Raw genomic sequence first — 56,178 nt, 5'->3', positions numbered from 1 at the left:
CCGGATGCTGGCCCAGCTCGCCCACGAACGCGGCCTGGCCATCGGCCTGAAGAACGACCTGGACCAGATCCCGGCCCTGCTCCCGGACTTCGACTTCGCGGTCAACGAGGAGTGCGCGCAGTTCGACGAGTGCGACCGGGTCGCGCCCTTCGTCAAGGCGGGCAAGGCGGTCTTCCACGTCGAGTACAAGCTCGACACGGACCAGTTCTGCGGCAAGGCCAAGTCGCTGGGCTTCAGTTCGATGCGGAAGAAGCTCGAACTGAACGCCTGGCGCAAGCCCTGCTGAGGTGTTCGTCTTCCGTCGCGCGGGTGACCCGGACGAGGGTCACCCGCGCGAAGGTCACTTGACCGCCAGCCAGACGACGGCGCCCAGGACGACCAGCACGACGACGGCGACCAGCGCGATCACGCCGGTGCGGCCGCTGCTCTTGCTGCTGCCGTAGGTGGAAACGTTGCCCGGGGCCTGGGGCGCCGGGCTCTCGTCGACGAACGCCCGGAACATCTGGGTGCTGCCGGCGGGGTCGTAGTCGTTGTCAGCCATGGCACGGACTCTAACGAATCGGCCCACCTCGGGCACACCCCGGACCCCCGTCGCGCGGACCACACCACCCTTCCGTGCAACAGCCTCGTGAAGACCGCGGGGTTCCCGGAATGCCGGGCCGGGCCATGGGGTTGACTGCCTTCATGACCGGAAACCACAGCCGGGTGAGCCTCGGCACCTCCGACCTGTCCGTCTTCCCGCTCTCCCTCGGCGGCAACGTCTTCGGCTGGACGGCCGACGAACAGCAGTCCTTCGCCGTCCTGGACGCCTACGCGGCGGCCGGCGGAAACTTCGTCGACACCGCCGACGTCTACTCCTCCTGGGCCCCGGGCAACACCGGCGGCGAGTCCGAGACCGTCCTCGGCAACTGGCTGCGCAGCCGCGGCAACCGCGAGGACGTCGTGATCGCCACCAAGGTCGGCATGCTCGCCGAGCGCGGTGGCCTGGGCGCCGCCAACATCAAGGCCGCGGCCGAGGACTCGCTGCGCCGCCTGGGCGTCGAGCGGATCGACCTCTACTACACCCACCGGGACGACGACACCCCGGTCGAGGAGTTCGTCACCGCGCTGGACGAGCTGGTCCGCGAGGGCAAGGTCCGGGCGATCGCCGCCTCCAACATCTCCGCCGAGCGGCTCACCGAGGCGCTGGCCTTCGCCGAGCGCGAGGGCCTGGCGAAGTACGTCGCCGTCCAGCCGCACTACAACCTGGTCTCGCGCGGCACCTTCGAGGGCCCGCTGGCCGACGTGGTCGCCGAGCACGGCCTGGCCACCGTCCCGTACTACGCGCTGGCCTCCGGCTTCCTGACCGGCAAGTACCGTCCGGGCGCCGACGGCGTGGCCAGCGCCCGCGCCGAGGGCGCCGCCCGCTACCTGGCCGAGCCGCGCGGCCCCAAGGTGCTGGAGGCGCTGGACACCGTCGCCGCCGAGCAGGGGGTGGAGCCCGCCTCCGTCGCCCTGGCCTGGCTCGCCGCCCGTCCGACGGTCGCCGCCCCGATCGCCAGCGCCCGCACCGTCGAGCAGCTTCCGCCGCTGCTGGTCGGCGCCACCCTGCAGCTCACCCCGGAGCAGACCGCCCTGCTGGACGCCGCCTCCGCCTGAGCCGGATCCGGCACCGCGGCCGCTCCGAACGCGGTCCGGGCCCCGACAGCGGCGCGCTGTCGGGGCCCGGTACGGCCTTCGCCGTTACGGCCGCGCGGTCACGGCCGCCCGAAGTGGGTGGGGTAGTAGCCCTGGCTGAGGGTCGAGATCCGGACGGTCGTGCCCGGCCGGGGAGCCTCCACGAACTTGTTGCCACCGAGGTAGATCCCCACGTGGTGGATCCCCGAAACCCGGCCGCTGTCGGACCAGAACACCAGGTCGCCGCGGCGCAGCTGCCCGGCGCTGATCGGCGTGGTCGCCGCGTACTGGTCGTCGGCCACCCGCGGCAGGCTGATCCCCGCGCGCCGGTAGGCCTGCTGGACCAGCCCCGAGCAGTCGTAGCCGGACGGGCCGTTGCCGCCCCAGACGTACGGCTTGCCCAGCTGGGCGAGCGCGTAGTCGATGGCCGACTCCATGCTCCCGGAGGCCGGTGCGGGGTTCGCCGACGGACGGCTCGCGGGGGGCGCGGGCTGCGCGGGGGTCCGGGCGGAGCCGCCGGACTGCCCGGTGCGGCTCGCGTAGACGTCGTAGTGGCTGGTCCAACGCCACTCGCCGCTGCCGTTCTTGAACCAGTACTTCGAGCCGTCCCAGCCCTGGCGCATCCCGGCGGAGGAGGCCGAGCCGTTGGAGACGGCCTGAGCGGCAGAACCGGAGGAGCCGGCGGAGCCGCCGGACTGCCCGGTGCGGCTCGCGTAGACGTCGTAGTGGCTGGTCCAACGCCACTCGCCGGAGCCGTTCTTGAACCAGTACTTCGAGCCGTCCCAGCCCTGCTTCCCGGCCGCGGCGTGCGCGGATCCGGCGCCGGCCGTCAGGCCGACGACGCCGGCGCCCGCCAGCACGGTGGTGGCCAGGCAGGTGCCCCGCACGGCCCGGTGTATTCGGCTGCCGCCGGCCGCCGCCGCGGAGCGGGCGGTGCGCGGCCGGACGACGCAGTTCGGGCAGCCGCAGCCCGCGAGCGCGGGGATGCTGCCGAGGCGCTCCTCGAAGCCGATCAGTCCGGGATCGCCGTCGGGGCCGATACCGGACTCGGCGTACGCGCCGGTGGCTATCCTCATGCGGGTCGTCCTTCCTTCCGCCCGGCACGGGCGGCCGGGGACGGTACCGAGGCGGCCACTCCGGCCGGGGCGACGAAGGCGACCAGCAGCTGCTCCATCAGCGCGCTGCGGGCGGCCTCGTCCAGTTCGTGCGCGGTGGCCCGCTCCAGCCGGCGGACGGCGAGCGCCGCGGCCTCGACCGCGTCGTCCACCAGCACCGTGCGCAGGCCCGCGTCCAGGTCGGCCAGTCTGCGCCGGCGCATCGACTCGGCCACCTCGGGCGCGTAGTCCAGGGCCAGCGGCTGCACCGAGTAGACCTCCAGGCCGGCCGGGGCGACCTCGGCGGCCAGCGCCCTGGTCATCTCGTCGGCGAACCACTGCCCGTCGCGCAGCGCGGGGCCGGGCGCGGCGTTGCTGTCGCAGGGCAGGGTGGACGCGGTGCGGGTGAGCACGGCCTGGACCTGCTCGCGCAGGTAGCTCTCGTGGTCCTCGATCGCGAGCAGCGCCCGCGCGGTGTCCTTGACCCGCCAGACGATCAGCAGCCGGACCACGATCGGCGTGCCGGTGCGGTCCACCACCTTGACCGGCTCGCTGCGCCAGTGCCGCAGCCGCACGTCCACCCGGCGGCGGCGCAGCAGCGGGTTGACCCAGACCAGGCCGGTCCGGCGGACGGTGCCCCGGTAGCGGCCCCAGCGGGTCAGCACCCGGGTCTCGCCGCCCGCGTTGGCCAGCAGCCCGGCGAGCGTGAACACCACCAGCAGGCCGGCGGCGGCCACCGCGGCGATCCACGGCGCGTCCACCTCCACCCGGCCGCTCTCCCGCGCGGCGCTGCCGCGCAGGTCGGGCAGCGCGTCCCAATACGGGATGACGCCGGTGCGCAGCAGCACGAGCAGCACGCCGCCCACGCCGATCAGCACCGCCAGCAGGGCCAGCCAGCCGGGCAGCGAGGTGGCGCGCTGCTCGCGCAGCGCCTGGTCGGCGCGCGGCGGGCGCCGGGAGGTGGTGGCGGTCAGGGCCCCGGCCACCAGGGGGTCCGGAAGTTCGACGGTCTCCGGGGCGGCCGACTCCAGCGGGTCCCGCAGGTCCGCCGAGCCGCCGTGGGAGGGGCTCGGGACGACGGCCAGCGGGGTGGTCGCCGGACCGCTGTCGGCCGGGCCGCCCGGCTTGAGGGTCTTGACGGCGGTGGTCCCGGCCAGCGGGCCGGAGCCGACGGCGGAACGTTCCGGCAGGGCCGGCGGGAGCGCCTTGGGCAGATTGTCGGGTCGCTGCGAAGAATCGCGGGTGACGTCCATGCACGGATCCTCTGGGTCGGTGTGTCGCGCAACGGGCGGCCCGGATCTGACGGGCAGTGCCAGGGTCAGGCTAAGTTCATACGTCATCAAATGCGACATTTGAGCCGAGGTGTGTCGACATTTACTGACGAATCATCCAAAGCCGACCTGACGCGCAGGCACATGAACTGATGGTCGGGACAGTTCGGCGCAGTTCAGCGCCGAGGAGCACCTGGCCTGCGGGCGAACACCCGACGGGTGATCAGCCCGAGGCCGGTGAGCACCAGCAGGAATCCGGCGATTCCACCGCGCCAGCCGGTCGCCCCGGACCGCCCGGACGCGCCCTGCGCGGTCTCCACCGGCGGCGCCGCCAACGGCGGAACCGCGTCCCCGGCGGGCCCGGCGGAGTCGACCGGGTCGGCGGCTCCGGCCGGTGAGGGCCCGGGCCGCACCGCGACGACGGCCGCGGCCGGGGCGCCGTGGCCGGTAGCGGGGGCCGGCGTCAGGCTCGGGGAGAAGGCCTCGGCGGTCGAAAGGGTCGGGACAACGGGACCGGTGGAAGCGGCGGACGCGGCCGCCACGGTCTTCGCGGGCCCGGGAGTCGCCCTCGACGGCCCCGCCGACGGGCCCGCCGACGGACCGGAACCCACCGGACTCGCCGTCACCGGCCGTGCGCCCACCGGCGGAACGGCGACCAGCACCCCCGCGGGCGCCGCCACGACGGACGGAGTCGGCGAGGCCACCGCCGCACCCTGGGCGCTCGGGCTCGGCTCGGCGGGACCCGAGGGCACCGCCGCCGCACCGGACGCCACCGGAGTCGGCGACCCCGGCCTCGCCGCCACCGGGCTCGCTGCCGAACTCGACGCCGACACCGCCGCCGTCGGGCTCGACGCCCCCGGAGCCGTAGCCGAAGCCGTCGCCATTGCCGTCGCACTCGGAGCCGCCGCACTCGGCAGCACCAGGCTCGGCAGTACCGAACTCTGCGCCGCCGCACTCGGCACCGCCGGGCTCGACGCCCCCGGAGCGGGCGCCGCCTCCGCCGTGGCGACCCGTACCGGCACCGGCTCCGCCGAAGCCGCGTTCCCCGCCCGGTCGGTCGCCGTGACGGTCAGCCACTGCTCCCCGGCCGCCAGGTCCCGGTTGGCCGTGCAGCTCCAGCTCCCGTCGAACGCCGTCGTCGCCCCGCAGAGCACCGTCCGCCGTTCCGGCTCCGCGCCCGCGTCGGCCCCCGTCGTGACCAGCACGTCCGTGCCCGGATCCGCCCGGCCGGCCAGCTTCGGCCGGCTGACCCGCACGGTCTCCCCCGGGGCCGGCGAGGTGAGCACCGGCCGGCCCGGCAGGGCGGTGGAGACGACCAGCGGGACCGGCAGCCCGGCCGTCCGGTTGCCCGCCCGGTCGACCGCGACCGGGGTGAGCAAGTGCTTCCCGTCCGTCAGGTCCTCGACCGGCAGGCAGGACCACGCGCCGCCCGCCGGCACCCCGGTGATGCACAGTTCGTCGCTGGAGCCCTCGTCGAGGACCGAGACGGTGCTGCCCGCCTCGCCGGTGCCGGTGAGCCGGAGCCCCGGGTCGTTGGTGTACGCGGGGACGGTGAGCGTGGGAGCGCCCGGCGGCACGGTCTTCACGTCGACCGTGACCGGATCGCCGCGCAGCACCACGCCGCCGCCGGTGGTCTCCACCGCGGTGAGGGCGTGCGGACCGACGGCCAGCTCCGTGCCGGGGCGGCAGGACCAGTCACCGCCGCTCCCGACCTCGGTCCGGCAGAGGACGGTGTCGCCCTCCCGGACCTCCACCGTGGCGCCGGCGACCGCGCCGTGGCCGCTGACCTGCGGGCGGGCGTCGGCGAGGACGGCACCGGCGACCGGCTCGGCGATCTCCGGCCGGGCGGCGCCGACGGTCAGCTCGATCCGCTGGTCGGCGGCCTGTCCGGAGTCGGCGAAGCCGCCGGAGGAGACGAGCTGTCCGGCGTCGCGGCCGATCCGCAGCCGGGCCCAGGTCTCGCCCGAGGCCGCGCCGGGCGGGACGGTCCACTCCAGGGTCGCGGTGGCGGCGCCGACCGGGATCTCGGTCTGCACCCGCTGGGCGGGGTCGAACCGGCCGGTGCGGCCGAAGTCGATCCAGCCGGCCAGGGTGGCGGGCCGGTCGCCGACCGCGACCGGGACGGTGAGCCGGTAGTAGCGGCCGATCGCCGCCTCGGTGGGGAAGGGGAGGGCGATCGACACGTCGGCGCCGCTGCGGCCGGTGCGCGCCGGGGCGGTCGCGCCGGCGCCCAGGAGGAGGTCGGAGGCCACGTGCGTGGCGGTGCCGTACTCCTGCGGGGCGGCGTCGAGGTCGACCCGGGCCGGGAGCCCGGAGGGCGGCACCACCCGGTGTTCGGCGGAACGGGTGTCGGGGAACTGCCGGGCCGCCGCGAGCGGGACGTTCCACGCGGTCAGCAGCCCGCTCGCGAGGACGGCCAGGGCGACAGCCGTACGGGGAAACTGTCGGCTCATCCGGCTCTCCTTCGCGGTCGGCTGCCGGGGGGTGGGCAGTCTGCACAAGATCCGACAAAAAGGAATCACGATCCTGGGCCGGTCATACTGCGACACCGGTGCTTTTGGCCGTGTCCCACCCGTTCGGCGGTCATCCGGGCGGCAGGACGGGATGTACCCGAAACGGCTGCATTTCATCCATTAGGCGGCAATCGGCGCCACCCGAACGGACGCGGGAATGGCACCTCCAGGCCCATTCGGCGGACACCGGCCTCCGGGACGCGACCACCCACTCGTGGCCTGTGTTCGAATCACTCGCCGGGTACGCCGGGGAAACGGAGAAGCCCCCGGCCGGTGGCCGGGGGCTTCTCGATGGTGCGCTCAGCAGGATTCGAACCTGCAACCTCTTGATCCGTAGTCAAGTGCTCTATCCGTTGAGCTATGAGCGCAAGGAACGGGCGAACCCGATCTTGCGGAGTTGAGTGCGCTCAGCAGGATTCGAACCTGCAACCTCTTGATCCGTAGTCAAGTGCTCTATCCGTTGAGCTATGAGCGCTCGCCCTGGTGAACGTTGCCGCCGGGGCGTTGCGGGGACAACATTACATGACCTGCGGCGTAGGACGAAATCGGTTGTTCCGGGCCCCGCCCGACCCCTCCCGACCTCCTCCCGGCCCCGCCGGGGCCGCGCTCCGGGCCATCCCGGAGTGCGGCCGGACCGCAGCCGGGAACGTGTCCGGGAACGCGAAGAGCCCCCGTCGACGAGATCGTCGACGGGGGCTCCCGACTGGCGGAGGCTGAGGGATTTGAACCCTCGATCAGGAATAACCCCGAAACCGCATTAGCAGTGCGGCGCCATAGACCGGACTAGGCGAAGCCTCCCCACAGGGATCGTACCCGCGCGAGCGGAGCCGTTCCGTGTGTCAGTGATGATGCCACAACCGTGGGGCTCGGCACCAACCGCCGCCAACGTTACTAGGCGGGTCGACTCCGCCGCAAAGAAGAATGAGATACTGCCGTCTCCGGAGGAGCTGCCCCGAGCCGAGGAGACCTGTCGACGTGAGCAGCAGGCCGATCCGAGGCGCTGCTCGCCTCGCCGCCATACTCGACGCCCTGCCCGACGCGTTGCTGCTGGTGAACAGCAACGGCACCGTCGTGGACGCCAACAGCGCGGCGGTCCAGGCGTTGCAGGCGCCGGGCACCTCACTGGTCGGCATGGGCGTGCTGGGTCTGCTGCCCGAGTTCGACCCCAGCCGCATCCCCGGCTCGATGCGACCGGCCACCCGCGACGGCGACGCCCTCGACCGCCCGGTCCGGATGACCGCCCACCGCACCGACGGCACCACCTTCCCGGTCGAGGTCTCCGGCAACGACTTCGCCGACGACGGCGACGGCCGCGGCTACGCGCGCTCCCCGTACGACTCGTACCGCGAGAACTCGCCCTCCTCCTCCGACCTGCTCCTGCTGCTGGTCCGCGACCTCTCCGGCCGGCTGGGCGTCGAGGCCGAGCTGCGCCGCCAGCACAAGCAGACCGAGATGATCCTGCGGGCCGCCGCCGAGGGCGTGCTCGGCGTCGACCTCGAAGGCCGCTGCGTGCTGGTCAACCCGGCCGCCGCGCACATCCTGGAGTACCGGGCGAGCGAGCTGGGCGGGCGCGAGCTGCACCCGCTGATCCAGCACTCCCGGGCCGACGGCACCCCGCTGGCGCTGGAGGAGTCGGCGCTGCTGGACACCCTCACCTCCGGGCGCAAGCACCGGGTGCGCGGCACCGTGCTGTGGCGCAAGGACGGCCGACCGGTCACCGTCGACCTCACCACCGCCCCGGTCCGGGACGGCGACCAGCTGGTCGGCGCGGTGATGACCTTCACCGACCGCAGCCGCGAACTCGCCCTGGTCGCCCGCAACGAACACCTCACCGCCGTCCTGGAGAGCGAGCTGGGCAGTGCCCTGAACGCGCTGAACGAGCGGCTGGACGCGCTCGCCGCCGACCCGGCCGGCCAGCTCTGGCCGGAGGCCAACTGGACGCTGCGCCGGCTGGCCGCCGAGTGCCGCCGGTACGGGAAGCTGATCGACGGGGTGCTCGACCACCAGCGCTGCGAAGCCGGCGAGAGCGGCGCCGCCGAGGCCAAGGACGGCAAGGACGGCAAGGAGCCCAAGGCCGGCGCCAAGGACGGCAAGGACGGGCCGAAGGCCGCGTCCCGGGTCCCGGTCGGCCTGGACAAGGTGGTCCGCCGGGCCGTCGAGGAGGCCGGCGAGCTGGTCGGCCCCGGCCGGGTCCGGTTCTCGGTGCACGCCGCCGCGGTCGAGGTGATCGCCGACGAGCGGCGGCTGGCCCAGGCGCTGGCCCACCTGGTCGCCGACGTCAGCGGCGTCGGACTCTCCCTGGACGCCCCCGTCGCCCCGTCCCCCGGTCTGACCGTGCCCGGGCTGAACGGCGCCGCCGCGCCCGCGCTGCCGCCCGCCCCCGAGCCGCCGACCGTCGTGCTGGCCGCCGCCCAGCGCGGCGAGGTCGCCCGGGTCGAGATCCGCGGCCCCGGCGTCGGCGGCAGCCCCGTCCACCTGCCGATAGCCCGCGCGGTGGTCGAGCGCCACGGCGGCGTGCTCCAGCCGCACGAGCTGCCCGGCAAGGCCGGCACCACGTACGTCGTCGAGCTGCCGCTGGACCCGGTCGCCGCGAAGGCCGCCGCCGAGCGCGCCGCCGCCGAAGGCCGCTCCGACCGGCCCAAGGAGAGCGACAGCGCCGTCCTGCCGGAGCTCCCGGGCATCCCGCAGCTGCCCAGCAGCGGCGAGGGCGCCGAGCCCGCGGCGGCCGACGAGCAGCCCGCTTCCGAGACCCCGGAGGCCGCCGCGGCCCCCGCCGCGGAACGGGCGCCCGCCGAGGAGCCGCCCGCCGAGCGGCGCGGCCGCCGCGGCCGCCCGGCCGCCGAGACCCCGGCGTCCGACACCCCCGACGCCCCCGGCGTCCCCGGTGCTCCCGGTGCTCCCGGCAACCCCGACATCCCGGCCGACCAGTGGCCGAACGCCCCCGCCCGGGTCGAGCGGGCCGTCCCCGAGCAGTGGAACGGCACCGGCAACGACCCCGCGTACGGCCGCCAGGGCCTGGCCGGGCCGAACGGCGCCCAGAGCGACCCGTGGGGCAAGGACGACGGCCGCTCCGGCCCCGCCTACGCCGTGCCCGTCGAGGGCCACCGGGCGCAGCCGAACCGCCCCGGCGGGCGCGAGCCGCTCGCCCTCGGTCCGGCCCCCGCGCCCGCGCCCGCCGCCCCGGACGGCACCCCGCCCGGCGGCACCCCGACCGCCGAGGCGGCCCAGGAGCAGGCCTCCGGCGAGACCAGGCACCGCCGCCGCCGCGCGCTGCCCTCGGCCGAGGAGTCCTCCGGCGGCTTCGCCCTGCCCGGGGCGGCCGACACCCCGGTCTACCCCGGTCTGGAGCACGCCCTGCCGGTCGGCCCCGCGCCCGCGCCGCCCGAACCGGCCGCCGCCCCGACCGGGCGCCGCCGCCGGCTGGCCGTCCCGCCGGGGCCCGGCCCGGACGCCCTGGTGAACGCCTCCGGCCCGTCCGGACAGGGCGGCCAAGGAGGCCAGGCCGGCCAGGCGCAGCCCTCCCCCGGCACCGCGCTGGCGCCCGCCCGGGCCGCGCTGCCCGCCGCCGAGGAGCCGTCCGGCCCGCGCCCGGTCGGCACCGGACTGGGCGAGCTCGCCCCGCCGCGCCAGCTCGGCCCGGTGCCCGCCGCCGCGCCGCAGCCGCCCGTCCCGGCCGACGCGGCCCGGACCGCGCCGCGCCCGATGGCCGAGCTCCCGCCCGCCGAGGAGCGGCCCGCACCCGAGCAGCCGTCGGCCCCGACCGGCGAGCTGGCCAACACCCGTCGGCTGCTGGTCTGGCCCGAGCCCGACCCGGCCACCAAGCAGGCCCTCCAGGCGCGCGGCTACCTGCCGGTGATCGTCCGCTCCCGCGAGGAGGTGGACGCCCAGGTCCCCGGCTTCCCCGCCGCCCTCTTCGTCGACCCGCTGACCGGCCCGATCACCCGCACCGCGCTCCAGTCGCTGCGCACCGCGGCGCTCAACCGCAGGGTCCCGGTGCTGGTCACCGCCGGCCTCGGCCAGGCCACCCGGGACGCCGCGTACGGGGCCGACCCGGCCGTCCTGCTGCGCGCCCTCGCACCGCGCGACGGCGAGCAGCACGCCCCGCGGGTGCTGCTGGTCGAGGGCGACCCGGACATCGCCGCCGCCATGATCAGCAGCCTGGAGCGGCGCGGCATGCACGTCGAGCACGCGGTGGACGAGAACGACGCGGTGGCCCGGGCCAGCAGCGTGCAGCCCAACCTGGTGGTGATGGACCTGCTGCAGATCCGCCGCCGCCGGGTCGGCCTGCTGGACTGGCTGCGCGCCAACGACCGGCTGCACCGCACCCCGCTGGTGGTCTACACCTCGGTGGACCTCGACCCGCGCGAACTGCCCCGGCTGCGCACCGGCGAGACGGTGCTGTTCCTCGCCGAGCGCTCGACCAGCGAGGACGTCCAGTCCCGGATCGTCGACCTGCTCGGGCGGATCGGCGCGATGGGCGAGGCGGGCGTCGCCGCCGCCGGCTGAGGCACGCCGAACACGTGGAAGGGCCGGCCGCCCCCGTTCGTACGGGGGCGGCCGGCCCTTCGCGCGGTCACTCCTTGCCGAGCACCGTGACGTCCAGCTCCTCGGCCGCGTAGCTGGCCCGGATCACCTTCTTGTCGAACTTGCCGACCGAGGTCTTCGGCACCGACTCCACGATCGACCAGCGCTCCGGCAGCTGCCAGGAGGCGATCCGCTCGCCCAGGAAGGCCCGCAGCTCCTTCAGCCCCGCGGTCGCGCCCGGGCACAGCACCACGGTGGCCAGCGGGCGCTCGCCCCACTTCTCGTCCGGGACGGCGACCACGGCGGCCTCGGCCACGTCGGGGTGGGCCATCAGGGCGTTCTCCAGCTCGACCGAGGAGATCCACTCGCCGCCGGACTTGATGACGTCCTTGGCCCGGTCGGTGAGGGTCAGGTAGCCGTCGGCGGTGATGGTGCCGACGTCGCCGGTGCGCAGCCAGCCGTCCTCGGAGAACTTGTCGTCCGGGCGGACCGGGTCCTGGCCGGCGCCGCCGTAGTACGCCCCGGCGATCCACGGGCCGCGCACCTCCAGCTCGCCCGCCGAGACGCCGTCGTGCGGCATCCGCTCGCCGCCCGGGCCGATCAGCCGGGCCTCGACGGAGGCCGGGAAGATGCCTTGGGTGATCCGGTACGGCCACTCCTGCTCGGGGGTGAGGCCGCCCGGCGGCTGGGCGAAGGAGCCGAGCGGGGAGGTCTCGGTCATGCCCCAGGCGTGCAGCACCCGGATGCCGTGGCGCTCCTCGTAGGCCTTCATCAGGGAGGGCGGACAGGCGCTGCCGCCGATGACCACCATGCGCAGGCTGGAGGTGTCGTAGTCGCCGGCGTCGAGCTCGCCCAGCAGGCCGGCCCAGATGGTGGGGACGGCGGCGCTGACGGTCGGGCGGACGGCCGCGATCATCTCGGCCATCGGCTTGGGCTGGAGGAAACGATCCGGCATGAGCAGGTTGGCGCCGGACATGAAGGCCGCGTGCGGGATGCCCCAGGCCTGGACGTGGAACATCGGGACCACCGGCAGCGCGGTGTCGCTCGGGGTGAAGGCGAAGTTGTCGCCGGTGTTGACCTGGAGGCAGTGCAGGTAGACCGAGCGGTGGCTGTAGAGCACGCCCTTCGGGTCCCCGGTGGTGCCGGAGGTGTAGCAGAGGACGGCGGCCTGCCGCTCGTCGATGTCGCGCTGCCACGGGTACTCGGTGGGCCGGCCGGCGATCAGCTCCTCGTAGTCGTGCACGCCGCCCGCGAAGCCGGCCAGCACCGAGCGGTCGCCGGGGCCGCTGACCACGATGTGCCTGAGGGTCGGCGCGAGGTCCGGCAGGACGGCGGCGAGCAGCGGCAGGACGCTGCCGTTGACGATGATCACGCGGTCGGCGGCGTGGTTGACGATGAACGACAGCTGCTGGGACGGCAGCCGCAGGTTCAGCGTGTGCAGCACGGAGCCCGCCGAGGGGACGGCGAGGTACGCCTCCAGGTGCTCGGCGTTGTTCCACATCAGCGTCGCTATGACGCTCTCCTCGGTGCACCCGAGCTCGTCGCGCAGCGCCCAGGCGAGCTGGGCGGCGCGGGCGCCGACCTCGGCGTAGGTCCGGACGACCGGGCCGGTGCCGTCCCAGGTGGTCACGGTCGAACGGCCGTGGACCGTGGACCCGTGCTCCAGGATTCGGGCGACGGTGAGCGGAACGTCCTGCATCGTGCTGAACACGGGTCCTCCTTGACCTGGCGGCACTGGGGGCTGCGCTCGCGGCACCTACCGGGCGGTAATGCGCGCGGACGTGCCCGATTGTGCCGCTCCCACCCCCTGCTGTCAGTATCCCGGCCCCGTTGCGCGGATCACGGATTCGTCCCGGTTCCGCCCCCGGCCCGCTCCCCGCCCTGGGCGGGGAGTGGGCCGGTGATCGGCGGCGGGTCTCAGCGGGCGGTCGGGCCGTCCACGTGGTTGCGGTCCACGGTGAGGGTGGCGCCGCCGAAGGTCTCCTCGACGTTGCCGTGGTACTGGTGGACGCGCTGGTGGAAGGTCCAGAGGTCGGGGGCCAGGGCGCCGGAGCCGTCAGTGTCGGCCTGGCCGTCCCAGCGGGCGTACCAGAGCGCGTCGGGCATCGGGGAGCCGCCGGCCCGGGCGGCGGCGGCGAGGTCCGCGATGCCGGAGTCGAGGCTGGAGTAGAAGCCGGAGCGGTAGCCGGCGGCGTGCAGGCCCGCCGTCCAGCCGAGGGTGAAGTCGACCACGGCCTGGCCGCAGGCCGGGTCGCGCAAGGGATAGGCCTCGATGTCCAGGTAGACCGGGCTGCCCTTGGCGAAGCCGAGCGCGCGCAGGGACCGGGCGGCCTCGTCCGCCTCCTCCCGGCCCTGCTCGACGGCCTTCCCCGGGTCGATCCGCTTGGGCTTGTGGCCCGGATCGGCGCACGGCGCCTGCAGTCCGACGTGCACCGGCAGGAACCGCCAGCCCAGCGCCCGCACCTGGCGCACCCACTCGGCGGTGAGCCGCGGCTGGCCGCAGCCGCGCTGGGAGCCGCTGGTGTAGACGCCGAGCGCCCCGTACGGGGAGGCGTCGCGCCAGGCCTTCAGGGTGTCGAGCGGCGGTGCGGTGCAGGCGTCGAAGGCGGGGCCGCTCCAGGTGTCGCGGGCCCGGGGCGGGCCGGACCGGTCGGGCAGCCTGACGGCCCGGATGCGGGGGGCGGCGCCGGCGGCCGGGGTGACGGCTTCGGCGTTCACGACCGTCCCGTCGGTGGCCAGCAGGAGCACGAGGGCGGCGGCGAGGAGGGCGGCGGAGCGGAGATGGCGCACCCCGCCTTGATACTGACGGTCCGTCGGACGACCGCGGCAGCCACGCCGCGACACCCGCGCGAGTCCACCCTTTCGGACGCACCCGTCCGTATCCGTCCCGATTTTTGTAACGAGCTTGCTGGTTCATCACTCCTTACGGCAAACTCACAAATATGCCCACCTCCCATACCAGCGAAACCCCTGCCGCCTCGTCGTCGGCCGCCGCCGTCGCCGAGGCCCTGGCCATGCCGCCCTCCCCCAAGGGCGAGCCCGCCGGCGAGCGGGGCAGCTGGCGACGAGGTGGGGCGTCCGGCCCCTCGGCGCCACCCGAAGTCCACCCCGGCCGGTCCACCGGCCGGTTCGGCAAGGTCCTGCGGCGCCCGGAGCGGATCCCGGCGCCGCTTCTCTGTCTGACCGCGATGTTCCTGGTGCAGACCGGCATCGCCCTGTCCAAGCCGCTGTTCGGCCCGCTCGGCGTCAGCGGCACGACCTTCCTCCGGCTCGGCTTCGCCGCCGTCATCCTGCTCGCCGTCACCCGGCCGAAGCTGCGCGACAAGCGCCCCCGCGACCTCGCCGCGGCCGCGCTGCTCGGCATGGCCTCGGCCGGGATGACCTTCCTGTTCGCCGGGGCGATCGACCGGCTGCCGATGGGCACCGCCGCGACCATCGAGTTCCTCGGCCCGCTCGCCGTCGCCCTGGTCTTCGCCCGGCGCGCCAGCCACCTGCTCTGGGCGCTGCTCGCGGCCGCGGGCGTGGCGCTGCTGACCCTGCTCGGCGAGGGCGACGGCGGCGGATCGCTCGACCCGGTCGGCCTGCTGTACGCCTTCGGGGCGGCCGCCTGCTACGCCCTGTACATCCTGTTCACCGACAAGGTCGGCGCGGCCTTCCAGGGCTTCCAGGGCCTGGCGGTGTCGATGACGGTCGGCGCGCTGACGCTCGCGCCGTTCGGGCTCGGCCAGGCCTGGCACGGGCTGACCGCGCCCGAGGCCTCGCCGATGGCGCTGCTCGCCGCGGTGGCCGGGGTGTCGCTGCTGCTGCCGGTGATCCCGTACGCGCTGGAGATGACCGCGCTGCGACGGATGCCGCAGCGGGTGTTCAGCGTGCTGGTCAGCCTGGAGCCGGCGGTCAGCGCGCTGGTCGGGCTGGTGGTGCTGGGCCAGCTGCTGGGCGCGCCGCAGCTGGCCGGGATCGGGTGCGTGGTCGCGGCCAGCGTGGGGGCCACGCTGACCGGGCGACGGTAGCCCTCGCTTCGGTCCCCAGGACGCCCTGGGTGCCCTGGGGACCCGGCGGCCTTACGGCGCTACGGCCAGAGCAGGGTGCGCGACCACTCCGGGGAGCTGACCGGGCCGGTGCGGGTGTAGCGCAGCCGGGTGTGCCGGCGCTGGGCGTCGCCCTGCCAGAACTCCACCTCGTGCGCCCACAGGGTGTAGACCGCGTGCCCGGGCGCGACCGCGTCCGGGTGCGCCTCCAGCCGGCGACGGGCGACCGCCTCCGCCTCGTCGTACTCGGCGACCGAACCCAGCGGCTCGCTCTGCCGCCCGACCAGCGCGCCGACCCGGGCGGCGGGCGAGCGGGTGGCGAACTCGGCGGCCGCGACCAGGTCGGCGGCCCGCTCGACGGTGCCGCGCACCCGGACCTGGCGGCCCAGCTGCGGCCAGTAGACGGTCAGCGCGGCGGCCGGGTGCTCGGCGAGCTGGCGGCCCTTGGGGCTGTCGGCGGCCGCCGAGAAGTTCCAGCCGGTGCCGGCCGCGTCGACGTCGCGCAGCACCAGCACCCGGGCGTCCGGCATGCCGTCCGCGTCGACGGTCGAGAGGGTGAAGGCCTGCGGGTCCAGCACACCGGCGTGCAGCGCGGTGGCGAGCCAGTCCACGAACAGCGGGCCGGGCTCGGCCGGGGCGGCCTGGTGGTCGAAGGACGGCAGCGGGCGGGCCATCGGCGGGCGGCCGAGCAGTAGTTCGGGGACGGACCTGGGCCCGGAGCGGTGCTCGTGGAGCGGCTCGGCCGACGGCTCCGGGCGCGCGTCCGCCGCCGGCTCCGCCCCGGCCTCCGGTGCGGGCCTGGCCTCGTCCGGGCCGGTCAGGCCCTCCTCCTCCGCCGCCATCGCGCGCCCTTCCTTCCGATTGCCGCGGTCGCCGCCCCGGCCGGTCCGGTCCGTCCGGGCCCGGGCACGTGGGTGCGCTGTCGGAGCGCAACCGTACCGCCGTGGGCCGACGGCTCCGGGCGCGGGCCCTCGGTGGACGGATCCGGGCCGGTCGGCGGGGGATTCCGGGGATGCCTGGCGGGGTGCTCCGACGGCGATGCGCGGCGGGGAGATCCGGCGAGGAGGCCCGGCGGGGACGTCCTGCGGGGAGGCCCGGGCCGACGGCCGGGGAACCCGGGACCGGCGCCGGACACACTCGTGGGCGGTGCCGATGGCGGCACCGCCCACGAGACCGGTTTCGCGGTGACCCTTTCCGCAGGCCGGTCGTTGCGCTGTTCCCTCTGGTGGTGATGCGTCGGTGGTTCGGTGTCCGTTCCGGCCGTTCCGTTCCGGTCCGGGCCTGTCGGCGGGTGCTCAGCTCACCCGCGTCCACCCACGTCCGGCGCCCCCGCCTTCCGTGGTGCCCGGTGCCGTCACTCGGCCGTGCGGCCGGTCAGTCGGTCGGTCAGTTGAAGGTCGGGGCGACGACGACGTTGACGTCCTTGTTGCCCTGGCCTCCCTGGACGGTGCCGGTGTTGTCCTTCACCGCGATGGTGTTGTCCTGGTTCGTGGCGCCGGAGCCGGCGGCGGTCTGCTGGGTGGAGACGTAGTTGCCGTCGACCCCGCCGAACACGTTGCCGGTGCCGGTGTCGGAGACCGCCCCGGCGTTGGAGGCGCCCTCGGCGCCCGCGCCGTTGTCGGCGGCGGCAGCCCCGGCACCGGCCAGCAGCAGGCCGGCCGCGAGCGGGCCGGCGAGTAGGAGCCCGGCTGTTCGACGGGGGTGGGTGCGAGCCATGAATGCCTCCGGGAAGCTGCTTGTCGCGCAATGGTCGATCAAGGTGCGCAAGGTTCGTCGACCGGACGAACACCTGCGGGCTGCGACGCCGGAAGACAGACTTCCGCAACAAATCGACAAAGCGCTAGCTCACACGGCGAATTTCGCCCGTTTGCGTGATATCCACCCGGGCCGCGCATGACGACCGGGAAAACGGAAAACGCGGCGAGATACCCCGTCCGAGCTGGGACTTCACCCGTACGGCCGCTGGTCGATGGTCGATCCGGGGGACGGCGCGGCACCGCCACGCGATCCGCTGGGCGCACCACCCTGGCGCGTGCGAACCGCATGCGCGCCCCTGGAAAAGTTCGGTCACCCTCCCATGTCGACTTTCCCGGTCATGAAAAGGCCGTCGGATGCCACACCACGACGGCAGGGGTTCGGACGTGCGGTCCCCGCCGAAATACTTAAGTGAAAATCAGATCATCTTGCCTGGATTCAGAATTCCCAGCGGATCGAAGACCGCCTTCAGCTGCCGCTGCAGGTCCAACGCCACCGGGCTCAACTCACGGGCCAGCCAGTCCCGCTTCAGCAGCCCCACACCGTGCTCCCCGGTGATCGTGCCGCCCAGCTCCAGCCCGAGCGCCATGATCTCGTCGAAGGAGCGCTGGGCCCGGGCCGTCTCCTCCTCGTCCGAGGCGTCGAAGATGACGATCGGGTGGGTGTTGCCGTCCCCGGCGTGACTGACCACCCCGATGGTCAGCCCGTGCCGCTCGGCGATCACCGCGACGCCGTTCAGCATCTCCGCCAGCCTGGAGCGCGGCACCGCCACGTCGTCGATCATCGTGGTGCCCAGCCGGTCCAGCGCGGGCAGCGCCATCCGCCGGGCGGCCAGCAGCAGATCGGACTCCGCCTCGTCCTCGGCCGGCACCACCTCCGTCGCCCCGGCCTCCCGGCACAGCCGCGCGACCCGGGCCAGCTCGGCCACCCGGTCCGGCCCGTCGAAGGCCACCAGCAACAGCGCCTGGGTGGACTCCGGCAGCCCCATCCGCCCCAACTCGTTGACGGCCCGCACCGAGACCGCGTCCATCAGCTCCATCAGCGACGGGGTCAGACCCCGCGCCATCACCTCGCAGACCGCCGCCCCGGCCGTGTCCGCGCTCGGGAACTCCGCCGCCAGCGCCAGCTGCGGGGCGGGCGCCGGCCGCAGCGACAGAACCGCCCGGACCACCACCCCGAGCGTCCCCTCCGAACCGACGAACAGCCTGGTCAGGTCGTACCCGGCCACGCCCTTCGCCGTCCGGCGGCCGGTGGACAGCAGCCGCCCGTCCGCCAGCACCACGTCCAGCCCGAGCACGTACTCGCTGGTGACGCCGTACTTCACGCAGCAGAGCCCACCGGCCCCCGTACCGATGTTGCCGCCGATCGTGCAGGACTCCCAGCTGGACGGATCCGGCGGATACGAGAGGCCCAACTCCTCGACGGCCCTGGACAGTTCGGCGTTCACCACACCGGGCTCGACCACCGCGATCCGGTTCACCGGGTCGATCTCCAGGATCCGGTTCAGCTTCACCAGCGACAGCACGACGCAGCCGTCCACCGCGTTCGCCGCACCCGACAGCCCGGTCCGGGCACCCTGCGGCACCACCGGGACGCGCAGCTCGGTCGCGGTGCGCAGCACGTGCCGCACCTGCTCGACCGTCTCCGGGAACACCACCGCCGCGGGCTGCCCGGCCGCGCAGAAGCCCGCCATGTCGTGGCGGTACGCGGCGGTCACGTCCGGGTCCACCACGACGGCCCCGTCCGGGAGGCCCTGCACCAGTCGGTCCGTCAGATCACTCATCGCCGCCTCCACTCGCCGCCCGACCGCCTCCACCTCCGCACTCTGCCCGGACGGCAGGGGGCGGGCAAGTGGGCCACGGGAAGGGGCAGGCACCGGGGCTGGCGGCAAGGGCCGCCGTACGGGGAGGTGCCGGCCGGATCCCGGGGTCGGCGCGGCGACCGGTCGACTCAGGCCCGGCGGAGGGTCGGGGTGGCCAGGGCGGTGAGGCCGGCCGCGGCGGTGGCGAGGGCGCAGAGGAGGGTGGGCGGGGCGGCGCCCGCCGCGTCCGCGAGCAGGCCCAGCAGGGCGTTCGAGAGCACCAGGGCCAGGCTCTGCACGAGCGTCAGCAGGGCCTGGACCCGCGAGAGATGGGTCGGCGGCGCGCCGGTCAGCACCAGCGGGCCGAGGTGGCAGGCGAAGAGCCCCGAGCCGAGGCCCGCCACCGTACTGCCGGCCACCGCCGCCACCGGCCCCGCGGCCAGGGCCAGCAGCGCGATCCCCGCCGACGCCGTGCAGAGCCCGGCGGCCGCCCCCACGCCGGCCCGGGGCAGCGCGCCCCGCCGGGCGACCAGGACGGCCACCGCCAGCACCCCGGCCGCCTGCCCGCCGCTCACCAGCCCCGCCGTCCCGGCCGACCAGCCGTGCGCCCGGGCGAGCAGCGGGCCGAGCAGCGACACCACCGGCAGCAGCGCCCCGGCCGCCGCACCGGTGAGCAGCAGCGCGGCCCGCAGCAGCGGGTCGGCCAGGGCGAGCCGGACGCCGGACGCGGCCTCGCTCAGCAGGCCGGCCCGCGGACCGGACGGCCCGTCCGCCCCGGGGCGGACCCGCAGCAGGACCAGCAGCACGACCCCGAAGCTCACCGCGTCCACGAGCGCCGCGCCGGGCAGCCCGCCGGCCGCGACCAGCAGGCCGCCGAGCGGCGCCCCGAGCAGGACGGCGCCCTGCCCGCCGGCCTGCCGCAGGGCGAGCGCCCGGGGCAGCCGGTCGGCGGGCACCAGCCGGCCCGGCATCGAACCGCTCGCCGGGAGGTGGAAGGCGTCGACCGTCCCGATCACGGCCGCCGCCGCGACCAGGAGCCAGAGCGGTGTGCCCCGGTCGGCCGCGACCAGCGCCAGCGCGGCGGTCGCGGCCAGCATCACCGTGTCCCCGACGAGCATCACCCGACGGGCGCCGAACCGGTCCGCGACCGCGCCGCCCAGCAGGACCAGCGCGGTGCGCGGCACCGTGACCGCCGTCAGGACCAGCCCGGCCGCGCCGCCGCCGTGCGCGGAGGCGGCCCAGCCGAGGGCGAAGTACAGCGCGGCGTCGCCCAGCAGTCCGGCCTGGACCCCGGCCAGCCAGAGCAGGTACGTCCGGGGCAGCGCGGCCCGCGAACCGACGGCGGCGGTGGCAGCGGCAGTGGTCATGCCGGGTGACGCTAGGACCCTCGACCGGGTCGAGGGCAAGCCCGGCTACCCGCGGACCACCGGCTCCTGGAGCTCGGTGACCCATCCCGCCGGGTCCTCCGGGCACTCCAGGTACAGCTCCCGGGCGTAGCCGGCCGAGCGGTAGCCGTTCTCCTCGATGAAGCGGGCCAGCTCCTGGCCCGCGCCCAGGACCTCGTCCATCGGGCCGCGGTGCACGATCGTCGCCGCCTCCCCGATCGGCGGCAGGTCGACCACCTCGAAGTCGTGCGCGCCCGCCCGCACCGACGGGCCGACCGGGACGGCGGCCCCGACCAGCACCGAGCCGTTGCCCTCCGGGGCGTCCTGGTAGTGGGCGACGGACGGGCCGGCCGCCTCGATCCCGGCCCCGGCCAGCCGCCGGCACAGCTCGGCGAACAGCGGCCCGATCACCGGCCCGATGTCCTCCGGCTCGTAACTCGCGGCCACACCGGTCAGTTGGGCCACCCGGACGGACGGCACCGGCTTCACCACGACATCCCGCACGGACATGGTCCCCTCGCTCTCGATCGTCCGGAGCCTCGCCTCCACCCGGGCCAGCCGCAGCTCGTCGGCCGCGATCGCCGCGGCGAGCTGGGCCCGCCGCAACCGCAGCATCCCGCGCAGCTCGGCCGCGTCCACCCGCTCGTCCAGGACGGCCCGCACCTGCTGCAGGGTGAACCCGAGCTCCTTGAGCGCGATCACCCGGTTGAGCCGGGCCAGTTGGGACGCCTCGTAGAAGCGGTAGCCGCTGACCGGGTCCACCCGGGCGGGCCGCAGCAGCCCGATCGCGTCGTAGTGGCGCAGCATCCGCACCGACACCCGGCCGTGGCTGGCGAAGTCTCCGATGTTCAACATGATGCGACCACTCCACCCCCTGCCACCGTGTCAGGGTCAACCCCCGCCCCGCCCGTGGCCCGGGAAACACCGAGGGCGGGTGCCGAGTGGTCTCGGCACCCGCCCTGAGCAGGTGGTTCTCCTACCGGCGGAGAGCGTGGGATTCGAACCCACGGTACGGGGTCACCGCACGACAGTTTTCAAGACTGTTCCCTTAGGCCGCTCGGGCAGCTCTCCAGGCGGAGGTCAGCCTAACGGGTCCGGCGGGGTTCGGTGCACACGTTTCGGGGCGGGCGGGGGTTACGGCTGGTCGCCCTCGCGCTGGCCGAGAGTGACCTTGGTGTTGAGGGTCTGGCCGTTGCGGGTGTACTCGACGTCGACGGTCTCGCCGGGCTTGTGCGTCCAGATCCGGCTGACCAGGGCGGGGCCGTTGTCGATCGGGACGCCGCCGAGCTTGGTGATGACGTCGCCCGGCTTGAGGCCGGCCTTGTCGGCCGCGCCGCCGGGGGTGACGGCGGGCTGGCCCTGGATGTCCTTGGTCTGGATCTGCGCGCCGTCGCCCTTGTAGTCGTCGTTGCGCAGCACGTCGAGCTTGGCGTAGACCGGCTTGCCGGTCTTGATCAGGGTGTCCGCGACCCACTTGGCCTGGTTGATCGGGATGGCGAAGCCCAGGCCGATGCTGCCGGCCCGGCCGTTGGCGGAGGCGTTGGACTGGATCGCCGAGTTGATGCCGATCACCGCGCCGCCGGAGTCGAGCAGCGGGCCACCGGAGTTGCCGGGGTTGATGGAGGCGTCGGTCTGCAGGGCGTTCATGTACGAGGCCTGCGAGCCGGTGTCGTCGCCGGAGGCCACCGGGCGGTCCTTGGCGCTGATGATGCCGCTGGTGACGGTGGACTCCAGGCCGTACGGCGCACCGATCGCGACGGTGGCGTCGCCGACGTTGACCTTGTCGGAGTCGGCCAGCGGCAGCGGGGCCAGCTTGCTCTTGGGCGGGTTGTCGATCTTGACCACGGCGACGTCGTAGCCCTCGGCGTGGCCGAGCACCGAGGCGCTGTAGGAGCTGCCGTCGGCGAACTTGACGGTCAGTTTGCCGCCGCTGAGGGTCGGCGCGACGACGTGGTTGTTGGTGAGGATGTGGCCCTCGGTGTCGAAGACGAAGCCGGTGCCGGTGCCCGACTCGCCGTTGCCCTGCGCCTTGATGGTGACGACGCTGGGCAGCGCCTTCTGCGCGATGGCGGCGATCGAGCCGGGGACGGGCTCGTTCTTCTGGGTGTCGCTGGCCTGGACGGTGGTGCTGCGGTGGTCGTTCGCGGAGCTCCTGCGGTCGGAACTGTCGGAGACGGACACGCCGAGCGCGCCGCCGGCCACACCGGCGACCAGCGCGACGGCCGCGATCAGGGCGACCAGGCCGCCGCGCTTCTTGCGCGGGCCGCCAGGGCCGCCCGGACCGCCGGGGTACTCCGCCGGGTAGCCGAGCGGGCCGGCCGGGCCGCCGGGGTAGCCGGCGCCGCCGGAGGTGGAGTCGTGGGTGGGGCCCCAGCCGCCGAGCGGCTGGCCGGCCCCGAAGGGGTGGTGGCCGTGCGCGGCGGGCGCGGCCGGAGCGGCGCCGTACCCCTCGTGCGCGCCGGCGGCGGGGACGCCGTGGGTCGGGGTGGCGTACGGGTTGCCGGCCGGCGGCAGGGCCGGGGCGGCGGGTGCGGCGGCCACCGGGGCGGGCGGAACGGGCGGCAGGACCGGCGGCGGCGCGTCGATGTAGCCGGTGGCCGGGTCGACGGCCGGCTCCTCGACGGCGAGTACGGCGGGTGCGGCGGGTGCCACGGGCTCGGCGGGTGCGGCGGGTGCCTCCGGTGCGGGCACCTTGGTGAAGGCGACGGTGGGCTTGTGCCCACCCCCGGCCGGGACCTCCTCGGCCGGAACGGCGTCGGCGGACGGCGCCGCCTCGGCGGCGGCGGCCTCGACCGCGCCCGCCTCCGGCTCGGGCACCCGCCGGAACGCCATGGTCGGGTTGTGCCCGCCCTGAGCGGGGCCCGCGGCAGCGGACTCGGCCGCCCCCGGCCCGGCGGGCTGCTCCCCCTGCGGCCCGGTGGGCCCAACCTCGCGCTCGGTGCTCACGGACGACCTCCATAGCTGGCAGAACCAAGGACCATAGTTTTTCGCACTGTCGATTCGTTTGCCGTAAGGACCCCTCTGAAGAACTCATAAGAATCCTTAGCCGGCACCGACACCGGCACTGGCGTCAGCACCCGCGTCGGCACCGACACCGGCTCCGGCACCCGTACCGACGGCCGGGGCTCCCCTCCCCGTCGGGCGTCCGCGATGCGGACCGCCCCGCCCTCGGCCTTGGGCGTCGGCACCCGCGCCGGTTAGCCTGGCGCTCCAAACTGACACGCGGGAGCTTGGACCCACCAGGCTGAGAGTGCGCATGTCGACCGTACGCCACACGAGTGACGGACGTTCGAGGGGGCGCTGACCGCCGGAACCTGTCCGGGTAATGCCGGCGTAGGGAGTATCGGCCATGCCGCCTGCTTCGCCATCCTCTTCTTCGGGTACGAACGCCTCCGACTCCGGCGCGAACGCCCCCGCGCCGGGCGCGACCGCCCTCCTGGAACGCGCCGAGCACGTCGAAGCGCCCCTGGTCCTGGACACCGAACCGCCGCGCACGCTGCGCTTCCGGGACCACTTCGCGCTCTGGATGAACCTGGGCGTCAGCCTGATCGGCTTCTCCACCGCCGCCACCGTGCTCGGCGCCCCCGGCAGCGAGCTGTCGCTGGCCGCCGCGGTGACCGCGATCACGATCGGTACGGCGGTCGGCACCGCGATGCTCGCCGTGGCCGCGCTGATCGGCGCCCGCACCGGCGCCCCCGCGATGGCGAACCTGCGCGGGCTGTTCGGCACCCGGCTGTCGTACCTGCCGACGGTGCTGAACATCGTGCAGTGCATCGGCTGGGGCGTCTTCGAGCTGCTGACCATCTCGGCGGGCGCGCAGACCGTCGCGCACACCACCGGCTACCGCTGGCTGTTCGTCCTGCTCGCGGGCGCGCTGACCACCGCGCTGACCATCTGGCCGCTGGGCTCGATCGCGGTGCTGCGCCGCTTCGTGGCCGGGGCGGTCGCGGTGGCGATGGTGTACTTCACCGTCCAGTTGGGCCGCCAGGGCGTGCCGGACCCGGGCGCGGGCAACTGGCACGGCTTCCTCGGCGCCACCGACGCGATGATCGCGGTGTCGGTCTCCTTCGTCCCGCTGGCCGCCGACTACACCCGGCACTCGCGCACCCCGCGCTCGGCGTTCTGGGGCAGCTTCTCCGGCTACACGGTCGCCCAGGTCTGGTGCTACGTGCTCGGCCTGATGGCGCTGCTGCAGTCGGACGGCGACCCGAACCGGATCTTCGACTCCTTCCTCGGGGTCTGGGCCGGCTGGCTGTTCCTGCTGGTGCTGGTGCTGCGCGAGACGGACCAGTCCTTCGCCAACGTGTACTCGACCGCGATGTCGGTGCAGAACCTGCTGCCGAAGGTGGACCGCCGGGTGCTCTCGGGCGCGATCGGCGTGCTGATCACCGTGCTGGCGCTGCAGATCGACGAGTTCACCGACACCTACTACGGCTTCCTCGGCCTGATCGGCTCGGTGTTCGTGCCGCTGCTGGCGGTGCTCGTGGTGGACTACTTCCTCGGCGCCGGCCGGCGCGGCTGGAACCTCTCCGCCGACGCGCCGTCCCGCTGGCTGATGCTGCTGCCGTGGGCCCTGGGCTTCGCGGTCTACCAGTTCATCGCGCCGACCAAGGTCGCGGGCTGGTGGACGGACTTCTGGACCTCCGCCCAGGAGGCGCTGCACTTCACCCCGCAGGAGTGGACCTCGGCCTCGCTGTTCGCCTTCCTGGTGCCGGCCCTGGCCACCTGGGCGCTCACCCCGCTCGGCCGCCGCGCCGTCCGGGGCTGACGGAGCGGAGGGAGCGGGGCCCGAGCGGGCCCCGCAGGTACGCAGACGGCCCCACAGGTTGGGGCCGTCTTTGTCCGCGCTTCACCTCCGCCGCCTATCGTTGGGCCTGTGACCAGCCCAGACCTGTCCTCGGCGGCGGCGCGCACCGTGCCGCCCGTCCAGGTGATCGCCCACCGCGGTTCCTCCCACGCCCTGCCCGAGCACACCCTCGCGGCCTACCGGCGCGCGCTCGACGAGGGCGCGGACGCGCTGGAGTGCGACGTCCGGGTCACCGCCGACGGCGCGCTGGTCTGCGTGCACGACCGCCGGATCGGCCGGGTCTCCAACGGCCGGGGCACCGTTTCGGCCATGACCCTCGCCGAGCTGGAGGCGTACGACTTCGGCGCCTGGAAGACCGGCCGCCCCAGCACCGACCCGGAGCTGCGCGGCGTGCTGCGGCTGGAGCGGCTGCTGGAGCTGGTGGTGGAGTGCGGCCGCCCGGTGGACCTGGCGATCGAGACCAAGCACCCGGTGCGCTTCCGCGGCCGGGTGGAGGCCGAGCTGCTGCGGACCCTGGAGCGGTTCAAGATCGGCGCGGCCCGGGAGGGCGACCGCCCGTCCGCCCGGATCATGAGCTTCTCCTCGGTCGCGCTGAACCGGGTGGCCGCCGCCGCGCCGCGGTACCGGCGGGTCTTCCTGTTCGAGCGGACCCTGCCGCTGCTCGGCCGGCTGCGCGAGGGCTCGCCGCTGCCGGGCGGGGCGCGGATCGCCGGCCCGGGCATCGAGCTGGTGCGGGCCCGCCCGCAGCTGGTGACCCGGCTGCGCGAGCTCGGCCACGAGGTGCACGTGTGGACGGTGGACGAGCCGGCCGACGTCGAGCTCTGCCTGGAGCTCGGGGTGTCCGCGATCATCACCAACCGGCCCGCGGAGGTACTGGCGCAACTCGGCCGGTGATCCACCGGTGATCCGTCGGCGCACCGAAGGCCGTACTCCTCCGAACCCCTCCGATCCGATCACTCTGGTCGGCAGTCAAACCTTCCTCGCGCGAAATTGCCGGAATTCTTGCATCCGGGCGACGGAGGGTGAGCGCGGAATGACCTGATGTCGACCGTCGGTCGCCGCACTCGAAATGGGCTCGCGGGATCGTCCGGTGCTCGTTTCCGACGCATTACCAAGGGGCATCTCTCCCTCGGCATACGCTGAAGGAGGTCCGGGGGTGGCGTTGATGGTGGCGCGTGAAGTGCCGACTTCATCGACCATGGCAGTGCCGCACGGCCCAGCGAGTGTCGGGGTCGCACGGCGCCGACTGCGTCGAGATCTGGGTGACCGGCAGGTACCCGAACCGGTCATCGATGATGCTGTTCTGATCCTTTCCGAGCTGTTGAGCAACGCCTGTCGGTACGCCCGTCCGCTCGGCCCGCTGCCGGCCCTGGGCCGCAGCGCCCGGGCCGAGGTGCTCGGGCAGGTGCTGGTCGGCGTCCCCTCCGGGGCGACCGCCGCGCAGGGCGCCCGGGAGCCCGCCGAGGGTCCGGCCGAGCCGGCCGGCGGGGTGCTGGTCCGCTGGCAGATGCACGCCGACGGGGTGCTCACCCTGGAGGTCACGGACGGCGGGGCGGCCACCCGGCCGCTGCCCGCGAGTCCCTCGCTGACCTCGCGCGGCGGCCGCGGCCTGAGCATCGTCGACCAGCTGGCCAGCGACTGGGGCGTGCGCGACGCCCCCGGCGAGGTCACGGTCTGGGCGGCGCTGCCCGCCCGGACCCGGCACGCCCGGCGCACCGGGGGCGATGCCCGTAGCGCGTGAGCCGGGCTCGGGGAATGTGTCGTTAGGCTTCCCGGGACACAGGACCACCGTTCCCGGGAGAGCCGCAGCATGGGCAAGAAGGCCGCCAAGAAGGCGCCGCAGCGCCAGTCCACCACCGCCGTCACGGGCGAGATCCCCGTGGTCGGGGCCCGCGAGGACTGCCCCTGCGGCTCGGGCCGCCGGTACAAGGCGTGTCACGGCCGGGAGGCCTCGCACGCGGTGCAGGAGCTGGTGCACCGCCCGTTCGAGGGCCTGCCGGGCGAGGCCGACTGGGTGGCGCTGCGCGAGCTGGTGCCCGCCGCCACGGTGCCGCTGACGCTGGCCGCCGGCGTGGCCGACGGCGCGACCGGTGACGTCCCGTCGGTGACCCTGGCCACCGTGCTGCCGCTGGCCTGGCCGGCCCTGCGCCGCCAGGACGGCTCGATCCTGCTCGGCCTGCAGACCCAGTCCGCCTCCGGCGACCTCAGCCGCGACCTCGCGGACGCCCTGGAGCTGGCCCTGGCCACCGAGCCGGGCAGCCCGGTGCCGGCCCGCCGGACCGTCCCTGGCGGGCGCCGCCTGCAGGACCTGCTGGACACCACCGCCGCGTTCACGCCCGCCGTGCACACCGGCTTCGAGTTCTGGCTGGAGGACGCCGAGGCCGCCACCGGCGAGGTCGCCGCCTCCCTGGAGCGCGCCAACGCCTCGGCCATCCCGACCGAGAAGCTCGCGAGCGTGGACTCCGCGTACTGGTGCGGCACCCCGGACAAGAACCACCTGCGCTGGGTGATGACCGTGCCCGAGGAGAAGCTGCTGGACGCGCTGGCCCGACTGAACACGGCCGGCGAGGCCTCGCTCGGCCCGGACACCCGCCTGGTCGGCTCCTTCCGCGCGCACGGCCTGACCGTCCCGGTGTGGGACCTCCCGCTCGCGATGACCGCCGCCGACTGCGAGAAGCCGGCCGCCGAGTTCGCCGAGCGGCTCGCCGCGGTGCTCGCCGACGCGGCCCCGCTGACCGCCGAGGAGCGGCGCACCCGCGCGAACCTGGTGAACCGTCAGGTCACCTTGAACTAAAGGGCGCAGGATCCGCGTGATACGCGTCACATTGTCGCGGTGAACGCGCAATTTCCGGGCGTGGAGGGCGTCTTGGAAATTGGCGCGGGCGCGGATCCTTGTTACTGTCTAAAGAGTCCGGCCGCTGGTGCATCCCCCGTCGCCAGCGGCCGGATCTTTTCTTTTTCCGGAGTGCCCCGCTCGGAGCCCCCGGACGGGCCCGGGCCGAGACCCGGGAGAAGCCCGGATCCGGGCCCGGCGGACGGTGTCGACAGCCCGTCCCGCTCCGGTGGCCCTCAGTAGGCCGAACGCCCGCTGTCCAGCCGGACCGTCGCCTCCACCAACTCCCCCAGCAGCGGCCCGACCTGCGGCAGCCAGACCCCGCCGCCGACGCCCGGTCGCGGCGCGAGCACCCAGCGCACCCTCCCCCAGCCTCCGGCCGAGGGCACCCCGACGGCCGCGCCGCCGGGCGGCAGCGGCAGGAAGCCACCCGCCCCGTGGTAGCGCAACGAGCCCGGCACCCAAGGGAGTTGGGCGAGCATCTCGCCGAGCACGTCCAGCGAGTACGGGGCCACCAGCAGCGCGTAGCGGCCCGGCATCGCCAGCACCGGGCCGAGCGGCAGCCGCAGCGCGCCCAGGTAGACCAGCGCCCGGGCGCCGGCCGCCGCGGGCAGGCTGACCGCCGAGACCGTGGAGCCGGTGGCGGCCAGCACCGGCGCGTCCGGGCTCTGCCGCTCCCACCACCAGCGCACCATCCGGGCGTCCGTGGTGGCGGCCAGCAGCGAGGGGTCGTGCGGGTGCGCGCCGGGGACGGTGCAGTCCAGGTCGCCGCAGGAGCAGCGGCCGTCGCGCAGCACGGCGCCCGGCACCACGGGCCAACGGTGGTCGACGGCGGCCGTCAGGGCCGCGGCCAGCCGGGCGGAACGATCCTCCGACCGGTCTTTCGGGTTCTCACGCATGGCGCTCGTTCCTTTCCCTGACCGCTCGGTTCGCTCCGCTCCGCCGGCGTCCGTCGGGATCCTCCGCGCGGACCCGCCGCGGCACGGACCCGGGCGGCGCGGCGCGGGGCGGGCGGCAGGGCGGACGGCGCGGCACGACGTGGAGCAGGTGTGGAGTACGACGTGAAAGGGCCGCGCAGGGCACAGCCCTTGGAACGAGAATCCCGTACGCGACCGGATGGACGCCGCCCGGGCGCGCTTGGTTCCACCGTACGAGTGAGAGAGTTCCGGCCGACCCGGCTCACGGGCGGCACGGACATACGATCCGGACGGCCGCCCGGGCCGTCCTCCCCGTTCTGCCCGCTCGCGGCCCGCTCCATGCCTCCGGGCCGAGTGGCGCGCGCACCAACCCCGCGCGCCCCCCGACCGGGTCGCGATCGATGTGGAACGGGCCACCGCGTCGTCCTGGATCTGGACATGCCCCGAATGGCCTGTGTAGAAGTGGTGGCATTGCTGTCGATCAATGACGAGTAGTAGCGAATCGAGGCGAAACACGCCCTTTGGCCGTGCTCGCTCCACATTGGCCGTACCTGGGGGTTTCGCATGGCACGTAGCACCGCGTCAGGAGTGACGGCATGAACGAGTCCCACCCGTCGACGGCCCTCCCGACGACGACCGCCGAGCCTGGCGAACCCGGCTGCGCGGGCGGGCTCACCGTCCTCGACCTGCCGGACCTCCCCGGCCCCGTCAACGCCCCGGACGGCACGGCGGACACCCGCACGGCGCCCTCCGCCGCGCTGCAGGACCGTTTGGCCGGACGCCTGTCCGATATCACCAGCCTGCACGAGCACACCGAACGGCTCGCCCGCGCCCGCGGCCTGGCCGCCACCCTGGACACCGTCCTCGCCTCCGGCGCCGCCCTGCTCGGCGCCCGGCGCGGCATGCTGGTCACCCGGCGGCCCGGCGGCGGACCCGGACAGCCGGTCGGCCACGGCCTCGACCGCGCCAGCCTCGGCGCCCTGGAGACCGTCCCGACCGAGCAGAGCCTGCTGGCCCGGCTGCTGCGCGAACGGGACCGGCCCGCCCAGCTGCACTCCCACGACCTCGCCGAGGACCCGGCCACCGGCGCCCGGCTGCGCGAACTCGCCGTCCACCTCGGCCTCGGCGGCGCCTACGGCCTGCCGCTCGCCACCGAGGAGGACGGCCCGCTCGCCGCCGCCCTCTGGTTCTACGACGAGCCCGCCGAACCGACCGACTGCCAGCGCGAACTGGCCCGCCACTACTGCGAGATCGCCGCCCCGCTGCTCGCCAAGCAGCTGGAGGCGGACCGGATCTCGCGCACCACCGAGGCGCTGCGCCGCGGCCTGCTGCCGGACCGGCTCCCCCGGGCCGCCGGGCTGCGGCTGGCCGCCCGGCTCGTCCCCGCCGGGCTGGAGCGCTCCACCGGCAGCGACTGGTACGACGCGATCCCGCTGCCCGACGGCACCATCGGCCTCACCGTCGGCTCCGTCTCCGGCGACGGCCCCGGCGCGGGCCCCGGCTCCGCCCCCGGCGCGGCCGCCGCGATGGGCCGGGTCCGGGCCGCGCTGCGGGCGTACGCGGTGCTGGAGGGCGAGGACCCGGTCTCCGTCCTGGGGGACCTGGAGCTGCTGCTCAAGACCACCGAACCGACCCGCACCGCCACCGCCGTCTACGCCTGGATCGAGCCCGAGGAGCGCCGGATCACCCTGGCCGGCGCCGGGCACTGCCCGCCCGTCCTGGTCGGCCGGCACGGCGCCGAGTTCGTGGAGACCTCGCTCTCCGCCCCGCTCGGCATGCTGGCCTGCTGGGAGGCCCCCGGGGTGGAGTTCGTCGCCGAGCGCGGCGACACCCTGCTGCTCTACACCGAGGGCCTGGCCCGCCGCTGCGGCCCGACCCTGCACGCCGGGCAGGCCAACCTGCGCCGGGCCGCCGCCGACGCCCCGCGCGACGTGCGGATCGACCCGGACCGGCTCTGCGCCCACCTGCTGGCCGTCTGCCCGGACCCGGACGCCGGGGGCACGGCCACCGACGACCTGATGCTGCTGGCGGCCCGCTTCGAGTGACGGTTCGGGCCCGGAACGAACGGGCGGCCGGGCGTCCGTACCATGGACGGACGCACGGCCGCCCGCGCGTGTCGCGATCCGACACCTCCCCCAGGGGCGGCGGTACCACCCCCCAAGGAGGCGTTGCACGTGACCGAGGACCGTACCCCCGCGGTGGCCGAGAACCCCGAGGCCGAGGGCGGCGAGGAGCCTGAGCAGCACAAGGGCCGCAAGAACGGTCTCTACGGCGACATCTCCGACGAGCTGGCCGCCTCGATGAAGTCCGGCTGGGCCGACACCGAGCTGCACGGCCTCGCCCCCGTCGCCCAGGCCCCGTACGCGGCCGAGCGCCGCGCCGCGCTGTCCGCCGCCTACCCGGGCGAGCGCCTGGTCGTCCCGGCCGGCAACCTGCGGGTCCGCTCCAACGACACCGACTACGCGTTCCGCGCCGCCAGCGAGTACGTCCACCTCACCGGCGACCAGACCGAGGACGCGGTGCTGGTCGGCGAGCCGACCGGCGCGACCGGCCACGACTTCGTGCTCTACCTGCTGCCCCGCTCGAACCGCGAGAACGGCGAGTTCTGGCTGGACGGCTACGGCGAGCTGTGGGTCGGCCGCCGGCACAGCCTGGCCGAGCAGGAGCAGCTGCTCGGGCTGCCCGCCCGCGACGTGCGCAAGGCCGCCGAGGAGCTGGCCGCGAAGGCCGCCGACTCGGCCGTGCCGACCCGCATCGTCCGCGGCTACGACGCCGGCCTGGAGGCCGCGCTCGCCGACGCCCTGGACGCCGACAAGGACGCCGGGCTCAAGGAGTTCCTGAGCGGCCTGCGGCTGGTCAAGGACGCGTGGGAGATCGGCGAGCTGCGCGCCGCCTGCGACGCCACCGTCAAGGGCTTCACCGACGTGGTCCGCGAGCTGGGCCAGGCCGTCGCCACCTCGGAGCGCTGGATCGAGGGCACCTTCTGGCGCCGCGCCCGGGTCGAGGGCAACGACGTCGGCTACGGCACCATCGCCGCGGCCGGCCCGCACGCCACCACCCTGCACTGGGTGCGCAACGACGGCGACGTGCGCCCGGGCGAGCTGCTGCTGCTGGACGCGGGCGTGGAGACCAGCACCCTCTACACCGCGGACGTCACCCGCAGCCTGCCGATCAACGGCAGCTTCACCGAGGTCCAGCGCCGGATCTACGACGCGGTGTACGACGCCCAGGAGGCTGGCATCGCCGCGGTGAAGCCCGGCGCCCGGTTCCGCGACTTCCACGAGGCCTCGCAGCGCGTGCTCGCCGAGCGGCTGCTCGCCTGGGGCCTGCTGGACGCCTCGGTGTACGACGTCGAGAAGGTCCTGGAGCTGGGCCTCCAGCGCCGCTGGACCCTGCACGGCACCGGCCACATGCTCGGCCTGGACGTCCACGACTGCGCCCACTCGCGCCGCGAGGAGCACGTCGACGCGCTGCTGGTCCCCGGCATGGTGCTGACCGTCGAGCCCGGCCTGTACTTCCAGCAGGACGACCTGACCGTGCCGGAGGAGTACCGCGGCATCGGCGTCCGGATCGAGGACGACATCCTGGTCACCGCCGACGGCAACGAGAACCTCTCGGCCGGCCTGCCCCGCAGCGCCGAGGACGTCGAGGCCTGGATGGCCTCGCTCGCCTGAGCCTCCGCACGACGGCCGTGACGCGGCCACGGTGAAGGGCCCGGCCTCCCGAGCAGTGGGAGGCCGGGCCCTTCGGCTCCGGTGCGGGCCGCCGGTGTCAGCGACGGACGGCGGGCCGCAGGGTGGTGGGGGCGCCGTAGTGGCCGTCCGAGGCGCCGCCGACCTCGATCTCCACCGGCTTGGTGGAACCGGTCCGCTTCAGGCCGACCCGGAAGGTGTACTCGGCCGGGTTGCCCGTCATCACGCCGGTCAGCTGGGCCGGCGCCACCCCGATCCGCCCGTTGCAGTCCTCGGTCGCCTCGAAGGACTTCCACTCGCCGCCGACCTTCGCCTCGATCGTGACGTCCTCCCCGGTCAGGCCCTCGCTCGCGGGCACGGACAGGTACACCGCCGGGCGCAGCAGGCCGGGGCCGTCGGGCGAGGAGACCTTGAAGGAGAACTCGGTCGGGGTCCCGCCGACGACCAGCGGGGTCGGCTTGGAGACCGAGTTCACCACCGGGCGGTGCGAGTCGACGACGGACGTGGTCACCACGCCCTTGGTCAGCACCTTGTAGGTGGACGGCACCACGGCGTCCGCCTCGACGTACAGCTTGCCCGGCTGGTTGCCCGCGTCGAGCACCATCCGGTACTCGACCGTCCGGCTCTCGCCGGCGGCCAGCTCGAAGGCCGCGTCGTTGCCCGTACCCGCGTAGTCCATGCCGCCGCCCTGGCTCAGCGCGGGCATGGCCTTCCAGCCGGTGGCGTCCTTGCGCTCCAGGGTGCCCTGCGCCATCGAGAGCACCCGCCGGCACTCCGCGCCCTCGAACTGCTGGGTGGCCACCACCGGCGCCACCGCGCGGGTGCCCGAGGCGTCGTTGTTCTTCCAGGTCACCGAGAAGGAGACCTGGTCGCCCACCTGGATCTTCTGGCCCGCGCGCAGGCCGTTGAAGGTGATCCCGATGCCGCCGGCGGGCTTGGCCGGGGCAGGCGCGGCCGGGGCCTTCGCGGCGGTCTTGGCCTCGGTCTTGGCGGCCACGGGCGCGGCCGGAGCGGCGGCCGGGGCGGCGTTGGTCAGGGCGGGGGTGGTCGGCGCGGCCTCGGTGGTCGGCGCGGCCGGGGCGGGGACGGTCGGGACGGCGCCCGCGCCGGGGGTGGCCGACGAGGTGACGGCCGGGGTGGAGGCGGGAGCGGAGGCGGCGACGGACGCCTCGCCGTTCGTCGGGCCGCAGGCCGCGATTCCCACGGCGGTGACGACGGCCAGCGGGACGATCTTCGCAATACGGGCGATAACGGACGCGTTCATGTGACAGTCCCCCCAAGGACATGGTGATGGTGGTGATCGAATGAGCGGGCGCCTACGGTCGCGCCCCGAGGAACCGGCCCGAGCCCCCCGGCTCCGCCGGCTCGCTCTCCCTGCCTCTCACCCTGATAGACGTCCATCCCGCCGGGGGGTTGCAGGCCGGTTCGAAGAATTTTTCCCGGCCCCTCCCCGGAACGCCGAAAGGCGCCGCGACCGGGGGAAACCCGGTCACGGCGCCTCAACTGCCAGTGCGGAACGGCTACTTCACGACCGTCACCGGGACGATCAGCTCCTTCACGGAGGTCAGCGGCGCGGAACCGTCGTACGGCAGCACCGCCTGGACGGACACCGGCATCGTGCCGGGCCCGTCCAGCTTGTCGAGGGCCATCCGGTACGTCACCGTCCTGGACTCTCCCGGCGCGAGCGAGAACTGGGCCTGCTGGCCCACCATGGCGTAGTCCATGCCGCCGCCGATCGCGAGCGGGATCTCCTTCCAGACGCCGCCGTCCTGGCGCTCCAGCTTGCCCTTGTTCATCGTGACCATCTCGCTCGGCGGCGTCCCGGCGTACTCCTTCGTGTAGACCAGCGGCTGGAGCTTGTCGTAGGTCTTCTGGCCGGTGTTCCGGTACGTCACCGTGAAGGTCACCGGGGTGCCGTTGGTGGACACCTTCTGCCCGGCGCCGAGGCCGCCGTCGACCGTGATCGCGATGTCCTTCGCGCCCTTGTCGGACGCGGTCAGGGACGGTGACTTGTGGCCGCTCACGTCCAGGCTGTTGACGATCGCCGTCAGGCCCGGCTGGTAGTCGCTCTTGAGCCCGTTCGCCACCACGAAGACCTGGTCCAGGCCCATCCCCCACAGCTGGGCGGTGAAGGTGTCCCCGGGCTTGCAGGTGACGTTCCACTGGGTCTTGTCGATCGTCTTGCCGGCCACGGTGGGCTTGGTCCGCACGGGTGCGCCGACCGAGGAGTAGCCGTTGTCCGGGAAGTAGGGCCGGCCCCAGATCGGGCAGTTCGGCTGGTGGCCCCAGCCGCTGTCGGCGACCAGGTCGTCCGTCGTCGGCCAGGCGCCGCCCTCGAGTTCGTCCGGGGAGTTGTAGGCCACGACCAGGACGCCGTACGGCTCGCACCTGGCCGGCGCCCAGCCCTGCTGCGGCTCCGTCGGCGCGCCCGGACTCAGGACGCAGACCCGGTCGGCCGAGACCGGCACGGCCTTCCAGCCCGCCGGGACCTTGAACTTGACGCCCCGCAGGCTGGACGAGCTCGCCGGGCCGCTCGCGGTGCCGGGGGCGGAGGTCGCGGTGGTCGGGACGCCGTCGGCGAGCGGGACCTCCGTCTCGGCCTCGCTGGTGGGCGTGCCCGAATCGGTGGGGGCGGCCGTCGGGCTGGGGTCGCCGGTCGGCTCGGGCGTCGGGCTCGGCGAGGTGGTCAGGGTGGCGGCCGGGGGCGGGACCTCGTCCTGGGCGACCGGCTCGCCGTGGAAGGTGAGCACGCCGAGCGCCATGGCGGCGGCCAGGCCGAGCGGCACGGTGACGGCGTACACCGGGCGCAGCCGGCGGATCCGGTTCTTCGGGGGAGCGGCCGGGCGCAGGCTGGCGGCCGTGACGAGGGAGGCCCGGGCCGTCATCGCCTCGCGGAGCAGCCGTTCCGTCGGTGTCTCGGCCGGCCCGTCGCCGTCGCCGCCGGTGCGGCGGGGGAGCTTGTCGGTCATCGAACCTTCTCCAGGTGCTTTTCCAAGGCGTCCAGAGCGCGGCTGGCGGTGGACTTCACGGCACCCCGGGACAGTCCCAGGGTCTCGGCTATCTGCGCCTCCGACAGGTCGGACCAGTAGCGCAGCACCAGCACCTCACGCTGGCGGGGAGTCAACTCCTGCAGGGCCACCAGCACCCGGCGGTGCTCGTCGTTGAGCACCGCGTGGTCCTCGGCGGACGGGGCGTCGGCCACGTGCGGCGGCACGTACTCGCGGGCGGTCTTGCGGCGGCGCAGCATCGAGCGGGCGCCGTTGACCACCGAGGTGCGCAGGTAGCCGAGCGCGTTGTCGAGGTCGTCCAGCTCCTCGCCGTAGCGCTGGTAGAGCTGGGTGAAGGCGTCCTGGACGACGTCCTCGGCCAGGTCCTGGTGGTCGACCAGCATGACCGCCATCCGGACCAGGCCGAGCCGGTGGGCGTGGTACAGGTCGGTCAGGGTGGGCCGGTCCTCGGCGGGCTTGCGACCGCCGCGCAGCAGCCGGAAACCGGAGCGGCGCTGCTTCGCCTCCTGCTCGGTGGCGGCGCCGGCGAGCGGCTCGCCGGCCTCCTGCGCGCCGAACAGCGCGGCGACGACTCCACGGATGGAGAAGCCCCGCCCCCCTGCCTGCGCGGCGGTCGGCCCGATGGCCATGGACATGCGCGTTTCCGCTTTCCCCCGGGACGGTGACGGCGGCCGCCGTTCCGTCAGGTCACCTGATCAAGATCGTGATCGGGGGGATCATCCCAGCCGCCCTCTGCCGGGTTCCCTCCGCCCCCGTACCAAAGGACGTGTGACGGGGGTGAAGGTTGCAGGTGGGTTCGAAGAAAATTCCGAAGGGGTCGGGACGGCTACACTCACCGGCATTCCGCCACCCGTGAGCAGGGGGTTCGCATGGCCGAGCAGCACGCCGAGGACCGGACCGGTGCCGCCCCGCGGCCGGTGCCCGTCGCCATCGGCCGGCGCCCGGAGCCCGTGCACGACGTCGCGGTGTACGCCTTCCCGGGCATGGCACCGTTCGAACTCGGCGTGGTGGTCGAGGTGTTCGGACTGGCGCGGCCCGAGCTGACCGGGCTGCTGGCGGCGCCCTGGTACGGGCTGAAGGTCTGCGCCGACCGGCCCGGGACGCCGCTGGAGGCGGTGGGCGGCTTCGCGCTGACCGCCCGGCACGGGCTGGACGAGCTGGCCGCGGCCGACACGGTGGTGGTCCCCGGGGTGCCGAACCCGTTCGGCGGCGTCTCCCCCGACCTGGTCGAGGCGCTGCGCACCGCACACGGGCGCGGCGCCCGGATCGTGTCGATCTGCTCGGGCGCCTTCGCACCGGCCGCCGCCGGACTGCTGGACGGCCGGGAGGCGACCACCCACTGGCGGTACGCCGAGCTGCTCCAGCAGCGGTACCCGGCGGTGCGGGTCAACCCCGACGTGCTGTACGTGGACAACGGCGATGTGCTGACCAGCGCGGGCAGCGCGGCCGGCATCGACCTCTGCCTGCACCTGGTCCGCCGGGACCACGGCGCCAAGGTGGCCAACGCGGTGGCCCGCCGCTTCGTGGTGGCGCCGCACCGGGACGGCGGGCAGGCCCAGTTCGTCGAGGCGGCGGTCCGCCCGGTCGAGGAGGAGGACGACGGGATCGCCCTCAGCATGCGGTGGGCGCTGGACCACCTGTCGTCCCCGCTGACCATCTCGCAGCTGGCCCGCGCCGCCCGGATGTCGGACCGCTCGTACCTGCGGCACTTCACCGCCCGCACCGGGACCAGCCCGATGCGCTGGGTCGTCACCCAGCGCATCGCGACCAGTCTGGCGCTGCTGGAGTCGCCGGAGGGGACGGTGGAGGAGATCGCCGCGGCGGTCGGCTTCGAGAGCGCCGCGACCTTCCGCCACCACTTCGGCCGGGTGATGCGCACCTCGCCGACCGCCTACCGGCGCTCCTTCGGGCGCGGGGTGGCCTGAGCGCGCGGTCTACTGCCCCTCGCGCTCCTCCGCGCGCTTCTCCTCGGCCTTCTCCGCGGTCCTCTCCCCGGCCTTCTCCGCGGACTTCCCCTCGCGCCGGTCCGCGTTGGCGACGATGGCGTCGTGCAGCCACTGGGCCAGGCCCGGCGCGATCTTCTCGTAGGTGTCGGTCCAGCGCGGGTCCGAGACGTACAGGCAGGCCAGGCCGCGGTGGATGGTGTACGTGCAGTCGTAGAAGTTCTGGCGGATGTGCTGCCGGTGCTCCTCCGCGAGGCCGGTGGCCACCGTGCCGTCGGCGGGCTCGCCGGCGGTGACCGCCCCGGCCAGGCGCTCGTTGAGCGCGGTCATCTCGGCCTGGATGCGCTGCCAGTCGGCCTTGGAGTAGCCGCCGGTGCGGCGCTGCGACTCGGCCCAGGCCGCGGTGTCGCCCCAGCGCTGCTCGGCCTCCTGCTCCCAGTCCTCCTGGTAGCCCTCGCCGAAGATCTCGAACTTCTCCTCCGGGGTCAGCTGAATGCCCATTCTCCGTGCCTCCATGGCGTGTTCGACGGCTGAGGCGAGCTCCTGGAGGTGACCGATCCGGTCGGTGAGCAACCGGTGCTGCCGCCGGAGGTGCTCGGTCGGGCTGACCGAGTCGTCGTCCAGGATCGCCGCGATCTCGTCCAGGGGGAACCCGAGCTCCCGGTAGAAGAGGACCTGCTGCAGCCGGTCGAGGTCGGCGTCCACGTACCGGCGGTAGCCGGACCGGGTCCGGCCGGCCGGGGACAGCAGGCCGATCTCGTCGTAGTGGTGCAGGGTGCGGACGGTCACCTTGGCGATCTTCGCCACGGCGCCGACCGAGTAGCCCTCACTGGTCATCGGGTTCCTCCCTGGTGCTGACCACCACCCTCGGCTCTCACGTCGCGTGAGGGTCAAGCCGTGGACGGGGACGGGCCCGTGCCGTCAGACCCCGGCGCCGGCCAGCGCCCGCTCGCGCCGCCGGCCGCCCCGACCGCCCCGGCGGCCGGTGCCGCCGCTGCCGCCGTCGCCCGGTGCGCCGGGCCGCTGCCGCCGGGACCGCTGGGTGGGCCAGAACAGCACGTACCCGGCGGAGACCACCACGAAGGCGAGCCGGACGAAGCCGCGGGCCGCGTCGGACGGGAGCAACAGCGTGCCGCCGTACAGCGCGGCCAGCGCGATCCAGCTCCACCACGGGACGAGCCGCTTCTGCCCGACGGCGTCCCAGAGCAGGGTGCCGAGCAGGATCGAGGCCGTGTAGTACGTGTAGACGCTCGGGTCGAGCAGGATGCGGGCGTCCGCACCCAGCAGCACCACGGCCGGCCAGCGGCCGCGCCAGACGGCGACGCAGCCGAGCCCGATGCCGAGCGCGAACTGGGTCGGCCGGTCCCACCAGGGGGTGGCCGGGTCGGTGACCCCGAACCAGCGCAGCGCGGAGGCGGGCTGGTTCGGGATGGTGAACTTGGCGGCCGCCATGGTGTCCAGGTTGCCCAGGTAGAACGGCAGCCAGGCGATCGCCACCAGGGCGCAGAACCAGAGCGCGGTGCGCAGCCAGGCGGGCCGGGGCAGCGCCAGGATCAGCGGGGCGAAGGCGATCGCCCAGGGCTTGGAGTCCACCGCCAGCGCCAGGAAGACCGCGACCTGAACGGGCTTGCCGCGGGCCAGGGCGTGCGCGGCGAGGGTGGTGAAGAACAGCGCGAGGACGTCGTCCAGGTGCGCGAAGCGGACCGAGACCTCGACCCACATCGGGATGAACGCCAGCCCGGCGATCAGCAGCCGCTGCTGCAGCCGCCGGTGGTTGGTCCCGGTGCCGAGGTAGTACAGGGCCGCGGTGCGGCCGACCACGACCAGCATCACCAGGCCCAGCCCGGCGCTCACCGCCTCGGCGATCAGCTCGCCGGTGTGCGGTGCGAACGGGGCGGTGAGCCGGGCCGCGGCCAGGCTGACCGGGCCGATCTGGAGCTCCGGGTGGTGGGCGTAGAGCGACAGGCCGCCGTCGGGCTGGCCGCTGAAGAGCAACTGCTCGCCCTGGCGCAGGTAGTGCCAGGAGAAGCCGCCGCTGGGCTCGACCAGGAGGAACCAGAGCACCGTCCAGGCGGTCAGCAGGACGTGGTGCCTCCGGAGCGGCAGCCCGGCTATCCGCCCGGTCGTCGCCTCGTAGTCGGTGGTGGTCCGTGCCGTGCGTGCTACCCGCACCTGTCCTCTCCCCGCCGTTCCGCCCCCCTCCGGCCGGACATCCTATGTGACGGAGGAGAACCGTCCGGACCGCCCGCGGGACGGCCCGGGTCGGCCCCCGGAACGGCCCGTGCCGCCCGCGGATCCGTCCGAGGGGACGGTGCGGGCGGCACGGGGGTGTTCCGGATCAGTGCGCTTCGGGTCGGCGCGCCTCGGGTCGGCGTGCTCGCGTCAGCGCGCTTCGCCTCAGCCCTGCTGGGCGGACTTGCGACGGCGCAGCACCACGAGGGTGCCGACACCGGCCACCAGGACGGCGCCGCCGGTGGCCGCGATGGCGGTGGTGTTGCTACCGCCACCGGTCTGGGCCAGGGCCTTGTCGCTGCCGTCCGCGGCGGCCTTGGCCTTGTCGACGGCGGCCGGGGTCAGCGGCGGCGGGGTGATGACCGGGGGCTCCACCGGGAAGTCGATCGGGCCCGAGGTGTCGCCGCTGCTCTCGACCGGGGCCGGGGCGGTGGCCGAGCCGGAGGGCTCACCGGTGGCCGGAGTGGTCGGCTTCTCGGTCGGCTTCTCGGTGGGCTTCTCGGTCGGGGTGTCGGTCGGCTTGCCGGTGGGCGTCTCGGTCGGCTTCTCGGTCGGCGTGACGGTCGCGGTGGCCGACGGCGAGCCGCTCGCGGTCGGGCTGGGCTTGCCCGTCTGGGACTGGGTCGGCGTCGGGCTGGGCTTGCCGGTGTGCGTCGGGGTCGGCTTGCCGCCCGGCGCCTTGATGGTGAAGCCCACGCCGCCGTCGCAGCTGAGGTGGCCGTTGTCGACCGGCTGGTGGGTGGAGTCGTCGAGCTGGGCGGCGAAGACGACCGGGACGACGCCGGCCCGGCCGAGCGGGGAGCCGTCGTTGAAGGACGCCCGGACCTTGATCGGGACGTTCTTGCCGCGGTTCACCCCGAGCAGGTCGTCGGCGACCGGGTTGCCGGCCGAGTCGAGGGTGCCGAGCATCATCAGGACGGAGCTGTTCTTCTCGCCGCTCTGGTCGGGGGCGACCACGGCGGTCTGCCACTCACCGCCGGGGAGCCGGTACTGGACCTTGAGGTCCTTCGCCTGGAGCGAGCCCGCCTTGTTCTTGAACTTGAGCAGCGGGATGAAGACGAAGTCGTGCTTCGTCCGGTTGTCGATCTTGAAGGTGAACTCGCGGGCGTCGCCGCCGGCGATGAAGGTGCCGGGCACGCCGTTCAGCGAGAGGTCGAGGCTCGCGCGCGACGCCTTGTCGGCCTGCGAGGCGACGGCGGACGGGGTGCCGGTGGCACCGACGGCCATGGCGCCCTGGGCGCCGGCCAGGACGAGCGAGGACGCGAGCGCGGCGGCCCCGGCAAGGGCAAGACTGCGACGTATGGACAAGGGAGACCTCACGGAAGTGTCCGGGCGAGGCCCGGGCGCGAGGGGGCGGCCGAAGAACGCCGCGGACCCCCCGCGAAAGCTGAAAGTGCGACGGAGAGTACCGAACGACGGGACCGGTCCGGAAGGCGGGTGGCACACTGCGGTCCGGGCCCGGGAGAGGGCTGCCCGATTCGTCCAACTCTGGCCGTCCGTACGCCTTTTGCGCTCGGCTGGGACGGCGGCCGGATGACGGGTACACGCCCGGAGGACGGTACCGCACGACCCCCGGCGGCGGGCGGCGCGTGCGCGCGGCACCCGGCCCGCCGGGGGTCGGTCCGTGAGGGGGGTCGGCCGTGCGGGATCTGATCCTCCGGGCCGGCCCGGAGGATCAGCCCGCGAAGAAGGACTTGGCCGCGATCACCGCGCGCTCGTCCGCCAGCGCCTCGCCCGGGCGGGTGCCGTGGCCCAGCAGCACCCCGCCCCAGCGCATCCCCATGTAGTCGGCGGTCAGCCGGAGGGTGCCAATCAGCGGCTCGGCGTTGTCGTCGTCCTCGGTGGCGAGGGCGGTCACGCCCCAGATGGTGCCGCCGCGCATCCCCTCGCGGAACTCCACGCCGGGCACCCGGAACCAGGCCGACCAGTAGTCGAGGTAGAGCTTGGCGCTGGTCGGCAGCGCGTACCAGTACAGCGGCGCGACGAAGACCAGGTCGGTGGCCGCCAGGGTGGCGTCCAGCAGCGTCCGCTCGTGGCCGGCCGGCTCGGGGTACGTGCCGTCGCCGGTGTGCCGCAGGTCCCGGAAGGGCGGCAGCGGGTGCTCGTCCAGCCGCAGCCACCGCTGCTCGGCGCCTGCCGGCAGGCTCGACTCGGCGGCCAGCCGGGCGAGCCGGGCCGAGTTGCCGTCGGGGCGCGCGCTGGCGTCGAGGAACAGGAAACGGCGCGGCGTCTCGGCGCCGGGCGGCTGATCACCCATCAGGACTCCTCCGTGGTACGTACGGTGCGGACGCAGGAGTGAGCAGCCGTCGGACGCCGGTTTATTCCGCGCCCATGCCAACCGCCGGGCGGCAGCCGGGGATTGGCGGGCGCGGGTCCGGTCCGGCAGCCCGGCCCGGGGGCCGGCGGGCGGAGGTCAGTCGGGCAGCCCGGCCCGGCGGCGGGCGACCTCGGCGACCGCCGCCCAGTCCTTGTCCCCGTCGCCGTGGGCCAGCGCGTCCAGGAAGGCGTCCCGCAGGACGCTGCCGATCGGCAGCGGCACGTTGCGCGCGGCCCCCGCGTCCAGCGCGAGGCCGACGTCCTTGAGGCCGAGCGGCAGCCGGAACCCGGCCGGCTCGTACCGGCGTTCGGCCACCATCGCGCCGTAGCCGGTGTGGATCGGTCCGGGGAAGATCGTGCCGGTGAGCAGGTCGACCAGGTCGGTCGGCCGGATCCCGTGCGCCTCGGCCAGGCTGCACGCCTCGGCCATCGACTCGATCGCGCAGGCGATCAGGAAGTTGGTGCTGATCTTGACGGTGTTGGCCTGCCGGGGGCTCTCGCCGAAGTGCCAGGTGCGCTCGCCCATCGCGGCGAACAGCGGCTCGGCCCGCTCCAGCAGCTCGGGCGCGCCCGCGACCAGGATGTTCAGCCGCCCCGCCGCCGCGACCGGCGGCCGGCCGAGGACGGGGGCGGCGACGTAGCCGACGCCGTGCTCGGCGTGCAGCGCCTCGGCCCGCTCGGCGAGGGCGAGCGAGACGGTGGCCATGTTGACGTGCAGGGTCGCCCCGGCGCCGGCCAGCAGCGCGGGGTCGAGCAGCAGCCGCTCGACCGCCGTGTCGTTGGCGAGCATGGAGACCACCGTGTCGGCGGCGAACACCTCGGCGAGCGAGCCGGCCGCCTCCGCGCCCTCGGCCACCATGGCGGCCACCGGCTCGGGCGAGCGGTTCCAGACCCGTACGGTGTGGCCGGCCCGCAACAGGCTGCCGGCCATGCCGCGCCCCATCGCACCCAGCCCCACGAAGCCGATCGTCCGCCCGGTCATCCGCGCACTCCCGTCGCCGCCGCACCGCTCGTATGCGGCCGACTGTACGTCAGAAGAGCTGCGCTACCTGCCGGTCGGCACGGAAGCACACCCGGAGCCGGGCCGGTCCTCAGGCGCAGGCGCGGGCCCGGGACGGCAGCCGGGTGCGGTCGGCGGCCGCGCCGCGCTCCAGCTCGGCGACCACCCGGGTGCGCAGCAGCTCGTACTGGGCCTGGAGCCGGCCGGGGCGGGCCGGGCGGGCGACCGGGCGGCCCCGGCCGACCAGCTCGTCCGGCCCGAACTGCTCGCGGGTGAGGTCGATCTCGAAGCCGGTGGCGAAACGGTTCCACCAGTGGAGGTCCGTCCGCACCCCGTCGACGTACACCTCGCCCATCATGAGCTCGCCGCCGAGCAGGTCGTGCACCACCATCGCCGTCACCCCACACTGACCACGGGCGGGATTGTCGGGACGCCAGTGGGCCAGATCCTCGGGCGCACAGGTGTCGACGCCCCAGGAGGAGCGGATCGCGCGTTCGATGTCGTTGAGGGTCCACGCCGTCATACCGGGAAGCCTGCCACGCGCCACTGACAGCGGCACCGGCTTTTCGAAGGGTCATCCCGTGTTCTGCGGCTACCCTTCCGGCGTTCACCCGAACGAGACCCCGGCCCGGCGGGCCCGGCCCCTGGCGCGGGGCGGGCCCGCCGGGCCCCCGGTCACTTCGCCAGCTCGGCGACGCCCGCCTGCGCGAACTGCTCGTCCAGGTCGCCGCTGGGCGCGCCCGCGACGCCGACGGCCGCGATCGGGGCGCCCTTCGACTGGATCGGGGCGCCGCCGGCCAGGAACAGGGTGCCCGGGATGTCCTTCAGGTTCGGGGCCTGGGCCAGGCGCTTGGCCAGCTCCGAGGTCGGGGCGTTCCAGGACACCGCGGTGAAGGCCTTGCGCTCGGCCGAGACCGGGGCCTGCGGGCCGGCGCCGTCGCCCTTCAGCAGCACCCGGGTGACGCCGTCGCGGTCGACGACCGCGACCGACACGTGCTGGCCGGCCTTGGTGGCCGCGTCCAGGGCGGCCTGGGCGGCGCGGGTGGCGGCGTCGATGGTCAGGCCGCTGCTCGGGGCCAGGTTCTTGTTCTGGGTGTCGGCCTTCGCCGCGGCCGGGACGGCCGGGGTGTCGGTGGACTCGGCGCTGGCCGAGACGGCGCCCACGGTGGCGGCGGCGAGCGCGGCGGCGGCGACGGTGCCGGTCAGCACCCGGGTGCGGACGGAGGTCTTCTTCATGGTCCAGCTCCTCAGCGGATCTGCGGGGTGGGGTCGGGTGAGGTGGGGCGGAGTGGGGGAGTTCGGGGCCGCCGGGCCGTTGGGGGGATCGCCCGGCGGCGTGCTTCGATCCTCCGGCCGGGGAAGGGGCCGCCGCATCGGCGGTCCGGCGCGGGCGTCCGGGCATGATGGGGGACGGCGGCGTCAACCGATCGGCTGATGCGGCCCCGGGCCGGACGGGTCACCATCGAGGGATCGGTGCGGGTCGGTGCGGATCGGGACGGGCCCGTACGGACCGGTACGGCCGGTACGGGCAGGCGCCGACCGCGCACGCACCACCCGTTCAGCCAGGAGCCACCCGTGCAGCAGCCCCGCCCGACCGCCGGCCGCCCCGCCGCGGACCGCACCGGCGCCGGCGGCGCCCTCGGCCACGACGCCGGCGATCCGGACGCGGGCCGGCTCGCACTGCTGCTGGACTCCGCCTTCCTGCTGCTGCTCGCCGCCGCGCTCAGCCGCTACCTCACCCACCACTCCGGCACCGCGCAGGCGCCCTGGGTGATCGGGCTGAGCGCGGCCCTCGCGGTCGCCCAGCCGGCCGGGTCCTGGCTCGCCCACCGCCGTCCGACCGCCCCGGACCGGCACCGCCGCTGGGCGCTGGCCCTGGTGGTGGCGCTCTGGGTGGTGCTGGTGCTGCTCGCGCCGAGCTTCGCCTGGTGCGCCGTGCCGCTGATCTACACCGGGCTGCGGGTGCTGCCCGCGAAGGCGGCCATCCCGCTGGTCGGCGCGCTGACCCTGCTGGTGGTGACCGCCGAGGTCCGGCTGCCCGGCGGCGCCGACGCCACCCTCGTCCTGCTGCCGGCCGCGGTGGCCGGACTCGCCACCGGCGTCTTCCTCTTCATGGCCCGGCAGGCCGCCCGGCAGCGCGCGCTGATCGCCGACCTGGTCCGCACCCGGCGCGAACTCGCCGCCACCGAACGGCGGGAGGGCACCCTGGCCGAACGCGAGCGGCTGGCGATGGAGATCCACGACACCCTGGCGCAGGGCCTGTCCAGTCAGCAGATGCTGCTCCAGGCCGCCGAGCGCACCTGGGACACCCACCCGGCGACCGCCCGCACCCACGTCCGCACCGCCGCCTCGGTGGCCGCCCGGAACCTGGCCGAGGCCCGCCGCTTCGTCCACGACCTCGCCCCGGCGGAGCTGTCCGACGGCCGCACCCTCGACCGGGCGCTGCGGGCGCTGGCCGAGCGGGAGTCCGCCGAGAGCGGGCTGCCGGTCCGCTTCCACCTGGACGGCGCGCCCGTGCCGCTGCCCGCCGCCGCGCAGGCCGCGCTGCTGCGGATCGCCCAGGGCGCGCTGGCCAACGTCCGCGAGCACGCCGGGGCGTCGACGGCCGCGATCACGCTGTCCTTCCTCGGCGACCAGGCCGTGCTGGACATCGCCGACGACGGGCAGGGCTTCGACCCGGGCGCGGCCGGTGCCGGGGGTGGGAACGGCGCCGGGGACGGGGGCGGCCGTGGGTACGGCCTGCCGGCGATGCGGGCCCGGCTGCGGCAGCTGGGTGGCAGGCTGACCGTGGAGAGCGCGCCCGGCGAGGGCACCGTCGTCTCCGCCGCGATCCCCCTGGACGACCGATGAGCCCGGAACACCGGTCCCCCGAAGCACAGATGAGCCCGGACGAGCGATGACCCTGGAGCACCGATGAGCACGACTCCCGGCCGGACCACTCCCGTCCGGACCGCTCCCGTCCGGCTGCTGGTCTGCGACGACCACGCCGTGGTGCGGGCCGGACTGCTGGCGCTGCTCGCGAGCGCCGGCGACATCGAGGTGGTCGGCGAGGCCAGCACCGGGGAGGAGGCCGTCGCGCTGGCCGCCCGGCTGGCCCCGCAGGTCGTCCTGATGGACCTCCAACTCGGCGACGGCATCGACGGGGTGGAGGCCACCCGGCGGATCACCGCCACCCCGGACGGGCCGCACGTCCTGGTGCTCACCACCTACGACACCGACGCCGACATCACCCGGGCGATCGCCGCCGGCGCCACCGGCTACCTGCTGAAGGCCGAGCGGCCCGAGGAGCTGTTCGCCGCCGTGCACGCGGCCGCGCAGGGCCGCACGGTGCTCTCGCCGCCGGTCGCCTCCCGGGTGATGGCGCAGATGCGGGCGCCCTCGCCGCAGCTCACCGAGCGCGAGCTGGACATCCTCGGACAGCTGGCGCAGGGGCTGGGCAACCGGGAGATCGCCCGGGCGCTGTTCATCAGCGAGGCCACGGTGAAGACCCACCTCGGCCGGATCTACGACAAGTTGGGCGTGGACACCCGGTCGGGCGCGGTGGCGGTGGCGAAGGAACGCCGGCTGCTGCGCTGAGCCCGCCCGCTCCGTCCTCCCCCGGCCGCTTCCCTGGCTGCTTCCCCGGCCGCTTCTCCGGCTGCGCTGGGCGCCCGTCCGGTGTCACAGCGTGCTGCCACGATGCTCGGAATGTCGGATTCCACGGCGGCGTCCAGCACTACGCGTCCGCGCCCGACGTCGGGCGGCTCGGGCGGCGGACACCCCGGTGGGACGACAAACCGCTGGTCCCGGGCCTTTCCGACCACCGCGGAGCACTCCGTCACGATGTGGATGTTTTGTGGATTCCGCTATTGACAAACCAACCACGCGGTTTGTTAGTTTGAGATCAACGACGTCCCCGGAGGTGGGGGCTCGCCGGGCCTGTGCGGACCGCTCTCGCCGGAGGGGGGTGTGGCCAGGGGGGAACGGCGGGTTTGCCGGGGTGTCGGGGGGAGCGGCAACGCCGAAGCCGCGCGACGAGGCGGCGTGGAGCGAGTCCGGGGGGACTCGCTCCACGCCTCCCCCGGTCCCCAGCGCCCCTGGTTGGACCAGCGCCCTCGGCCGGACCAGCGCTCCCGGCTGGACCAGTGCCCCCGGCTAGACCAGCGCGCTCCAGTACGGGCAGCGGACGTACGGCAGCGGCGGCGCACAGCGGTCGACGCTCCCGGACAGCACCGGGCCCCGCTCCGAGCGGGCCACTCCGGGCGAGCTCGCCGTCAGCCCGGCCTCGCCCGACTCGCCGAAGCGCAGCTCCAACCGGTAGCCGTCCGGCGTGGCCGCGGCGACGCCGGGGCGGTCCCGGCCGGCGTTCAGCGAGGTGATGGTCCAGCCGCGCCGCCGCCAGTGCCGCTCCACCACGTCCGCCAGCGCCGCCCGTCGGGACAGCGAGACGACGGTGAGGAGGTCCCGGCCCCGGGTGACGTACCAGAGCAGCTCCGACTCGCGCCCCGGCAGCGGCAGCCGCGCCCCCGCCCGCGCGGGCGCCCCCTGCCAGACCGGCGCCGGACGGACGGCGTCCAGGGTGTCCTGGAGCAGCGTCTCGCAGCGTTCGGTGGCGTCGAGTTGGTCGATCGTCACCTCCGGCCCCGACTCCGGCCCCGACTCCGCCCCCGGCTCGGACTCCGACCGCCGGACCGGCGCGACCCGCGCACCGCCGGGGCGGCCGGGGCCGCCGCCACCCGGGCATCCGACGTTCAGTTCGGCACCACCTGACTGCACAGGGCCCTCCGTACTCCCCCGGTGTTCAACCCGGGCCGGCATTCCGTCACTGCTTGGACGGCGGGCGGGTACGGGCAGTTCCCCTCCCGGTTCCGTCCCTCACCGTTCCCACACCTTCAAAATGCACTGCACGGTGCAGTTGAATCACTGATCTGCACTGTGTAGTTTACTTCCCGGGCCGACCGGCCGGGCCGGACCGGCCCACCGGCCGCACCCGGCAGGCCTTCTGACCCGCCGTCCGACCCAGTCATCGAGAGGACCCGCCATGCCCGTCATCACCGTCGGCACCGCCCGCATCCCCTACCGCGTCGTCGGCGACGGCCCCGACACCCTCGTCCTGGTGCACGGCACCGGCCCCGGCTCCGCCATGTGGGACGGCCTGCTGGACTCCTTCACCGACCGCTGGACCGTACTGCTGCCCGACCTCTCCGGCAGCGCGGCCGCCGAGGACGACGGCGGCCCGCTCGCCCTGGAGGCCCTGGCCGCCCAGGTCGCCGCCGTGATCGAGGACGCCGGCCGCGGCCCCGCCGACGTCCTCGGCTTCTCCCTCGGCGCCGTCGTCGCCACCGCGACCGCCGCCCTGCACCCCGGGCGGGTCCGCCGCCTGGTCGCCGCCGCAGGCTGGATCAGCGCGGAACAGGACGAGTACCTGCGGCTCTCCATGGCCACCTGGCTCTCCCTCGCCGACCACCCCGCCGCGTTCGGCGGCTACGCCACCCTCACCGCCTTCAGCCCCGGCTTCCTCGACCGGATCGGGCGCGCCGCCGTCCAGGCCAACACCGCCTACATGCGGCCGACCCCGGGCACCCTGCGGCACATCGCCCTCAACCTCGGCCTGGACCTCGGCCCGCTGCTCCCGCGCGTCCAGGCCCCCGCCCTGGTGATCGGCTGCAGCCAGGACGCCACCGTCCCGGTGGAGAACGCCCGCCGGCTGCACGCCGCCCTGCCCGGCAGCGCCTACGCCGAGTTCGACACCGGCCACATCGTGCTCGCCGAGCAGACCGGGGCGTTCACCGGCGCCGTCCGGGACTTCCTCGTCGCCGCGTGACCGCCCGCCGAGCGCCGACCGCCGACCGCCGACCGCCGACCGCAGGGAGGGAGCGAACGGCGGCGCGCGAGCGGCCCGTCCGGCGGGCGCGCACGGCCCGGGCGACCGGCGCGTGGAGCACACCGTTGCCCGAGAGGCAAGCCCTGCTCCAGAAAGGCCGATTACCGCGCATGGTGATCCTTATCGAATTGACTGAACGTCAACTTCAAAGGTGAGACTGCCTTGTCAGCAACATTCGCAAGGAGTCCACCATGCGCATACTCTTCACCGGCCCCGCCGCGGCCGGTCACCTCTACCCGATGGTGCCCACCGCCCAGGCGCTGCGCGCCGTCGGGCACGAGGTCCTGTTCGCCACCGGGCAGCCCGTCGAGCTGATCCGCTCCGCGGGCTTCCCCGTCGCCCAGGTCGGCGACGGCCGGGGCCTGCGGGAGATCATCGAGGAGGCTCTCGGCGGCAAGGTCCAGTACGTCAACCGGGACAAGACCCAGGAAGAGATCCTCGACATGGCGGCCGCGATGTTCGCGCACGCCTCCCGCCCCGACGTGGACGGCCTGCTCGCGGTCGCCACCGACTGGGGCGCCGACCTGATCGTCCACGACTCCTTCGCCGCCGCCGGCCCGCTGGTCGCCGCCCAGCTCAAGATCCCGTCGGTGGTGCAGAACTTCGGTGCCAGCCCCGGCCGCCCGATGGCCGACCTGGTGGCCTCGCACGTCTCCGACCTGTACGAGGAGCGCGGCCTGACCGCTCCGGGCGTCACCGCGGTGCTCAACCTCGGCCCGCTCGGCGGCGACCCGGACGGCCTGCCGATGCGCTACGTCCCGTACAACGGCGGCGGCATCGTCCCGGGCGAGTTCCTCCGCAAGCCCGAGCGCCCGCGAGCGGTCGTCACCCTGGGCACCGTGCTCGCCGAGATCGACGGCGTCCGCGCGGTGGTCCGCCTGGTCGAGGCGGCGGCCGAGGTCGACGCCGACTTCCTGCTCGCGGTCGGCAACGCCGACCTCGCCCCGCTCGGCACCCTGCCCGCCAACGTCCGCGGCCTGCCCTGGGTCCCGCTCAACGAGCTGCTCGGCCGCGCCGACGCGCTGATCCACCACGGCGGTTCGGGCACCATGCTGACCGCCCTCCAGGCCGGCCTGCCCCAGCTGCTGCTCCCCCAGGGCGCGGACCACTTCCTCAACGCCGACGCCATCACCGCCACCGGTGCCGCCCTGAGCTCCACCTCCGAGGCCGTCGACACCCCGCTGCTCACCCGTGTCCTCACCGACGCCGCGCTGCGCGACGCCGCCCACCGCCTCCAGGCCGACAACGCCGCCCTGCCCACCCCGGCCGCCCTGGTCCCCACCCTGGAGGACCTCGCCGCCCGCCGCTGATCCCACCCCCGCCGCCGGTGGCCGTACCGCTCACGGCCGTACCCGCTCACAGCGGTGCGGCCACCGGCGGTACGGCCGCCGACGCGCCGGCCCGGGGCAGCAGGAGCGGCGTGGCGAGGATGAGCAGTCCCGCGACCGCGAGGGCGGTGCGCGGTCCGGTGGCGGCCGCGAGCAGCCCGCCGAGCGCGGTGCAGACGGCGATGGACGCCTGCTGGCCGATCGACCAGGCCGACAGCGTGCGGGCGACCAGGTGCTTGGGCGTGCGTTCGAGCCGGTAGGTGGCGAGCACCGGGTTGAACAGGCTCATGTTGACGATGATCGCCAGCTCGACGGCCATCACGGTCACCAGGCCGACCACGCCGGGGCGGACGAAGGCCAGGCCGATCAGCCAGACGGCGCGCAGGGTGCCGACGGTCCGGAACACCCGGTCCCGGCCGTGGCGTGCGACGACCCGCCGGGCCAGCCGGGAGCCGATCAGCCCGCCGAGGCAGGGGGCGGCGAAGGCCAGGCCGTACTGCCATGGGGCGAAGTGGAGTTGGCGGAGCAGGAGGACGGCGAGCACCGGCTCGGTGGCCATGATCAGGCCGGAGACGAGCATGTTGTTGAGGTAGAGCGCCCGCAGACCGGGGTCGCCCAGGATGTGCCGCCAGCCGTCGAGCACCGCGCCCGCCCGCACCGGGTTCCCGCCGGTCCGCCGCGGCGCCTCCTCCCGGCCGCGGATCGCGGTGATGCTCAGCGCGGAGAGCAGGTAGCTGAGCGCGTCGGCCACCACGGTGGTGACCGGCCCGAACCGGCCGACCGCCGCCCCGCCCAGCGGCGGACCGATCGCGATGGAGCTCCAGTTCGTGGACTCGAACCGCGCGTTGGCCACCAGCAGATCGTCCGGCCGGACGAGGGCCTTGAGGTAGGCGCCGCTGGCCGCGCCGAACGCGATCCTGGCCGCGGCGACCACGATCGAGACCACCAGCAGCTGGACGAAGCCCAGCCCTCCCAGGGCGTACGCGACCGGGATCGACGCCATGGCCGCGAACCGGACCAGGTCCATCGCGATCATCACCGGACGCTTGCGCCGGAACTCCACCCACGGCGCGAGCGGCACCGCGATCAGCGCGCCCACCGCCGGCCCCACGGCGGACAGCGCGGACACCTCGGCCGGTCCGGCGCGCAGCACCAGCACGGCGATCAGCGGCAGCGCCCCGAACCCCAGCCCGGACCCGTACGCGCTCACCGCGTACGCCGCCCACAGCCAGCCGAACCGCCGGCCCAGCCGTTTCCCACCCGTCATGCGCGGTGCGCTCCCCTCGACGTCCCGACCCCGACCGGACAAACCGGAGTTGACCGGTGAGAGCCAACCGGGAGGCACAGCGGCCGGTCAAACAACCGTTTCGCCCACCCCGCACAACCACAGGTTGTTCTCTACAGTGGATCGGCGTGGACCTCGAAGCAGTGCGCACCTTCGCCGCCATCGCGGAAGCCGGCCAGTTCCAGAAGACCGCCGTCGACCTGTCGATCACCCAGCAGGCCGTCTCCAAACGCGTCGCCGCTCTGGAGCGCGACCTCGGCGTGCGGCTGTTCACCCGCACCCCGCGCGGCGCCGAACTCACCATCGACGGACAGGCGTTCCTGCCCCACGCCCGCGAACTGCTGCGCGCCGCCGAACGCGCGGTCGCGTCCGTACGGGCCGGCCGCCGCCCGCTGCGCGTCGACGTGCTCAACTCGCGCGGAGCCGTCTCGGGTCTGATGCGCGACTTCCACCGCGCCCACCCGGACATCGACCTCGACGTGCTGATGCTGCACGACATCGAGACCGCCGTGGCCGCCGTCCGCTCCGGCACGATCGACGCCACCTTCCGCGCCGTCGCCATGCCCGGCCGGCCGCTCCCCGAGGACATCGCATCCGTCCGGGTGCTCGACGAACCGCTCCACCTCCTCACCGGCCCCGCCCACGCCCTGGCGGGCGCCCGGACGCTGACCGTCGCCGACCTGGCCGGCCACCGGATCTGGATGCCCGGCATCGTCCCCGGCACCGAGTGGGGCGCCTACTACGCCGACCTCGTCGCCGAGTTCGGCCTCACCATCGAGGCCACCGGCCCCAACTTCGGCTCCGACGCCCTCCTCGACACCATCGCCGACACCCCAGCCCTCGCCACCTTCATGAGCGAGCGGACCCGCCTCGTCTGGCCCGCCGCCCACGGCCTGCGCCGCATCCCGGTGACCGACCCGACGCCCGTCTACCCCCACTCACTCCTCTGGCACCGCGACAACCCCCACCCGGCCCTCCCCGCCCTCCGGGCCCACCTCGCCACCGCCGCCCCCACCCCCGGCACCCCCGGCACCTGGACCCCCGCCTGGACCCACCCCCACTGACCGCCCCGACCGGCCCCGGACAACGCGAAAGCCCCAGGCCACTGGCCTGGGGCTTTACTGCTGGAGCGGGCGACGAGAATCGAACTCGCGCTCTAAGCTTGGGAAGCTCATGTTCTACCATTAAACTACGCCCGCCTGATGAGCCGTCAGAGACCGCTCGATCCAGTGTCACTGTACCCCATTCGCACCGGTGGTTGCACAGGGGGTCGGTGGACGTGGCGGAGCCGGGTGGGGCGGGTGTGGAGGCGTACTGTGTGGGCCGCGCGCGAGTGCTCCGGTGGGTGGGGGCCGAGGCGGCGAGCCATGGTGAGGAATGTCCGGAACATCCCCTAATGTGACGCTGTCCCGGGGCTCGGCCGTCGGGGCGAGTGCGTACGGGTGAGTACTGGGTTAGGGATGGGAAGGGGATCGATGGAGCAGCGCGCCGTCGTTCGTTGTGCCGAGGGGCACCTGTTCAGCACCACCACGTTCCCGATGCAGAACCTCGGTCCTGGCCGGCTCGGGCCCGGACGGTTGATCCGCTGCCCGCAGTGCGGACGGATGCGGAGTTCGGTGCTGGCCGACGTGCGGGAGCTGTCGGAGCCGCAACTGGCGCGGGCGATGCGGTTGGAGGCCGCGGAGTTCCTGGCCTGACGGTCGCGGAGGGACGGAACGGGCCCCGGGCGGATTCGTCCGGGGCCCTGTCGTGCACGTAACCTCGAAGCGTGCTGCTCTCTGACAAGGACATCCGGACCGAAATCGACCTGGGTCGGGTCGTCGTCGACCCGTTCGACCCGGCGATGATCCAGCCGTCGAGTATCGACGTGCGCCTCGACCGCTTCTTCCGCGTGTTCGAGAACCACAAGTACCCGCACATCGACCCCTCCGAGGAGCAGCCGGACCTGACCCGGCTGGTCGAGCCGGAGGGCGACGAGGCGTTCATCCTGCACCCCGGCGAGTTCGTGCTGGCCTCGACGTACGAGGTCATCACGCTGCCCGACGACGTCGCGTCCCGGCTGGAGGGCAAGTCGAGCCTGGGCCGGCTGGGCCTGCTCACCCACTCCACGGCCGGCTTCATCGACCCCGGTTTCAGCGGCCACGTGACCCTGGAGCTGTCGAACGTCGCGACGCTGCCGATCAAGCTCTACCCGGGCATGAAGATCGGGCAGCTGTGCCTGTTCCGGCTCTCCTCGCCCTCGGAGCACCCGTACGGCTCGGAGCGCTACGGCTCGCGCTACCAGGGCCAGCGCGGCCCGACGCCGTCCCGCTCGTACCTGAACTTCCACCGCAGCGACGTCTGAGCACAGGACCCGCAGGACCCGCGGGCCCCACGGAGCGCACGCACGACGGGCGGCCTGACCCCTCACCCGAGGGATCAGGCCGCCCGCGGCGTTTCTCAGGCCCGCTTCGGGCTGGTGACGGCTACCAGCTCGGTGCCGTCCTCGGACAGCCGCAGCTCGGTGCGCAGCTCGGCCAGCTCGCCGAGGTGGTGCAGGTGGGTGCCGCCGCAGAAGATCTGCGCGCCGCCCTCGGGCAGCTCGCAGTGCCACTGGCGGCGGGCGGTGAGCTCGGGGCCGGGCACCTCGATGCGGACCGGGGCGTCGGCGGCGACCCAGGCGGCCAGCCGGGCGTTGACGGCCTCGGTGAGGGCCGGCAGGGCGTCGGCGAGGGCCGGGAACTCCTCGGTGGCGTCCACCGTGAAGCCCTTCTTCTTCAGCGACTTGCCGAGCCGGTAGGTGTCGGTGCTGGCCGCGGTGTCCATCACCGAGCTCGCCATCGCGAGGCTGTCGAAGTCCGGGTGGCCGAAGGCGTCCGAGCGGCCCGGGTCCTTGCGCCAGCGCGGGGCGAGCGCGGCGTTCAGGGCGAGGGCGAGCAGGTGGCAGCCGCTGTGCGAGGCGCTGAGGGCGCCCCGGCGGTCGGCGTCGACGGCGAGCGCGGCGGTGCGGCCGACGAGGTCCCCCGGGTCGCCGTCGACGACGTGCAGGACCAGCCAGGACCACTCCTCGTCACCGCGCCGGACCGGGATGTCGGCGCCGACCAGTGGCTCCCCGCCCTCCGGGCCGACGGCGCCGGTCAGGCAGTCGACCACGGCCAGCTCGGTGCCGTCGACGGTCAGGGTGCCGAGGTCGGCCGGCTGGTCGGGCCAGGTGTGGTCGAGCGGGTGGAACGGGGTCGCCGCGGTGACGACGGCGTACCGGCCGTCGGCCAGCGGGTGCACCGCGAGCACCGGGGACTCGCCGGTCACCGCCCCGGCCGGGAAGCTGACGTGGGTGGTGGGGAGGGTCATTCCTGGCTCCGGTGAAGGTGGGACGACGAGGGTGGGGCGGGCCCGGCGCTCGGCCGCGACCCGCCCCCATTCTGCCCTTCGCCCGTCGGAGCCCTCGGCCCGGCATCGCTCCGCCCGGTGCGGCTCAGCCCAGCGTCGGCAGCTTGATCAGCACCAGCAGCGCCACCAGCTGTATCGCCGAGGCGGCCGCGGCCTTGCCCCAGGGCAGGTCGTGCAGCCGCCGGACCATGCTGGTCAGCAGGTACGCGCAGAGCATCCAGGTGGCCCAGCCGACGACCTGGACGACGGCGCTGCCGGAGGGCAGCACCAGGTCGAGCAGCAGCCGGGGCGCGTCGGTGAGCCAGCCGATCAGCGCGGCCAGGCCGACGGTCGCCTTCCACGGGCCGTCGCCGCCCAGCTGGCGGGCCATCGCGTAGGTGACCCCGCCGAAGAGCGCGCCGGCCACGGTGAAGCCGATGGCGGCGGCGAGGATGCCGGTCAGCGCCACGGTGAAGGTCGAGTTGACGATGTCGTCGTGGGTGAGCCCGATGCCGAGCACCGCGAGCGCGCCGTACAGCAGCGAGACGGTGAGGGCGGGCAGCCAGACCTGGTGGTCGCGGGTGCGGTCGAAGACCGCGGTCGGGCTGCGGAACAGGCCGGTGAACAGTTCGCGCCAGTGCGGCCGGGGCCCGGCGACGTGCGGGGCGGACTGGCCGCCGGCCCGGTAGACGGCGACGTTGTCCTGGCCGTACGGCTGCTGGTCGTAGCCCTGCTCGGCGCCGTAGCCCTGGTCGGGGCCGTAGCCCTGCTCGGGGCCGTAGGGCGGCTGCTGCCCGTGGCCGTCGTCGTAGTAGCCGTGCTCCTGGCCGGGGTGCCCCTGGTACGGCGGCTGTCCCTGGTACGGACCGCCGGCCGCGTACGGGTCGCCGACGGGGAAGGCCCGGGTGCTGCCGGGCCGGTCCGCCGCGTACGGGTCGTACCCGTCCCCCGCCGTCTGCCCGGGACCACCGGGCGTGCCGGGACCGCCCGGACCGCCGGGCGCGCCGCCGGGCCCGCCGGGCGTCGCCGCGTGCGGGGCCGTGAAGTACTCCGGCCCGTCCGTCCCCCCGTGCCCCCCGGGCGCGGACGGCGGCGGAGGGGCCGACCACCCGCCGCGCGGACGGTCCGCGCCCTGACCGTTGTCGTATCGATTACCAGCCACGGTCCGAAGGTACCCGTCCGGCCCGGCCCGCGGCGGCCCCGGACGAAGCCGGGGCCGGTTTGCAGCGAGGCTGAGACGAACGGGGCCGAAAACCCGCGGGGCGCGGGGTGGCTACCGCTGTGCGCCGACCGACGGCCCGTGCACCGCCGCGGCCGCGCTGGTGCCGGCCGGGCAGCCGCCCGGGCCGGCCGAGGTGCGGACGGCGCCGACCGGCAGCAGGGTGCCGCAGGCGATCCGGATGCCGTTCGGCAGCTCGTTGTCCGACTCCACGATCGCGCCGTCGCCGATCACCGCGCCGTCCAGCGCCGAGCGGGCGCCGACGGTGGCGAAGGCGCCCACGATCGAGTCCTTGACCAGGGTGTCCGGGCCGATCACCGCGCCGGGCAGGATCACGCTGCCCTCGACGATCGCGCCGGC

The 56,178-nt window shown here is 74.6% G+C and carries 46 protein-coding genes, 5 tRNA genes, 1 pseudogene and 1 riboswitch (2 of these 53 cut by a window edge); of the genes and pseudogenes, 19 read left to right on the top strand and 33 right to left on the bottom strand.

The window, feature by feature from the left end; translation table 11 throughout:
- On the top strand, positions 1-286 hold the end of the coding sequence (locus ACWDD9_RS04145) for an endo alpha-1,4 polygalactosaminidase (RefSeq protein ID WP_449810730.1). Its footprint begins 737 nt before the window's first position; 286 of the gene's 1,023 nt are visible here — the last part of the coding sequence; the start codon falls outside the window, past its left edge; its stop codon occupies positions 284-286.
- Between the two features lie 54 nt (positions 287-340).
- On the opposite strand, the gene ACWDD9_RS04140 is transcribed toward ACWDD9_RS04145, so the two are convergent.
- Positions 341-541 carry a hypothetical protein gene (locus ACWDD9_RS04140; RefSeq protein WP_049650146.1) on the bottom strand — a complete coding sequence of 67 codons (201 nt, stop codon included), beginning with the start codon at positions 539-541 and terminating at the stop codon, positions 341-343.
- A gap of 143 nt (positions 542-684) precedes the next feature.
- Between ACWDD9_RS04140 and ACWDD9_RS04135 the strand changes: the two genes are divergently transcribed.
- Positions 685-1,638, top strand: a complete 954-nt coding sequence (locus ACWDD9_RS04135; protein ID WP_449810729.1) for an aldo/keto reductase — start codon at positions 685-687, stop codon at positions 1,636-1,638.
- Between the two features lie 98 nt (positions 1,639-1,736).
- On the opposite strand, the gene ACWDD9_RS04130 is transcribed toward ACWDD9_RS04135, so the two are convergent.
- From ACWDD9_RS04130 to ACWDD9_RS04105, 6 genes are all read right to left on the bottom strand, one after another.
- Complete coding sequence (locus tag ACWDD9_RS04130) at positions 1,737-2,732, bottom strand: C40 family peptidase (protein WP_449810728.1); 996 nt, start codon at positions 2,730-2,732, stop codon at positions 1,737-1,739.
- The gene (locus ACWDD9_RS04125; RefSeq protein WP_449810727.1) at positions 2,729-4,003 is read right to left on the bottom strand and encodes an SPFH domain-containing protein; all 1,275 of its coding nucleotides are present in this window, start codon (positions 4,001-4,003) and stop codon (positions 2,729-2,731) included. Before ACWDD9_RS04125 ends, ACWDD9_RS04130 begins: the two co-directional genes overlap by 4 nt.
- A gap of 194 nt (positions 4,004-4,197) precedes the next feature.
- Positions 4,198-6,474, bottom strand: coding sequence for an Ig-like domain-containing protein (locus tag ACWDD9_RS04120; protein WP_449810726.1), 2,277 nt, complete (start codon positions 6,472-6,474; stop codon positions 4,198-4,200).
- Between the two features lie 352 nt (positions 6,475-6,826).
- Positions 6,827-6,902: transfer RNA gene (locus tag ACWDD9_RS04115), tRNA-Arg, on the bottom strand.
- 34 nt (positions 6,903-6,936) lie between these two features.
- Positions 6,937-7,009: transfer RNA gene (locus tag ACWDD9_RS04110), tRNA-Arg, on the bottom strand.
- A gap of 229 nt (positions 7,010-7,238) precedes the next feature.
- Positions 7,239-7,332, bottom strand: a tRNA-Ser gene (locus ACWDD9_RS04105).
- A 177-nt stretch (positions 7,333-7,509) separates the two neighbouring features.
- Here ACWDD9_RS04105 and ACWDD9_RS04100 point away from each other — a divergent pair.
- Positions 7,510-11,040: a PAS domain-containing protein gene (locus tag ACWDD9_RS04100; protein WP_449810725.1), complete on the top strand. Its 3,531-nt coding sequence runs from the start codon at positions 7,510-7,512 to the stop codon at positions 11,038-11,040.
- Between the two features lie 67 nt (positions 11,041-11,107).
- Here the strand turns inward: ACWDD9_RS04100 and ACWDD9_RS04095 are convergent, their stop codons facing one another.
- A complete protein-coding gene (locus ACWDD9_RS04095; protein WP_449810724.1) occupies positions 11,108-12,769 on the bottom strand; it encodes a long-chain fatty acid--CoA ligase in 1,662 nt (553 codons plus the stop codon).
- Between the two features lie 206 nt (positions 12,770-12,975).
- The gene (locus tag ACWDD9_RS04090; protein WP_107086553.1) at positions 12,976-13,848 is read right to left on the bottom strand and encodes a DUF1906 domain-containing protein; all 873 of its coding nucleotides are present in this window, start codon (positions 13,846-13,848) and stop codon (positions 12,976-12,978) included.
- Positions 13,849-14,000: 152 nt separating this feature from the next.
- Here ACWDD9_RS04090 and ACWDD9_RS04085 point away from each other — a divergent pair, with 152 nt between their 5' ends.
- Complete coding sequence (locus ACWDD9_RS04085) at positions 14,001-15,068, top strand: EamA family transporter (protein ID WP_380780711.1); 1,068 nt, start codon at positions 14,001-14,003, stop codon at positions 15,066-15,068.
- A gap of 59 nt (positions 15,069-15,127) precedes the next feature.
- Here the strand turns inward: ACWDD9_RS04085 and ACWDD9_RS04080 are convergent, their stop codons facing one another.
- The gene (locus tag ACWDD9_RS04080; protein WP_234348562.1) at positions 15,128-15,928 is read right to left on the bottom strand and encodes a pyridoxine/pyridoxamine 5'-phosphate oxidase; all 801 of its coding nucleotides are present in this window, start codon (positions 15,926-15,928) and stop codon (positions 15,128-15,130) included.
- A 544-nt stretch (positions 15,929-16,472) separates the two neighbouring features.
- Complete coding sequence (locus ACWDD9_RS04075; protein WP_049656286.1) at positions 16,473-16,802, bottom strand: hypothetical protein; 330 nt, start codon at positions 16,800-16,802, stop codon at positions 16,473-16,475.
- Here ACWDD9_RS04075 and ACWDD9_RS04070 point away from each other — a divergent pair.
- A complete protein-coding gene (locus ACWDD9_RS04070) occupies positions 16,801-16,983 on the top strand; it encodes a hypothetical protein (protein ID WP_143204509.1) in 183 nt (60 codons plus the stop codon). The genes ACWDD9_RS04075 and ACWDD9_RS04070 overlap by 2 nt on opposite strands.
- Positions 16,984-17,259: 276 nt before the next feature.
- Here the strand turns inward: ACWDD9_RS04070 and ACWDD9_RS04065 are convergent, their stop codons facing one another.
- The 5 genes from ACWDD9_RS04065 to ACWDD9_RS04045 form a co-directional block, all read right to left on the bottom strand.
- Positions 17,260-18,624 (bottom strand): FAD-binding oxidoreductase, encoded by a 1,365-nt coding sequence (locus ACWDD9_RS04065; RefSeq protein WP_449810723.1) that lies wholly within the window; start codon positions 18,622-18,624, stop codon positions 17,260-17,262.
- Positions 18,625-18,791: 167 nt separating this feature from the next.
- On the bottom strand, positions 18,792-20,009 hold the full coding sequence (locus ACWDD9_RS04060) for an MFS transporter (protein WP_449810722.1): 1,218 nt from the start codon (positions 20,007-20,009) through the stop codon (positions 18,792-18,794).
- 45 nt (positions 20,010-20,054) lie between these two features.
- On the bottom strand, positions 20,055-20,882 hold the full coding sequence (locus ACWDD9_RS04055; protein WP_074001836.1) for a MerR family transcriptional regulator: 828 nt from the start codon (positions 20,880-20,882) through the stop codon (positions 20,055-20,057).
- A 128-nt stretch (positions 20,883-21,010) separates the two neighbouring features.
- Positions 21,011-21,098 (bottom strand) — tRNA-Ser (locus tag ACWDD9_RS04050).
- A 63-nt stretch (positions 21,099-21,161) separates the two neighbouring features.
- Positions 21,162-22,973: a S1C family serine protease gene (locus tag ACWDD9_RS04045; RefSeq protein ID WP_449810721.1), complete on the bottom strand. Its 1,812-nt coding sequence runs from the start codon at positions 22,971-22,973 to the stop codon at positions 21,162-21,164.
- A 266-nt stretch (positions 22,974-23,239) separates the two neighbouring features.
- Positions 23,240-23,384, top strand: a riboswitch (TPP riboswitch).
- Between ACWDD9_RS04045 and ACWDD9_RS04040 the strand changes: the two genes are divergently transcribed.
- The 4 genes from ACWDD9_RS04040 to ACWDD9_RS04025 all read left to right on the top strand — a co-directional run bounded on the left by ACWDD9_RS04040 (position 23,377) and on the right by ACWDD9_RS04025 (position 27,628).
- On the top strand, positions 23,377-24,795 hold the full coding sequence (locus tag ACWDD9_RS04040) for a purine-cytosine permease family protein (RefSeq protein ID WP_079271981.1): 1,419 nt from the start codon (positions 23,377-23,379) through the stop codon (positions 24,793-24,795). (Overlaps the previous riboswitch by 8 nt.)
- A 108-nt stretch (positions 24,796-24,903) precedes the next feature.
- Entirely contained in the window at positions 24,904-25,728 is an 825-nt protein-coding gene (locus ACWDD9_RS04035; RefSeq protein WP_380777134.1) for a glycerophosphodiester phosphodiesterase, read from the top strand.
- Between the two features lie 427 nt (positions 25,729-26,155).
- Complete coding sequence (locus tag ACWDD9_RS04030) at positions 26,156-26,575, top strand: ATP-binding protein (protein ID WP_449810720.1); 420 nt, start codon at positions 26,156-26,158, stop codon at positions 26,573-26,575.
- Between the two features lie 69 nt (positions 26,576-26,644).
- Positions 26,645-27,628 carry a DUF5926 family protein gene (locus ACWDD9_RS04025; protein ID WP_049655150.1) on the top strand — a complete coding sequence of 328 codons (984 nt, stop codon included), beginning with the start codon at positions 26,645-26,647 and terminating at the stop codon, positions 27,626-27,628.
- A gap of 275 nt (positions 27,629-27,903) precedes the next feature.
- Here ACWDD9_RS04025 and ACWDD9_RS04020 read toward each other — a convergent pair whose 3' ends face one another.
- Positions 27,904-28,566, bottom strand: coding sequence for a bifunctional DNA primase/polymerase (locus ACWDD9_RS04020; protein WP_049655147.1), 663 nt, complete (start codon positions 28,564-28,566; stop codon positions 27,904-27,906).
- Positions 28,567-29,180: 614 nt separating this feature from the next.
- Here ACWDD9_RS04020 and ACWDD9_RS04015 point away from each other — a divergent pair.
- On the top strand, positions 29,181-30,629 hold the full coding sequence (locus ACWDD9_RS04015) for a PP2C family protein-serine/threonine phosphatase (protein ID WP_380777135.1): 1,449 nt from the start codon (positions 29,181-29,183) through the stop codon (positions 30,627-30,629).
- Positions 30,630-30,758: 129 nt separating this feature from the next.
- Positions 30,759-32,258 carry an aminopeptidase P family protein gene (locus ACWDD9_RS04010; RefSeq protein WP_074001837.1) on the top strand — a complete coding sequence of 500 codons (1,500 nt, stop codon included), beginning with the start codon at positions 30,759-30,761 and terminating at the stop codon, positions 32,256-32,258.
- A 97-nt stretch (positions 32,259-32,355) separates the two neighbouring features.
- Here the strand turns inward: ACWDD9_RS04010 and ACWDD9_RS04005 are convergent, their stop codons facing one another.
- From ACWDD9_RS04005 to ACWDD9_RS03995, 3 genes are all read right to left on the bottom strand, one after another.
- Entirely contained in the window at positions 32,356-33,540 is a 1,185-nt protein-coding gene (locus tag ACWDD9_RS04005; protein WP_449810719.1) for a hypothetical protein, read from the bottom strand.
- A 256-nt stretch (positions 33,541-33,796) separates the two neighbouring features.
- Positions 33,797-35,245: a hypothetical protein gene (locus ACWDD9_RS04000; protein ID WP_449810718.1), complete on the bottom strand. Its 1,449-nt coding sequence runs from the start codon at positions 35,243-35,245 to the stop codon at positions 33,797-33,799.
- Positions 35,242-35,919 carry an RNA polymerase sigma factor gene (locus ACWDD9_RS03995; RefSeq protein ID WP_241852808.1) on the bottom strand — a complete coding sequence of 226 codons (678 nt, stop codon included), beginning with the start codon at positions 35,917-35,919 and terminating at the stop codon, positions 35,242-35,244. Before ACWDD9_RS03995 ends, ACWDD9_RS04000 begins: the two co-directional genes overlap by 4 nt.
- A gap of 234 nt (positions 35,920-36,153) precedes the next feature.
- Between ACWDD9_RS03995 and ACWDD9_RS03990 the strand changes: the two genes are divergently transcribed.
- Positions 36,154-37,209 carry a helix-turn-helix domain-containing protein gene (locus ACWDD9_RS03990; protein WP_449810717.1) on the top strand — a complete coding sequence of 352 codons (1,056 nt, stop codon included), beginning with the start codon at positions 36,154-36,156 and terminating at the stop codon, positions 37,207-37,209.
- A gap of 9 nt (positions 37,210-37,218) precedes the next feature.
- Here the strand turns inward: ACWDD9_RS03990 and ACWDD9_RS03985 are convergent, their stop codons facing one another.
- The 7 genes from ACWDD9_RS03985 to ACWDD9_RS03955 all read right to left on the bottom strand — a co-directional run bounded on the left by ACWDD9_RS03985 (position 37,219) and on the right by ACWDD9_RS03955 (position 44,011).
- Positions 37,219-38,064 (bottom strand): MerR family transcriptional regulator, encoded by an 846-nt coding sequence (locus tag ACWDD9_RS03985; protein ID WP_449810716.1) that lies wholly within the window; start codon positions 38,062-38,064, stop codon positions 37,219-37,221.
- An 84-nt stretch (positions 38,065-38,148) separates the two neighbouring features.
- On the bottom strand, positions 38,149-39,399 hold the full coding sequence (locus ACWDD9_RS03980) for a hypothetical protein (protein WP_375875080.1): 1,251 nt from the start codon (positions 39,397-39,399) through the stop codon (positions 38,149-38,151).
- Positions 39,400-39,624: 225 nt separating this feature from the next.
- Positions 39,625-40,767 carry an LPXTG cell wall anchor domain-containing protein gene (locus tag ACWDD9_RS03975; protein ID WP_449810715.1) on the bottom strand — a complete coding sequence of 381 codons (1,143 nt, stop codon included), beginning with the start codon at positions 40,765-40,767 and terminating at the stop codon, positions 39,625-39,627.
- A 367-nt stretch (positions 40,768-41,134) separates the two neighbouring features.
- Positions 41,135-41,716, bottom strand: coding sequence for an NAD(P)H-dependent oxidoreductase (locus ACWDD9_RS03970; protein WP_449810714.1), 582 nt, complete (start codon positions 41,714-41,716; stop codon positions 41,135-41,137).
- A 156-nt stretch (positions 41,717-41,872) separates the two neighbouring features.
- Complete coding sequence (locus ACWDD9_RS03965) at positions 41,873-42,757, bottom strand: NAD(P)-dependent oxidoreductase (RefSeq protein ID WP_449810713.1); 885 nt, start codon at positions 42,755-42,757, stop codon at positions 41,873-41,875.
- Between the two features lie 109 nt (positions 42,758-42,866).
- Positions 42,867-43,298 (bottom strand): YunG family protein, encoded by a 432-nt coding sequence (locus ACWDD9_RS03960; protein WP_049651638.1) that lies wholly within the window; start codon positions 43,296-43,298, stop codon positions 42,867-42,869.
- Between the two features lie 152 nt (positions 43,299-43,450).
- Positions 43,451-44,011 carry a GlcG/HbpS family heme-binding protein gene (locus ACWDD9_RS03955; RefSeq protein ID WP_049651637.1) on the bottom strand — a complete coding sequence of 187 codons (561 nt, stop codon included), beginning with the start codon at positions 44,009-44,011 and terminating at the stop codon, positions 43,451-43,453.
- A gap of 339 nt (positions 44,012-44,350) precedes the next feature.
- Between ACWDD9_RS03955 and ACWDD9_RS03950 the strand changes: the two genes are divergently transcribed.
- The gene (locus tag ACWDD9_RS03950) at positions 44,351-45,625 is read left to right on the top strand and encodes a sensor histidine kinase (protein ID WP_449810712.1); all 1,275 of its coding nucleotides are present in this window, start codon (positions 44,351-44,353) and stop codon (positions 45,623-45,625) included.
- A 63-nt stretch (positions 45,626-45,688) separates the two neighbouring features.
- Positions 45,689-46,351, top strand: a complete 663-nt coding sequence (locus ACWDD9_RS03945) for a response regulator (RefSeq protein ID WP_049651636.1) — start codon at positions 45,689-45,691, stop codon at positions 46,349-46,351.
- A 558-nt stretch (positions 46,352-46,909) separates the two neighbouring features.
- Here ACWDD9_RS03945 and ACWDD9_RS03940 read toward each other — a convergent pair.
- Positions 46,910-47,389 (bottom strand): hypothetical protein, encoded by a 480-nt coding sequence (locus ACWDD9_RS03940; protein ID WP_074001845.1) that lies wholly within the window; start codon positions 47,387-47,389, stop codon positions 46,910-46,912.
- Between the two features lie 406 nt (positions 47,390-47,795).
- On the opposite strand from ACWDD9_RS03940, the gene ACWDD9_RS03935 reads away from it, so the two are divergent.
- A complete protein-coding gene (locus tag ACWDD9_RS03935; protein WP_449810711.1) occupies positions 47,796-48,578 on the top strand; it encodes an alpha/beta fold hydrolase in 783 nt (260 codons plus the stop codon).
- 251 nt (positions 48,579-48,829) lie between these two features.
- Positions 48,830-49,948, top strand: a complete 1,119-nt coding sequence (locus ACWDD9_RS03930; protein WP_449810710.1) for a nucleotide disphospho-sugar-binding domain-containing protein — start codon at positions 48,830-48,832, stop codon at positions 49,946-49,948.
- A gap of 46 nt (positions 49,949-49,994) precedes the next feature.
- Here ACWDD9_RS03930 and ACWDD9_RS03925 read toward each other — a convergent pair whose 3' ends face one another.
- Positions 49,995-51,233 carry an MFS transporter gene (locus tag ACWDD9_RS03925; protein WP_380775757.1) on the bottom strand — a complete coding sequence of 413 codons (1,239 nt, stop codon included), beginning with the start codon at positions 51,231-51,233 and terminating at the stop codon, positions 49,995-49,997.
- 146 nt (positions 51,234-51,379) lie between these two features.
- Between ACWDD9_RS03925 and ACWDD9_RS03920 the strand changes: the two genes are divergently transcribed.
- Positions 51,380-52,315 (top strand): LysR family transcriptional regulator, encoded by a 936-nt coding sequence (locus ACWDD9_RS03920; RefSeq protein ID WP_449810709.1) that lies wholly within the window; start codon positions 51,380-51,382, stop codon positions 52,313-52,315.
- A gap of 61 nt (positions 52,316-52,376) precedes the next feature.
- Here ACWDD9_RS03920 and ACWDD9_RS03915 read toward each other — a convergent pair.
- Positions 52,377-52,450, bottom strand: a tRNA-Gly gene (locus ACWDD9_RS03915).
- A gap of 276 nt (positions 52,451-52,726) precedes the next feature.
- Between ACWDD9_RS03915 and ACWDD9_RS03910 the strand changes: the two genes are divergently transcribed.
- A complete protein-coding gene (locus ACWDD9_RS03910; protein ID WP_074001850.1) occupies positions 52,727-52,948 on the top strand; it encodes a hypothetical protein in 222 nt (73 codons plus the stop codon).
- Positions 52,949-53,019: 71 nt separating this feature from the next.
- Positions 53,020-53,595 carry a dCTP deaminase gene (dcd, locus tag ACWDD9_RS03905; protein ID WP_049651628.1) on the top strand — a complete coding sequence of 192 codons (576 nt, stop codon included), beginning with the start codon at positions 53,020-53,022 and terminating at the stop codon, positions 53,593-53,595.
- Positions 53,596-53,690: 95 nt separating this feature from the next.
- On the opposite strand, the gene ACWDD9_RS03900 is transcribed toward dcd, so the two are convergent.
- The 3 genes and pseudogenes from ACWDD9_RS03900 to ACWDD9_RS03890 all read right to left on the bottom strand — a co-directional run.
- The gene (locus ACWDD9_RS03900) at positions 53,691-54,581 is read right to left on the bottom strand and encodes an alanyl-tRNA editing protein (protein WP_074001851.1); all 891 of its coding nucleotides are present in this window, start codon (positions 54,579-54,581) and stop codon (positions 53,691-53,693) included.
- 124 nt (positions 54,582-54,705) lie between these two features.
- Entirely contained in the window at positions 54,706-55,761 is a 1,056-nt protein-coding gene (locus ACWDD9_RS03895; RefSeq protein ID WP_449810708.1) for a Yip1 family protein, read from the bottom strand.
- A gap of 186 nt (positions 55,762-55,947) precedes the next feature.
- Positions 55,948-56,178, bottom strand: a pseudogene (locus ACWDD9_RS03890) (sugar phosphate nucleotidyltransferase); its annotated part runs 843 nt beyond the window's last position; the annotation flags it as partial.

This window comes from Kitasatospora sp. NPDC001119 (genome assembly GCF_053598475.1).
The sequence above is the reverse complement of the archived record's forward strand: the minus strand, read 5'-3'. Positions and strand labels throughout refer to the sequence as shown.

Excerpts from the sequence above, each read along its gene's own strand:
- ACWDD9_RS04040 (WP_079271981.1), top strand. The coding sequence starts at position 23,377 with ATGCCGCCTGCTTCGCCATCCTCTTCTTCGGGTACGAACGCCTCCGAC.
- ACWDD9_RS04120 (WP_449810726.1), bottom strand. The coding sequence starts at position 6,474 with ATGAGCCGACAGTTTCCCCGTACGGCTGTCGCCCTGGCCGTCCTCGCG.
- ACWDD9_RS03945 (WP_049651636.1), top strand. The coding sequence starts at position 45,689 with ATGAGCACGACTCCCGGCCGGACCACTCCCGTCCGGACCGCTCCCGTC.
- ACWDD9_RS03925 (WP_380775757.1), bottom strand. The coding sequence starts at position 51,233 with ATGACGGGTGGGAAACGGCTGGGCCGGCGGTTCGGCTGGCTGTGGGCG.
- ACWDD9_RS03955 (WP_049651637.1), bottom strand. The coding sequence starts at position 44,011 with ATGAAGAAGACCTCCGTCCGCACCCGGGTGCTGACCGGCACCGTCGCC.
- ACWDD9_RS04000 (WP_449810718.1), bottom strand. The coding sequence starts at position 35,245 with ATGACCGACAAGCTCCCCCGCCGCACCGGCGGCGACGGCGACGGGCCG.
- ACWDD9_RS04080 (WP_234348562.1), bottom strand. The coding sequence starts at position 15,928 with ATGGCGGCGGAGGAGGAGGGCCTGACCGGCCCGGACGAGGCCAGGCCC.
- ACWDD9_RS04130 (WP_449810728.1), bottom strand. The coding sequence starts at position 2,732 with ATGAGGATAGCCACCGGCGCGTACGCCGAGTCCGGTATCGGCCCCGAC.
- ACWDD9_RS04140 (WP_049650146.1), bottom strand. The coding sequence starts at position 541 with ATGGCTGACAACGACTACGACCCCGCCGGCAGCACCCAGATGTTCCGG.
- ACWDD9_RS03930 (WP_449810710.1), top strand. The coding sequence starts at position 48,830 with ATGCGCATACTCTTCACCGGCCCCGCCGCGGCCGGTCACCTCTACCCG.
- ACWDD9_RS04125 (WP_449810727.1), bottom strand. The coding sequence starts at position 4,003 with ATGGACGTCACCCGCGATTCTTCGCAGCGACCCGACAATCTGCCCAAG.
- ACWDD9_RS03960 (WP_049651638.1), bottom strand. The coding sequence starts at position 43,298 with ATGACGGCGTGGACCCTCAACGACATCGAACGCGCGATCCGCTCCTCC.
- ACWDD9_RS04025 (WP_049655150.1), top strand. The coding sequence starts at position 26,645 with ATGGGCAAGAAGGCCGCCAAGAAGGCGCCGCAGCGCCAGTCCACCACC.
- ACWDD9_RS03910 (WP_074001850.1), top strand. The coding sequence starts at position 52,727 with ATGGAGCAGCGCGCCGTCGTTCGTTGTGCCGAGGGGCACCTGTTCAGC.
- ACWDD9_RS04020 (WP_049655147.1), bottom strand. The coding sequence starts at position 28,566 with ATGCGTGAGAACCCGAAAGACCGGTCGGAGGATCGTTCCGCCCGGCTG.
- ACWDD9_RS04065 (WP_449810723.1), bottom strand. The coding sequence starts at position 18,624 with ATGAGTGATCTGACGGACCGACTGGTGCAGGGCCTCCCGGACGGGGCC.
- ACWDD9_RS03985 (WP_449810716.1), bottom strand. The coding sequence starts at position 38,064 with ATGACCAGTGAGGGCTACTCGGTCGGCGCCGTGGCGAAGATCGCCAAG.
- ACWDD9_RS04005 (WP_449810719.1), bottom strand. The coding sequence starts at position 33,540 with ATGAACGCGTCCGTTATCGCCCGTATTGCGAAGATCGTCCCGCTGGCC.
- ACWDD9_RS04085 (WP_380780711.1), top strand. The coding sequence starts at position 14,001 with ATGCCCACCTCCCATACCAGCGAAACCCCTGCCGCCTCGTCGTCGGCC.
- ACWDD9_RS03990 (WP_449810717.1), top strand. The coding sequence starts at position 36,154 with ATGGCCGAGCAGCACGCCGAGGACCGGACCGGTGCCGCCCCGCGGCCG.
- ACWDD9_RS04075 (WP_049656286.1), bottom strand. The coding sequence starts at position 16,802 with ATGGCTCGCACCCACCCCCGTCGAACAGCCGGGCTCCTACTCGCCGGC.
- ACWDD9_RS03935 (WP_449810711.1), top strand. The coding sequence starts at position 47,796 with ATGCCCGTCATCACCGTCGGCACCGCCCGCATCCCCTACCGCGTCGTC.
- ACWDD9_RS03970 (WP_449810714.1), bottom strand. The coding sequence starts at position 41,716 with ATGGGTGATCAGCCGCCCGGCGCCGAGACGCCGCGCCGTTTCCTGTTC.
- ACWDD9_RS03965 (WP_449810713.1), bottom strand. The coding sequence starts at position 42,757 with ATGACCGGGCGGACGATCGGCTTCGTGGGGCTGGGTGCGATGGGGCGC.
- ACWDD9_RS03900 (WP_074001851.1), bottom strand. The coding sequence starts at position 54,581 with ATGACCCTCCCCACCACCCACGTCAGCTTCCCGGCCGGGGCGGTGACC.
- ACWDD9_RS04055 (WP_074001836.1), bottom strand. The coding sequence starts at position 20,882 with ATGTTGAACATCGGAGACTTCGCCAGCCACGGCCGGGTGTCGGTGCGG.
- ACWDD9_RS03995 (WP_241852808.1), bottom strand. The coding sequence starts at position 35,919 with ATGTCCATGGCCATCGGGCCGACCGCCGCGCAGGCAGGGGGGCGGGGC.
- ACWDD9_RS04060 (WP_449810722.1), bottom strand. The coding sequence starts at position 20,009 with ATGACCACTGCCGCTGCCACCGCCGCCGTCGGTTCGCGGGCCGCGCTG.
- ACWDD9_RS04015 (WP_380777135.1), top strand. The coding sequence starts at position 29,181 with ATGAACGAGTCCCACCCGTCGACGGCCCTCCCGACGACGACCGCCGAG.
- ACWDD9_RS04135 (WP_449810729.1), top strand. The coding sequence starts at position 685 with ATGACCGGAAACCACAGCCGGGTGAGCCTCGGCACCTCCGACCTGTCC.
- ACWDD9_RS04070 (WP_143204509.1), top strand. The coding sequence starts at position 16,801 with ATGAATGCCTCCGGGAAGCTGCTTGTCGCGCAATGGTCGATCAAGGTG.